Source organism: Kitasatospora sp. NPDC101157 (assembly GCF_044768255.1).
Classification (GTDB): Bacteria; Actinomycetota; Actinomycetes; order Streptomycetales; family Streptomycetaceae; genus Kitasatospora.
This window is the reverse complement of the sequence record NZ_JBIWPL010000009.1, coordinates 244100-286640: the sequence shown is the minus strand read 5'-3', so window position 1 is coordinate 286640 and position 42541 is coordinate 244100. Positions and strand designations below refer to the sequence as shown.

26 protein-coding genes and 1 pseudogene (1 of these 27 only partly in view) are annotated in these 42541 nt (G+C 72.5%); 12 read left to right on the top strand and 15 right to left on the bottom strand.

Annotation, left to right across the window (positions count from 1 at the left end; translation table 11 throughout):
- Positions 1-117 precede the first annotated feature (117 nt).
- Complete coding sequence (locus ACIRVF_RS20885; protein WP_402819647.1) at positions 118-987, top strand: Fpg/Nei family DNA glycosylase; 870 nt, start codon at positions 118-120, stop codon at positions 985-987.
- 31 nt (positions 988-1018) lie between these two features.
- Here ACIRVF_RS20885 and ACIRVF_RS20880 read toward each other — a convergent pair whose 3' ends face one another.
- Positions 1019-1876, bottom strand: a complete 858-nt coding sequence (locus ACIRVF_RS20880) for an SAM-dependent methyltransferase (protein ID WP_402819644.1) — start codon at positions 1874-1876, stop codon at positions 1019-1021.
- A gap of 440 nt (positions 1877-2316) precedes the next feature.
- On the opposite strand from ACIRVF_RS20880, the gene ACIRVF_RS20875 reads away from it, so the two are divergent.
- The 4 genes from ACIRVF_RS20875 (at position 2317) to ACIRVF_RS20860 (ending at position 6152) form a co-directional block, all read left to right on the top strand.
- Positions 2317-2943, top strand: a complete 627-nt coding sequence (locus ACIRVF_RS20875) for a polysaccharide deacetylase family protein (RefSeq protein WP_402819641.1) — start codon at positions 2317-2319, stop codon at positions 2941-2943.
- Positions 2944-3124: 181 nt separating this feature from the next.
- Positions 3125-3451, top strand: coding sequence for a hypothetical protein (locus tag ACIRVF_RS20870; RefSeq protein ID WP_402819638.1), 327 nt, complete (start codon positions 3125-3127; stop codon positions 3449-3451).
- Positions 3452-3588: 137 nt separating this feature from the next.
- On the top strand, positions 3589-4461 hold the full coding sequence (locus ACIRVF_RS20865) for a sulfurtransferase (protein ID WP_402819635.1): 873 nt from the start codon (positions 3589-3591) through the stop codon (positions 4459-4461).
- 149 nt (positions 4462-4610) lie between these two features.
- Entirely contained in the window at positions 4611-6152 is a 1542-nt protein-coding gene (locus tag ACIRVF_RS20860; RefSeq protein WP_402819633.1) for a M1 family metallopeptidase, read from the top strand.
- A gap of 80 nt (positions 6153-6232) precedes the next feature.
- Here ACIRVF_RS20860 and ACIRVF_RS20855 read toward each other — a convergent pair whose 3' ends face one another.
- The 4 genes from ACIRVF_RS20855 to ACIRVF_RS20840 form a co-directional block, all read right to left on the bottom strand.
- Entirely contained in the window at positions 6233-7042 is an 810-nt protein-coding gene (locus tag ACIRVF_RS20855) for an aminoglycoside N(3)-acetyltransferase (RefSeq protein ID WP_402819630.1), read from the bottom strand.
- A gap of 173 nt (positions 7043-7215) precedes the next feature.
- Positions 7216-7767, bottom strand: a complete 552-nt coding sequence (locus ACIRVF_RS20850) for a GNAT family N-acetyltransferase (protein WP_402819627.1) — start codon at positions 7765-7767, stop codon at positions 7216-7218.
- The gene (locus tag ACIRVF_RS20845) at positions 7764-8732 is read right to left on the bottom strand and encodes an NAD-dependent epimerase/dehydratase family protein (RefSeq protein ID WP_402819624.1); all 969 of its coding nucleotides are present in this window, start codon (positions 8730-8732) and stop codon (positions 7764-7766) included. Before ACIRVF_RS20845 ends, ACIRVF_RS20850 begins: the two co-directional genes overlap by 4 nt.
- Positions 8733-8768: 36 nt before the next feature.
- A complete protein-coding gene (locus ACIRVF_RS20840) occupies positions 8769-9917 on the bottom strand; it encodes an alkene reductase (protein WP_402819621.1) in 1149 nt (382 codons plus the stop codon).
- Positions 9918-10176: 259 nt separating this feature from the next.
- Between ACIRVF_RS20840 and ACIRVF_RS20835 the strand changes: the two genes are divergently transcribed.
- Positions 10177-11535, top strand: coding sequence for an MFS transporter (locus ACIRVF_RS20835; RefSeq protein ID WP_402819618.1), 1359 nt, complete (start codon positions 10177-10179; stop codon positions 11533-11535).
- A 137-nt stretch (positions 11536-11672) separates the two neighbouring features.
- Complete coding sequence (locus ACIRVF_RS20830; protein ID WP_402819615.1) at positions 11673-13721, top strand: APC family permease; 2049 nt, start codon at positions 11673-11675, stop codon at positions 13719-13721.
- Positions 13722-13773: 52 nt separating this feature from the next.
- On the opposite strand, the gene ACIRVF_RS20825 is transcribed toward ACIRVF_RS20830, so the two are convergent.
- The 3 genes and pseudogenes from ACIRVF_RS20825 to ACIRVF_RS20815 all read right to left on the bottom strand — a co-directional run bounded on the left by ACIRVF_RS20825 (position 13774) and on the right by ACIRVF_RS20815 (position 15938).
- Positions 13774-14643 carry a class II glutamine amidotransferase gene (locus ACIRVF_RS20825; RefSeq protein ID WP_402819612.1) on the bottom strand — a complete coding sequence of 290 codons (870 nt, stop codon included), beginning with the start codon at positions 14641-14643 and terminating at the stop codon, positions 13774-13776.
- Between the two features lie 70 nt (positions 14644-14713).
- A pseudogene (locus tag ACIRVF_RS20820) lies at positions 14714-15231 on the bottom strand (pyridoxal-dependent decarboxylase); the annotation flags it as partial.
- 350 nt (positions 15232-15581) lie between these two features.
- On the bottom strand, positions 15582-15938 hold the full coding sequence (locus ACIRVF_RS20815; RefSeq protein ID WP_402819609.1) for a helix-turn-helix transcriptional regulator: 357 nt from the start codon (positions 15936-15938) through the stop codon (positions 15582-15584).
- 163 nt (positions 15939-16101) lie between these two features.
- On the opposite strand from ACIRVF_RS20815, the gene ACIRVF_RS20810 reads away from it, so the two are divergent.
- Entirely contained in the window at positions 16102-16410 is a 309-nt protein-coding gene (locus ACIRVF_RS20810) for a hypothetical protein (protein ID WP_402819606.1), read from the top strand.
- Between the two features lie 10 nt (positions 16411-16420).
- Positions 16421-16819, top strand: coding sequence for an STAS domain-containing protein (locus tag ACIRVF_RS20805; protein WP_402819603.1), 399 nt, complete (start codon positions 16421-16423; stop codon positions 16817-16819).
- A 119-nt stretch (positions 16820-16938) separates the two neighbouring features.
- Here the strand turns inward: ACIRVF_RS20805 and ACIRVF_RS20800 are convergent, their stop codons facing one another.
- From ACIRVF_RS20800 to ACIRVF_RS20775, 6 genes are all read right to left on the bottom strand, one after another.
- Positions 16939-17382: an ATP-binding protein gene (locus ACIRVF_RS20800; protein WP_402819600.1), complete on the bottom strand. Its 444-nt coding sequence runs from the start codon at positions 17380-17382 to the stop codon at positions 16939-16941.
- 119 nt (positions 17383-17501) lie between these two features.
- A complete protein-coding gene (locus ACIRVF_RS20795) occupies positions 17502-17897 on the bottom strand; it encodes an STAS domain-containing protein (protein WP_402819597.1) in 396 nt (131 codons plus the stop codon).
- Between the two features lie 47 nt (positions 17898-17944).
- Complete coding sequence (locus tag ACIRVF_RS20790; protein WP_402819594.1) at positions 17945-18823, bottom strand: RNA polymerase sigma factor SigF; 879 nt, start codon at positions 18821-18823, stop codon at positions 17945-17947.
- Positions 18824-18929: 106 nt separating this feature from the next.
- Positions 18930-21368 carry a SpoIIE family protein phosphatase gene (locus ACIRVF_RS20785; protein ID WP_402819591.1) on the bottom strand — a complete coding sequence of 813 codons (2439 nt, stop codon included), beginning with the start codon at positions 21366-21368 and terminating at the stop codon, positions 18930-18932.
- Entirely contained in the window at positions 21365-25669 is a 4305-nt protein-coding gene (locus tag ACIRVF_RS20780; RefSeq protein WP_402819588.1) for a HAMP domain-containing protein, read from the bottom strand. Before ACIRVF_RS20780 ends, ACIRVF_RS20785 begins: the two co-directional genes overlap by 4 nt.
- Positions 25670-25999: 330 nt before the next feature.
- On the bottom strand, positions 26000-26860 hold the full coding sequence (locus ACIRVF_RS20775; protein ID WP_402819585.1) for a pyrroline-5-carboxylate reductase family protein: 861 nt from the start codon (positions 26858-26860) through the stop codon (positions 26000-26002).
- A 278-nt stretch (positions 26861-27138) separates the two neighbouring features.
- Here ACIRVF_RS20775 and ACIRVF_RS20770 point away from each other — a divergent pair, with 278 nt between their 5' ends.
- Positions 27139-27750 carry a sugar O-acetyltransferase gene (locus ACIRVF_RS20770; RefSeq protein WP_402819582.1) on the top strand — a complete coding sequence of 204 codons (612 nt, stop codon included), beginning with the start codon at positions 27139-27141 and terminating at the stop codon, positions 27748-27750.
- Between the two features lie 297 nt (positions 27751-28047).
- Here the strand turns inward: ACIRVF_RS20770 and ACIRVF_RS20765 are convergent, their stop codons facing one another.
- Complete coding sequence (locus ACIRVF_RS20765) at positions 28048-30081, bottom strand: dehydrogenase E1 component subunit alpha/beta (RefSeq protein WP_402819580.1); 2034 nt, start codon at positions 30079-30081, stop codon at positions 28048-28050.
- Between the two features lie 1598 nt (positions 30082-31679).
- Here ACIRVF_RS20765 and ACIRVF_RS20760 point away from each other — a divergent pair.
- Together ACIRVF_RS20760 and ACIRVF_RS20755 are read left to right on the top strand one after the other, a co-directional pair.
- On the top strand, positions 31680-40250 hold the full coding sequence (locus tag ACIRVF_RS20760) for an SDR family NAD(P)-dependent oxidoreductase (RefSeq protein WP_402819577.1): 8571 nt from the start codon (positions 31680-31682) through the stop codon (positions 40248-40250).
- Positions 40247-42541, top strand: partial view of an amino acid adenylation domain-containing protein gene (locus ACIRVF_RS20755; protein WP_402819574.1) — the beginning only. The gene runs 6774 nt beyond the window's last position; 2295 of the gene's 9069 nt are visible here — the first part of the coding sequence; its start codon is at positions 40247-40249; its stop codon lies off the right edge, out of view. The genes ACIRVF_RS20760 and ACIRVF_RS20755 overlap by 4 nt, the downstream gene beginning before the upstream one ends.

The following is a 42541-nucleotide window of genomic DNA, read 5'->3' as shown; positions in this document are numbered from 1 at the left end:
GCCCCCCGCCCCCGCGGGCCCGCGCGGCGGGGGCGCGCCGGGGGGGCTGGGGGGGGTGGGGGGGGCGGGGGGGGGGGGCCCCCCGGGGGCGGGGGGGGGGTGGGGGAGACTGGGCGCATGCCGGAGCTGCCTGAGGTTGAGGCGTTGAGTGTCTTCTTGGCGGAGCGGTTGGCCGGGCGGGTGGTTGCTCGGGTGCAGCCGGTGGCGATCAGTGCGTTGAAGACGTACGACCCGCCGGTGACGGCGTTGGAGGGGCGGACGGTCGGGGCGGTGGGGCGGCGGGGCAAGTTCCTGGACATCGAGGTGGGCGGGTTGCACCTGGTTGTTCATCTGGCCCGGGCGGGGTGGCTGCGGTGGAAGGACAGCCTGCCCGTGGAGCCGCCGCGGCCGGGGCCGAGGAATCCGCTGGCGTTGCGGGTGCGGTTGGCGGGTGAGGCGGGGGACGGGTTCGACCTGACCGAGGCGGGGACGAAGAAGGGCCTGGCCGTCTATGTGGTGCGGGACCCGGTGGAGGTGCCCGGGGTGGCGAGGCTCGGACCGGATCCGTTGGATCCGGGGTTCGGGTTGGAGGAGTTCGCGGCGTTGTTGCGGGATGACCGGCGGCGGATCAAGGGGGTGCTGCGGGACCAGAGCGTGTTGGCCGGGGTGGGCAACGCGTACTCGGACGAGGTGCTGCACGCGGCTCGGATGTCGCCGTACAAGCTGGCGTCGAGTCTGACGGAGGAGGAGACGGCGCGGCTGTACGAGGCGCTCGGCGGGACGCTGCGGGAGGCGGTGGAGCGTTCGCACGGCCTGGGGGCGGGGGAGCTGAAGGCCGAGAAGAAGCTGGGGCTGCGGGTGCACGGGCGGACGGGGCAGCCGTGTCCGGTGTGCGGGGACACGGTGCGGGAGGTGTCGTTCGCGGACTCGTCGTTGCAGTACTGCCCGACCTGCCAGACCGGGGGCAAGCCGCTGGCGGACCGGCGGATGTCGCGGCTGTTGAAGTGAGGTCCGCTCCAACAGCCGCGTCGCGCGGGGGTCAGCGCTTGATGGCGACGCCGCCCCAGTAGTAGGCGGCCTTGGGGTCGGCCGGGGGCTCGCCGTCCGGGCGCCAGGCCAGGACCGGGGCGACGCCCGGCTCGACCAGCTCCCAGCCGTCGAAGAAGCGGAGCACGTCGTCGTAGCTGCGGGGCACCAGGGTCATTCCGCCGGCCCGGGCGGCCTCGGCGACCTTGCCGACCGCCTCCGGGTCGAAGTCGGGGGTGGGGGTGGTGAGGGCGAGGCAGCTGCCGACGGGCAGGGCGTCGCGCAGGGCGGCGACCCGGCCCCAGGGGTCGTCCTCGTCGGCGATCAGCATCAGTACGGCGATCATCAGGAGGCCGACCGGCTGGGTGAGGTCCAGCGTGGAGGTGAGCGCCGGGTCGGCGAACAGTTCCTCGGGCTTGCGCAGGTCGGCGTGGATGTAGGTGGTGCGGCTGGCCGGGCTGGAGACCATCAGGGCGCGGGCGTGGGCGAGCACGATCGGGTCGTTGTCGACGTAGACGACCCGCGTGCCGGGGCTGACCGCCTCGGCGATCTCGTGGGTGTTCGGCGAGGTGGGGATGCCGGTGCCGAGGTCGAGGAACTGGCGGATGCCGTGTTCGCGGGCGAGGTGGCGGACGGCCCGCCCCTGGAAGGCCCGGTTGGCCTTGGCCATCTCCTTGACGCTGGGCACGGCCTCCTCGATGGCCTGGCCCATGGCGCGGTCCGGCGGGAAGTTGGTCTTGCCGCCGAGCCAGTAGTCGTAGACGCGCGCAGAGTGCGGGGTGGTGGTGTCGACTCCGAAACGTTCCCACTGGCTCAGCTCGGCGGCGTCGTCCTGCGGACCGTGCTGGGGGAAGTCCTGACTTGTCGTCATGGCCACGTCCTCTGATGGCAGATCATCACACTGGGGAAGGCACAGCGTAGCGGTCCTGACGGGAGGTGGCCCTTCCGGTCGGCTTTGTGGGCTGTCGGAGTGGTGGTCGGGACGGGCGGTGACCGGCGGGGCAAGCATTCAGAATGCTGTCTGATCGTCAGATTAAGTCTCCGATGAACGCTCGGATCACTTCGCGCAGGTTGCTGTTGGTCGCGGGTGGGATGTCGCTGCTCGGGGCGGCCGCCGGTTGCAGGAGCCCCTGGAGTGGGGACGGGGCTTCTTCCTCGGCGCAGGAAGCGGCGGCGGGCGTGCGGGAGGTGCTGGTTCCCGCGGGGGGGTCGCTGTCGCCGTCCGCGTCCGCCTCGTCCCCGGTGCCCTCCCCGGCGCCGCCGTCCGCCTCCGGCTCGGCGACGGCCTCCGCGTCGGCCTCCGCGTCGAGCGTGCAGCCCGTTCGCAAGACGCTCAGCGAGGCCGAGAACAAGCCGGTGTACGAGCTGGACCCGGCGCAGCGGGTGGTGGCGCTCACCATCGACGACGGGCCGGATCCCAAGTACACGCCCGCCGTACTGGACCTGCTCCACCAGCACGGGATCCGGGCGACCTTCTTCATGATCGGCGAGAACGCCGTGGAGCACCAGGCGCTGGTGCGGGAGATCGCGGACCGCGGCCACCACATCGCCAACCACACGTGGACCCACCCGGACCTGCGGCACATGTCGGAGAGCGCGGTGCGGGACGAGCTGGAGCGCACCTCCGACCTGCTCCACCGGATCACCGGGCGGATGCCCACCTGGTTCCGCTCGCCGGGCGGTGACTGGTCGCCGGTGTCGCTCAAGGTGTCCGCCGACCTCGGGCTGCGGAACATGGGCTGGTCGGTGGACCCGAGGGACTGGTCGCGGCCGGGGACGCCGGCGATCATCGACACGATCCTCAAGGAGGTCCGGCCCGGGGCGATCGTGCTCAACCACGACGGTGGCGGGGACCGCTCGCAGACGGTGGCGGCGCTGAAGACCTACCTGCCGACGCTGATCGATTCCGGGTATCTCTTCACGGCGCCGCCGAACTGAAATGCGAAGGTCGGACAACGGATATCGGCGGCATATGCCGATGGGGAAGGTAGCGGCTTTGCCAGCTAAACCACCCGATCGAGTGTATTGGGAGAACCGTTTCTGCGACTTTTTGGCCTCTAGGGTGATCTCGCACCAATTCCTCAGGCACTTCCGAGTGCCGCGTGAAAGGCCTTTCGTCATGCGTCTCCGCAATGCCGTGCTCGCCGCCGCCAGCGCCGTCGCCCTCGTCGTCGCCGTTCCGACGTCCGCGAACGCTGCCGTCGGCGATTTCCTCTACAAGGTCGGCCCGGGCGTCCCGGCGGGCATCGCCGACCCGCAGAGCGGCAAGTGCATCAACCTGTTCGGCGCGACCGAGAAGGACCCCGCCTTCGCGCCGGAGAACCTCACCAGCTCGACGGCGACGGTGTTCCTGAACTTCGACTGCAGCGGTGACACCTACTACGTGATGAACCCCGGGAAGATCCTCGGCGACCGGCTGAAGCTGCGCTCGGTGGTCTTCTCCTGAGCGGAGTGGCCCGGGCCGGACGGTCGGCGTAGCTTCGAACTGTCCGGCCCGGTCGTCGGCGCCTCGTCGTGCCCTTGCGGTCTGCCTGTGCCCGTGGTCGGGCGGAGGAGCCTGGGCAGAGCGAAGGAGGGCCTGGGATGACCGGCAACGGCTACGCGCACCCCGAGGTGCTGGTCCGCACCGAGTGGCTGGCCCACCACCTGGACGACGGGACGGTCCGGGTCGTCGAGGTCGACGAGGACACCACCGCCTACGACCGGGACCACATCCCCGGCGCGGTCGGCTGGAACTGGACCACCGACCTGCACAGCCAGGTCGGCCGCGACTACGCGGACCGCGAGGGCGTCCAGCACCTGCTGCGGGCGGCCGGGGTGGAGGACGACACCACCGTGGTGCTGTACGGCGGCAACAACAACTGGTTCGCGGCCTACGCCTACTGGCTGCTGCGGCTGCGCGGCTTCGGGCCGGTGAAGCTGCTGGACGGCGGACGGAAGAAGTGGGAGCTGGAGGGGCGGGAGCTCACCCACGAGGTGATGGACTACCAGCACACCACCTACCGGCTGACCGGACCGGAACGGCCGGAGCTGCGGGCGCTGCGGGACGAGGTGCTGGCCAAGGCGGAGGTGTTCGCCAAGCCCGGCGCGGACGCGGTGCTGGTGGACGTCCGCTCCCCGGCGGAGTTCCGGGGCGAGCTGATCGCACCTCCGAACCTGCCGCAGGAGCAGGCCCAGGTGCCCGGGCACATTCCCGGCGCGGTCAACGTGCCCTGGTCGCAGGCGGCCAACGACGACGGCTCGTTCCGCTCGGCGGAGGAGCTGCGGGCGCTGTACGGGGGCAAGGGCGTCGGGTCGGAGCGCGAGGTGATCGCCTACTGCCGGATCGGCGAGCGGTCCGCGCACACCTGGTTCGCGCTCACCGAGCTGCTGGGGTACCCGCACGTGAAGAACTACGACGGCTCCTGGACGGAGTACGGCTCGCTGGTGCGGGCGCCGGTGGCGCTGGGAGGGTGACGCCCGGGGCGGGGTCGCCGGGGGTTCGGGCGGCCGTATCATTTCGGCTTGTTTCTTTTCATGAACATCTCATCATCAGGGCGTGGAACCCGGGCCGCCGGGACATGGATCGATCCGACCCATCGTTCCGGTGATCCTGGAGGACCACGTTGCGCAAGAGGCTGATCGTCTCTGCTGCCAGTGCCCTGAGCCTGTTCCTGGCCGTCCCCGCCTCCGCCGCCGACTTCCAACCCGGCGCGGCCGGGGTCGGCGACGCCTACTACCCGACCTACGGCAACGGCGGCTACCGCGTCTCCCACTACGACATCAGGCTGAAGTACCAACCCGCCACCGACGAACTGGAGGGCACCACCACCATCCTCGCCACGGCGACCCAGGACCTCTCCCGGTTCAACCTCGACTTCGCGCTGAACGTCTCCGAGGTGCGGGTCAACGGGCGGCCGGCGGCCTTCGCCACCAGCGGCGAACAGGAGCTGGAGATCACCCCGGCCCGGCCGCTGGCCAAGGGCGACCGGGCCACCGTGGTGGTCCGCTACAAGGGCGTGCCGTCCACCGTGAAGAAGTACGGCTTCACGGCCTGGCTGCGCACCCCGGACGGCGCGGTGGCGGCGGGTGAGCCCGAGTCGGCCTGGTGGTGGTTCCCGAGCAACGACCACCCGAGCGACAAGGCCACCTTCGACGTCTCGGTGCAGGTACCGGACGGCAACCAGGTGATCAGCAACGGCATTCTGACCGGTACGTCCTCGCAGGCCGGCTGGACCCGCTACAGCTGGCGCGAGAACAAGCCCCAGGCGACCTACCTGGCCACGCTCGCCGTCGGCAAGTTCGACATCAGCACCGACACCACGGCCGGCGGGCTGCCGGTCTACAACGCGTACAGCAAGGACCTCGGCGACAACGCGGACGCGGCCCGGTCCAGCGTCGAGCGCACCGGCGAGCTGGTGGACTGGCTGAGCGGCTACTTCGGCGACTACCCGTTCAGCTCGGTCGGCGGGTACGTTCCCAACGTCCCGACCGGCTTCGCCCTGGAGACCCAGACCCGGGTCTTCTACAGCCCCCGGCAGTTCTCGAAGGGCGCCAACACCTCGGTGGTCGTGCACGAGCTGGCCCACCAGTGGTACGGCGACAGCGTGTCACTGTCGCGCTGGAGCGACATCTGGCTGAACGAGGGCTTCGCCCGGTACGCGCAGTTCCTCTGGTCCGAGCACGAGAACGAGGGCACCGCGCAGGAGCTGGCCGACTACGTCTACGCCTCGCACCCGGCCGACGACGCGTTCTGGACCGTCAAGCCGGGCGACCCCGGCCCGGACAACCAGTTCGCCTCCGCGGTGTACGACCGGGGGGCGGTGGCCATCCAGGCGCTGCGCAACGCCGTCGGGGACGAGAAGTTCTTCCGGATCCTCAAGGGCTGGCCCACCGAGCGCAAGTACGGCAACGCGACGATCCCGGAGTTCCAGGCGTACGCCGAGAAGGTGTCCGGGCAGAAGCTCGGGGACGTCTTCAGGACCTGGCTGTTCACCGCCGCCAAGCCGGCCGTCGGGCCGGTGGCGCCGGGGGCCGCTGCCCCGGCTTCGCCGGCGCCCGGCGCGCGGGCGGACGTGGCGGACCGGGGCAAGGGGCAGCTGCCCGTGGAGCCGAAGTCCTGGAAGAAGATCCAGGAGACCAACTCGGTGCACGACGAGGCGCACTGACGTCGTTCGGGTCTCGGTGAGCCGGTGAGCCGGTGACGGGCGTGGTCCGGTCGGTCGTCCGGGACGGGTGGCCGGCCGGGCTACGCCGCTCCGGAGCCGTCCGCCGCGAGCAGTTCGGTGAGGCGGCGGACGGCGAAGGGTATGAGGTCGCGGACCGGGATCAGGCGGCAGGGCGCGGCGCCGACCAGCACCTCGCGGATGCCGGCCCGCTCCTCGAACTCCCGCCCCACGACCGGGAAGTGGGTGTCGTCGTCGTTGCCGACGTCGGGCGCTTCGAGCCAGACCCGCTCGCCCTGGATCGCCATCGGGAAGCGGCGCAGCTTGAGCCGGCGGTTGGGGGCGAAGGTCTCGGCGTAGTGCAGGAAGGTGTTGCGGTTGTGCCCGACGCCGACCAGCAGCACGTACCCGCCGAGGTCGTGCAGGGCGCCGAAGGGGGACTCCCGGCCGACGGCGAAGCCGAAGGAGCGGCGGGCGGTCACCTCCCGGGCGTGGGCGCCGACGGCGGCGACCGAGGCCTGCGGGTGGGTGCTGCGCAGGCTCTCCGGCAGGGCGCGCAGCGCCTCGGCGACCGCTCCCATCCGGGAGGGCAGCTCGGGGTGGAACAGCGGTACGGCGTCCCGGAGTTCGGCGATCGCCGGGGTGGGCAGGCCGGCGTGGTCGGGCACCGGGTCGCACACCGTGTCGCCGGTGAAGGTGGGCACCACGACGGTGCCGCCCGGCCCGACGGCCTCGCGCAGGCTGGCCACCACGGCCGCCGCCCCGCCCTCGACCGGGCCGAGGCTGGAGAGCGAGGAGTGCACGATCAGTGCCATGTCCGGGCGGACGCCGACCCGGCGCCAGCCGTCCACGAGGTCGGCGGTGGTGAGCGGGCTGGTGCCCGGATTGGTCATGGTCCCCCCTGGTGGCGGTGCGGCGCACGCGGTGGCGTGCGGGGCTGGGTGGTCGGGTGCGGTCCGGTGTGCGATCGGGCGTGCCGGTGCGGATTCGTACCGGTGTGGTCCGATTGTTCGGGCCCGACCATAGCGGGTGGCACTGACAACCGGTCAGGAGGGGGTGCCCTCCGTCAGCCCACCACGGGACTGCGACGTTCGACCATGATCACGTCGCGCCAGCGGCCGTGCAGCCGGCCGATCCGCTCGCGGGTGCCGACCACCCGGAAGCCCGCGCGCCGGTGGAGGGCGAGGCTGGCGGTGTTCTCCGGGAAGATGCCGGACTGCACGGTCCAGATGCCGGCGGCGTCGGTGGAGGCGAGCAGGGCGTCCAGCAGGGCCCGTCCGACGCCCCGGCCCTGGGCGGCAGGGTCGACGTAGACGGAGTGTTCGACCACACCGGCGTAGGCGGCGCGGGCGGAGACGCGGGCGACGGCGGCCCAGCCGAGGAGGCGGTCGCCGTGGGGGCCGTCGGGGGCACCGGGTTCCAGGGCGACCAGGCGGTGTTGGGGGAGTTTGGCGGCGTCGAAGGAATCCCAGGTGGGGGCGGTGGTCTCGAAGGTGGCGTCGCCGGTGTCGATGCCTGCCTGGAAGACCGCCAGGACGGCCCCGGCGTGCTCGGGGCGCATCGGGGTGATGCGCGGGCCGGACATCGGTGCGGCGGTGCCGGCCGGGCCGGTGGTCATCGGGCGTCCGCCCCGGCCAGGACGCGGGCCTCCTGCTCGGGGGTGAAGCCGTGGCCGAGCGGGGGTTCGCCGCGACCGCGGTCCCAGGCGAGGACGTCGGCGGCGGTGACCGCGAGCGGGGTGGCGGGCAGCCCGGCCGCGCGGGCCCGGGCCGGGTCGCGCTGCTGACCGGGCCAGAGCGGTTCGGCCCGGACCAGGGGGAAGAACGGCGGCGGGGCGGTCTCCGGCGGGACGGGGACGATCTCGATCTCGCTGCCCGCGACCTCGGCGCAGGTGGTGATCAGCCCGCCCAGGGTGGTCGGTTCGGCCGGGCCGACGGCGTGGAAGGCGCCCGGCCGTCCGTCCTGGAGCAGCCGGAGCACCAGCCGGGCCAGGTCGCGCGAGTCGACCACCTGGACGGGCTGTTCGGGGCGCGCGGGCAGCGCGATCCGGCCGCCGCGCGCCGCCCGCCGCACCCAGTACGTCAGCCCGCGGGACTCGTCGTACGGACCGGCGACCTTGCCGGGGCGCACGATCGTCGCCCGGTCGCCGTAGCGGGCGGTGACGTCCTGCTCGCAGGCGACCTTGAGGCGGCCGTACGTCGCGTCGGTCAGGTCCTCCGCGTCGCGCAGCGGCGCGCGGAGCGGGGCGGACTCGTCCGGGGAGGTGGCGGGTCCGCCCTGCCGGTAGACCGCGTGGCTGGAGACGAAGAGGTAGCGGCCGACCCGGTCGCCGAGGACGGCCATCGCCTGGTCGACCTGGCGGGGCCAGAAACCGCTGACGTCCACCACGGCGTCCCACTCGCCCTCGCGCAGGGCGGTGTGGTCGCCGGTGTCCCGGTCGCCGAGGAGGTGGCGGGCCTCGGGGAAGAGGCCGGGGTTGGTCCTGCCGCGGTTGAAGAGGGTGACCTCGGCGCCGTTCTGCAGGGCGTCGGCGGCGATCGCGCGGCCGACGAAGGAGGTACCGCCGAGGACGAGGATCCGCATGTGCTCCAGACTATGACCGGGTGTCAACCGGCTTCGTCAGTGGAGGTGCGGGGCCGTCGGGCGCTCGGCGGGCTCGGGGTGGTCGGAGGGCGTCGGGTGGTCCGAGAGCTTCGGGTAGTCGGTGAAGCCGGTGGCCGTCTGGCCGTAGAGGTGGGTCTCGTCGACGGGGGTGAGCGGGGCTCCGGCGGCGAATCGTTCCGGAAGGTCCGGGTTGGAGATGAAGGCGCGGCCGTAGGAGACCAGGTCGGCGAGTCCGGCGGCGAGCACCGCCTCGCCGCGTGCGCGGTCGGTGGCGTCACGGTTCTCACCGACGTTGGCGATCAGCGGGCCGGACCAGCGGGGGCGCAGGTCTTCGAGGGCCGGGTAGTCGTCGTTGTCGGTGAGGTGGAGATAGGCCAGGCCGAGGCCGTCGAGTTCGGCCAGCAGCGCCCGGTAGACCGGCGCCGGGTCGGCCTCGTACATGCCGAACTGCGAGTTGCCGGGGGAGAGGCGCAGACCGAGGCGGTGCGGGCCGACGGCCTCGGCGACGGCCCTGACCAGCTCGATCGGGAAGCGGAGCCGGTTCTCCAGGGTGCCGGGACCGTACTCGTCGGTGCGCAGGTTGGTGTTGTCGGCGAGGAACTGGTGGATCAGGTAGGAGTTGGCGCCGTGCAGCTCCACGGCGTCGAAGCCGGCCGCCAGCGCGTTGCGGGCGGCGGTGACGTGGTCGGCGACGGTGCGCCGGATCTCGGCGCGGGTCATCTCCCGCGGCGTGACGGCCTCGGCCTTGCCGCCGTCCCGGACGTGCACCGGGCCGGGGGCCGGGACGGCGGAGGGGCCGGCCGGTACGTCGCCGAGCAGCCGGTTCAGCGGGTGGCCCTGTCGGCCGCCGTGCATCAGCTGGGCGACGATCCGCCCGCCGGCCGCGTGCACCGCCTCGGTGACGGTGCGCCAGCCGGCCACGTGCGCGGGTGTTTCCAGGCCGGGCAGGCGCCAGCCGGACTGGCCCTCCCGGCTGGGCCAGATGCCCTCGGTGACGATCAGTCCGGCGCTCGCGCGCTGGGCGTAGTACTCGGCGACGAGGGGCAGCGGCGTACCGTCCTCGGCGGCCCGGTAGCGCGTCATCGGGGCCATGACGACGCGGTTGGGGAGGGTGAACTCGCCGAGGCGGTACGGGCTGAGCAGGGATTCGGTGGTGGTGGTCATGCCGGTACCGTAAAACCTGACACTGGTGTGAGGTTCAACCTCCGGGGTGGGCGTCCTGGCCGGCGACGGAAGTCTCGGTGAGGATCAACTCCCGGACACCGTAGAGGAATTCCGCCATGGCCGGGCGAGGGGGCGCGGCCGGGTCGGCGGTCATGGCCTGGCTCAGCGCCTCCGGGGCCGGGGCGGGGTTCCATGACTCTCTCGACGTGAAGTATCTTGATGTCGAGATTGATGGTGGACGCGGAACGAGGGTCTTCTCATGCGGGGGAACGGACTGTGGGCGCAGCTGCGGCGGCCGCCGGGTGGGCGGGACGCGCGGATCATGCTGCTCGCTCAGGGCGTGGACCGGACCGGCAGCGGGGTGTGGGCGGCGGCCTCGGTGCTGTACTTCACCTATGTGTGCGGAATGGACGCCGGACGCCTCGGACTGCTGCTCGGGGTGGGCGCCGTCGCGGGGATCGTCGGCTCGCCGCTGGCCGGGCGGGCGGCCGAGCGGCTGCCGGTGCGCGCACTGCTGATCGGCTGCCACCTGCTGCGGGTGGCCACCATGGGCCTGCTGCTGGTGGTCGACCGCTTCGCCGCGCTGCTGCTGTCCGTCGCCCTGACCTGCCTGGCCGAGCGCGGGGCCAAGACCCTGGAGATGCTGTTCGCCACCCGGGTCGCGGGCGAGCGGCGCGCCACGTACCAGGCGCTGTTCCGCAGCGTGGCCAACGGCGGGTACGCGGTCGGTACGGGCTTCGCGGCGATCGGGCTGGCGGTGGGCAGCACCACCGCCTACCGGGCGCTGATCGTGGCCAACGCGCTCTCCTACCTGCTGGCCGCCGCGCTGATCCGGCGCACGGCGGAGCCGGCCGGGCGCGGGCTGGTGGCGGAGACGCCTTCGTCCTCCACGCCCGCCCAGGAGCCGGCGGGCGGGATGGCCGGCGGGGTGGCCGGCGGGGTTGCGGGCGGTGGGCGCGAGACCGTACCGAGCCCCTGGCGCGACCGCGGCTACCTGCTGTTCGTGCTGCTGGACCTGCCGATGTGCCTGGACGACTCGGTCCTCAACGTCGGCCTGCCGCTGTGGCTGATCCACCACACCGGTGCGCCGCACGCCGTCGTCCCGGCCTTCCTGACCCTCAACACCGTGATGGTGGTGGTGCTCCAACTGCGCGTCTCCGCCTGGGCCGAGAACCCGCGCGGGGCGACCACGGCGGTCGGCTGGTACGGGGTGCTGCTGCTCGCCAGCTGCGGACTGATCGCGCTCTCCACCGGCGGCGGGCCGCTGACCGCCTCGCTCGCCCTGCTGGCCGCGGCGGCGCTGGTCACGCTCGCGGAGCTGATGCGCTCGGTGAGTTCCTGGGAACTGGCGGTCAGCCTGGCGCCGCCGGGGGCCAAGGCCTCCTACCTGGGGGTGGCGGGGATGTCCCAGTCGGTGCAGAAGTCGGTCGGGCCGATGCTGCTGACCGGCGTGGTGATGGCGGCCGGTCCGGTGGGCTGGCTGGCGCTCGGCGCGGCGTCCACCGGTCTGGCCGCGGTGCAGCGCCGGGCGAGCCTGCGGCGGCTCGCGGCGCTGGAGGCCTCGGCGGGGGCCGCGGGGGCCGCGGTGGGGGTGCCGTCGGCGGCGGTCGTCGGCTGACGAGCCCTGGTTCGGGGAGGCACCTGACGCGCGGGCCGCGCGGGGATTGTTCCGCGATCGCGGGGGCACTCGTGCACTGGCTGGCGGCGCGACCGCTCCGGGAGCGGGCGAGGGAAGGGCGGTTCGAGGTGGCGGCTGTGACGGGGAAGGCACCGGCGCACGAGCAGGTGGCGACCGGGGTGCCGGAACGCTTCGGTTACCGGCTGAAGAGGCTGCTGCTCGGGCCGCCGCTGGTCACGGCACAGCTGCGGGACGAGAAGCTGTCGAAGCCGGTGGCGCTGGGGGTGCTCGCGCCGGACTGCATCAGTTCCAGTGCCTACGGGACCGAGCAGATGCTGACGCAGCTGGTGCCGGTGGCGGGCGTGGCGGGTTTCGCCCTGGTGATGCCGGTGACCGGGGTCATCCTGGCGCTGCTGGTGCTGCTCACGCTCTCCTATCGCGACGTGGTCATGACCTATACCCGCGCGGGTGGTTCGTACGTGGTGGCGAGGGAGAACTTCGGCCCGCGCGTCGCCCAGGTCGCGGCGGTGGCGCTGCTGATCGACTACGTCGTCACGGTGGCGGTGCAGACCGCGGCCGGGACGGACGCGGTCGCCTCCATGCTGCAACTGCTCTTCCACACGGACATCGGCCCGAACAAGCTGTGGGTGACCCTGGGTGTGGTGTGCCTGCTGTGCTACGGCAACCTGCGGGGCATCCGGGAGGCGGGCCGGGCGTTCTCGGTGCCGACCTACCTGTTCGTCCTCGCCGCGGGCCTGACCGTCGTCGTGGGCCTGGTCCGGCTGGCCACGGGCAGCCTGCCGCGCCTGGGCGACGCGGACCTGCACGCGGCCGGGGCGGTGCCGGTCGGCGCCCCTGGCGGGGGGATGGTGGCGGGTGTCTCGCTGTTCGTCCTGATGCGGGCCTTCGCCAACGGCGGGTCCTCGCTGACCGGCCTGGAGGCCATCTCGAACGGCGTGGGCGCCTTCCGGCCGCCGCAGGGCGCCAACGCCCGCCGCACCCTGGTGATCATGAGCGCCACCCTGGGCGCCCTGGTCCTGGGGATCTCCACGCTCGCGTGGCAGACCCGTGCGGTCCCCTTCACGTCCGGCAGCCCCACCGTGCTGGCGCAGGAGGCGCACCTGGTCTTCGGACAGAGCGGCTTCGGCCAGGTCATGTTCGCGCTGGTCCAGGTGGCCACGGCGCTGATCCTGTACACCGGGGCGAACACCTCCTTCAACGGGTTCCCGTTCCTGGCCAGCTTCGTCGCCGAGGACGCCTTCCTGCCCCGCCGGCTCACCCTGCGCGGCCACCGCCTCGCGTTCTCCAACGGGATCCTGGTGCTCGCCGCCGTGTCCCTGGGGCTCCTGCTCGTGACCGGTGGGAACGTGACCAGGCTCGTGTCGCTCTACGCCATCGGCGTGTTCACCGGCTTCGTCATGGCCACCGCAGGTCTGACCAGGTACCACTGGCGACGCCGGGAGAAGCACCGCACGGTCAAGGCCGCCGTCAACGCGGCGGCCGCGACCGCCTCGGCCGCCGTGGTCGTCATCTTCGCCGTCACCAAGTTCACCGAAGGCGCCTGGGCGGTGGTCGTCGTCTTCCCGATCGGGGTGTGGGCCCTCATCCGGACCAACGAGCGCTACCGCGCGGAGCACGCGGTCCTGGAGGCGGCGCCCGCCACGGCGACGACCGCCACCCGGTCACGCAACGTCGTCCTCCTTCTCGTCGACCGCCTGGACCTGGCCGTCATCACCGCCCTGCGCTACGCCCACACCCTGCGGCCCGACGACCTCCGGGCCGTCCACATCGCGCTCGACAGCGCCCACGCCGAGCAACTCCAGCGCGCCTGGCAGACCAGCCAGGCCGCGGACATCCCCCTCGACCTGGTGGACTGCCCGGACCGGCGGCTGCACCGCGCCATCGCCGGACTCGCCTCCCGCATCAGCGCCGACGGCCGCACCGAGGTCACCCTGCTGATCCCGCGTCGCGCCTACGGGCCCCTCGTGGGACGGCTCCTGCACGCCCGCAGCGGCGACGCGATCGCGCACGCCGTCAGTCGGCTCCCGCACGTCGCGGCCACCATTGTGCCCTTCGACGTCTCCGCGGCTCTCAGGGAACACCGGTGCCGTGCGGCCGTGGGCGCGGCCGGGCGGGAAGGCCGAGGAGGAACGACCGTCGAGTCCGAACCGCCGGTGGGAAGGTGAGGCACCGGGCGGTCGACGACGCCCGAGCCGCGGCGGCGCCGGGAAGCCGGCGTCAGGCCGCCCGCTGGGAGGCGGCGGCCGTGGGGTGGAGGTCGGCGAGGGTCAGGCGGTGAACGGGTTCCCGCGGCAGGACGATGCGGCGCGTGACCGTCTGGTCGGGCCCCACGTGCAGGAGTTCCCCGGGCTCCATCAGCCGCCAGTGCGGGTTGTCGTCCATGCGTTCGCTGGCGACCACCGTCGCCCGGGTGTCGGCGAGGTCGCCGGAGTGGACGCGCATGCGTCCGGCGGCGCCGGTGTGGTCCAGGTGGCGGTTGCCGTGGTGTCCGCCGGGCCGGCGTTCGAGGACGTGCAGTTCGTGGGTGTCCGGGTAGCGCAGGGCCCAGAGCCGGTCGGCCGTGGTGAGGACCAGGTTGAGGGCGTAGAGGGGCAGGTGCTGGGCCGCCCAGCGGGCGGCGGCCACGATGCCGGCGGTGACGTCCCCGCCGTGTGCGGCGGTCTCCCGGGTGATCAGGGCGAAGAAGCGTTCGGAGTCGGTGTCGCCCTCGACGAGTGACCGATCCGCCCCGAGATGGGCGTCGAGCCGGTCCAGGTCCTCGATCACCCCGTTGTGGGCGAACAGCCGCCCGTTCTGTTCGAAGGGATGGGTGTTGGACGCCCGCAGGGCTCCGGTGGAGGCGTAGCGGATGTGGGCCAGGAACGTCGCCGACTCCGCCGTCGCCGCGTCCTCGGCGAAGGCGCGGTCCTGGAACGCGGCGAGGGGGGCCTTGTGCACCTGCGGCGTCCCGTCGGCGGTGAAGTAGCCCAGCCCGGTGCCGTCGGGCTCCCGGCGGCTCTGGGCACTCAGGTTGTCCGGTGCGTCCAGCAGCCAGAACGTCGCGCGGCTGCGCCGGGGCGCACTGCTCATGCCGAACAAGCGGCACATGGGGGTCCTGCCTCTCCTCGGGGCACGCGGCGGCGCGTCGGGGACCGTCGCGGCCGTGCCGTTCGCGGCGTCAGTTCCGTCCCGGCCGCTTGGGGTTCCTGGTCTCGGCTCCGTGCGCGAAGCCGCCCGCGTCGTCGGCTTCGCGTTGCGGGCCGTTCTGGCGTTCCAGGCGTTCGAGCACGCGTTTGAGGTCGGCGAGCAGCAGGTCGGCGAGGTCGTGGCCGAAGCCGTTGCGAGCCACGATCCGCAGGACCGACAGGTCGGTGCGGTTCTCGGGGAAGGTGTAGGCGGGCACCAGCCAGCCGCGCTCGCGCAGGGCGGCGGAGCGTCGAAGACGCTGAAGGCGTCGATCCCTTCGCGGACCCGGAAGGCGAGGACCGGGGTCCGGCTGCCGTCGGTGATCAGTTCGAACGGTCCCGGCCCGGCGATCTCGCCCGCCAGGCGGGTGGCGACGTCGCGGCAGGTCTGCTGCACGCGCCGGTAGCCGTCGAAGCCCAGGCGCAGGAAGTTGTAGTACCGGGCGACGGCGTGGGCGCCCGGGCGGGAGAAGTTGAGCGCGAACGTGGGCATGTCGCCGCCCAGGTAGTTCTGGCTCGGCCCAGGTCGACGCGAAGGTCGCCAGGTTCAGCCGCGCGTTGCCGTCCGGCACGAGTTCGTCGTGCACCGGCTGGTAGGCGGTCTCCGGCTCCATTTCGCCCCTCGGGAGGGCGTGGCGGGGGACGGTGAGGGGCTCACGGCTGAAGACCGGGTCCAGCTCCAGCTCGCGGCTGGGGTGGTTGTGGTCCTGGGCTCGCTTGAGCGGCATTTCTCGGCGTCCTCTCGTCGACTCGTCAGGGACCGCTGCTCGACCGCGCGGCCGGCGGTGCACCGGGTACCCCCGAAACCCGGCAGCACGCCGGCGCCACCGGGGCGGCCGCGCCGACCGCGGGAACCGCCACCTACGCCGGCGTCGAAGGAGGGTCCTGCACGGCGGGAGCCGGGTGGTGCTGCCCGTCGCCGGGTGACCGCAGCAGGGTGGCGAGGAGTTCGGCGACGGTGGGGCCGGCGTCGGCGGGATGACGTAGTTGCTTGCTCGCGATCACGCTGTAGTGGTTGGTGCGGCCGCGGCGTTCGTGGCTGAGGTATCCGGCCTGTTCGAGGTCGGTGATGATGCGCTGGACGGCCCGTTCGGTGAGCAGACAGCGGGCGGCGATGTCACGTACGCGGATGCCGGGATCGCGGGCGATCTGGACGAGGACCCGTGCGTGGTTGGTCAGGAAGGTCCACTGGCGTTCGGCCGCTGTTGCGTCGTTCATGTTTCCACGATAAGACTCGTGTTTCATGACTGCTGAAACACGACAATGAATTCGTGCATCGGTTGACATGTCTGGCGGATCGGCGAACAGTGAAGGTGGCGCGCGGATCGTCGTGGCGGACCCGTTTGGCGGCCCTCGTCTGGAGATGGTGCACGTGGACCCGATGAGCAGGGAAGGACTGGAGCGGCTCAGGCTTCTGCTGGCCGAGCGGGTCGGCACGCCCCCCGGGCAGGGCGAGGACGCGAGGCGGGTGGAGCCGCTGCGCCGGCAGGTGTACCACGCGGTGACCGGCATAGACGCCTACCTCAGTGCGGTCGAGGCGGGCAGCTCCACGGTGGTGGGACTGCGTGAGCGGGCCCTGGACCTGTGGGCGGACCTGGAGCGCATCGCATCGCCGTGTCCGGAGCCGGACGGCGCGGCCGGCGACGCCGGTGCCCTCCGGGTGCCCGCCCAACCGGTCCTGCGCGGGTGAGGAGAGGACCGTGCTGCCCTGCCTGAAGTCAGAGACCGTCCGGTTCGGTGAGGCGCTGGTCTGCCGGTTCGCCGGGGACATGATCCTGGACAGCGAACCCGTTGCCGCCCAGGCCCTGAACGCCGCCCTCGCCCAGCGTCCCGGCCTGCTCGCCGTCGACCTGGCCGAAGTGGAACTGCTCACCTCCACCGGCCTCAACCTGCTCCTGACCACCCGGCGGCGTGCCATGGCCGACGATGTGCGCCTCGTGCTGGTGGCCCCCTCGGAGCGGACGATGCGGGTCCTGGACCTGACCGGGACCACGGACCTGTTCGCCGTCCACCCCACCGTCGAGGACGCCCTGCGGGGCCACCGGCCGCGGACACCGTCCCGGCCGGCGCCGCTCAGGCGGCAGGACACGTCCGACTGAACGGGCCGGCCCGGGCGTGCCCGGTCAAGGGCCGGCGACGGGGAAGACATCCGTCAGCCCCGAGGGCCGGTGCGGGCCGGCTCGGCTGAACCACCGACACGGCCCGACGGCCGGCGGGCTCACCTGTCGAACTCGGCCCAGACGGACTTGCCGTGGTGGTGGGGGACGGTGCCCCAGCGGTCGGAGGTCTGCTGGACGATGAACAGTCCGTGTCCCCCGGGCAGCCCGGGGTGGCGGGGCCGGCGCGGTGCGGGCAGTGCCGGTGAGCGGTCACTGACTTCGACGCGCAGGCAGGTCGCCGAGGCGTGCAGGACCAGTTCGAGGGGGCCTTCGGCGTGGATCGCGGCGTTGGTGACGAGTTCGGTGACCAGCAGGACGATGTCGCTCGCGCGATCCGGGTCGGGCCAGGACCAGTCGGCGAGGGCCGCGGCGGTGAACGTCCGGGCGTGGGCGACCGGCCTGGGCAGGCCGGCCAGTGGCAGGCGCCGCCGCTGACCGCCGGCCGGCAGAGCGGCCACGCCGGAGACCGGCGTGTCGCCGAGGAGGTCCCGGCTGGGGTTCATGAGCGGCTGTCCCTTCGGCTCGACGCTCTTCCTGGCCGGGTGCCCTGCCGTGGCCGGAGCATGCGGGGGCCGTTCGATGCGATGACCGGACGGTCGCGCCGCCCGAACGGAGGCTGGTGTCACCGGGGCGCCGAGAGCGCCTCGTCAACAGAAGTATGGAGGGAGAAGACGCTGTTGGCTCCCGTGATGTCCAACAATCTCATGATCGCGTGTGATGGTGCGGCGAGACGGAACGGGATGCCGGCCGTGGTCGCGTTCAGGCGGGTCCTCAGCAGCAGGTTCAGGCCGGAGGAGTCGCAGAAGCCCACCTGCTCAAGGTCGGCCACCAGCAGCGTGGGGCGCGACACGGTTGCCCCTTCCAGCGCGGTCCTGGCCTCGGGGAGGGTTTCGAGGTCGAGGTCACCCCTCAGGCCGCACACGGCGGCCCCCTCGGCGGTGCGCCACACCTGGACCGTCAAACCGGTGGCGGCGGTTGGCGCCGGCGGCGAAGCAGCGGTCGTGTCCTGGGCCGGCATTCTCGTCCCCTCCAACGGATTTCCTCAACTTCTCGCTTCGGTGGCGCTCACGCGGCGTCCAGACCGTCCCGCAGCTTCTTCAGGGTGCGGCTGAGCAGACGTGAGACGTGCATCTGGGACAGTCCGAGCCGTGCGCCGATCTGCGACTGGGTCAGTTCGTCGGTGAAGCGCAGGGAGAGAATGAGCCGTTCACGCTCGGGAAGTCGGGCGATGAGGGGTTTGAGGGCCACGAGGTTCTCGGTGAGGGCGATCGCGGAGTCCTCCTGGCCGAGCCGGTCGGCGAGGGAGCTGCCGCTTCCGTCGTCCTCGGCGCTGCCGAAGTCGAGGGATCCCGTGGAGCGCGCGTTGGCGGCCGTGAGGCCCTCGATCACCTCCTCCTCGGACAGGCGGAGATGGGCGGCGAGTTCGGCGACGGTCGGTGCGCGGTCGAGCCGCGTCGTGAGGTCGTCCTGGGCCTTGGCGAGGGTGATGCGCAGTTCCTGGAGCCGGCGGGGGACGTGGACCGCCCAGGTGGTGTCGCGGAAGTGGCGGCGGATCTCGCCGAGGACGGTCGGGATGGCGAAGGTGGAGAACTCCACGTCACGGTCGGGGTCGAAGCGGTCGATCGCCTTGATCAGGCCGACGGCACCGACCTGCAGCAGGTCCTCGTGGGGCTCGCGCTGGGCGTCGAAGCGGCGGATCACGTAGCGGACGAGGGACAGGTTGAGCTCGATCAGGGTCGAGCGGACGTAGGAGTACTCGCGGGTGCCCTCTTCGAGGAGCGCGAGCCGCTTCAGCAGAACCCGCGTGAGTTCCCGCGCGTCCGAGGGCGCGAGATCGCGGGGGCTGTCCACGCCGGCCAGTTCCGGCGCGACGTGGCGGCGGACGGCGTTCGTGGTGTCGACCGGCCGGGCGGCCGGCGCGGGTGCTGCGGTTCGCGTCGTCATCGTGTTCCTCTCCTGGCCGGGGCGGGCCCGTTCCCGTCTGCCCCCGACCGCTGTTGTCATGCACGCCCGCCGTGTGAAGGTCTTGCGGGGTTGCGGGGACCACGGCTCAGGCGACTCCACCGGCGGGGCCTTCGCCCACGCGGATGCCGATCAGGCAGGTGTCGTCGTCGGTGTCCGCCGGGCTGTAGCGCAGCAGGTGGTCCAGCGCGGCCTCCAGGGCCGCCTGGCCGCCCTGGGCGGGGCGGCTCGCCTTCTCCGTCAGGGCCACCAGGGCTTCCAGGGAGGCGTGTACGGACTGGTCGCGTCGTTCGATGAGCCCGTCGGTGAACATGACCAGGGTGTCGCCTGCTTCGAGCTGGGCCTCGTGCTCCTCGTAGTCGGCGTGGTCGAGCGCGCCGAGCAGGATGCCGCCGATCTGGGGCAGGGTCTCCGCGCGGCCCCGGCGCAGCAGAACGGGCGGCGGGTGGCCGGCGCGGGCCCAGCGCAGCCGGCGGGTGGCCGGTTCGTAGAGCCCGCAGACCGCGGTGGCGGTGACGTTGTCGGTGAGGTGGTGGGTGACGCTGTTGAGCCAGCTGAGCAGTTGGGCCGGGCCGGCGCCGGTGGCGGCCAGGCCGCGCAGGGCGTTGCGCAGGGCGACCATGCCGGTGGCCGCGTCGATGCCGTGTCCGGCGACGTCGCCGACGCACAGCAGGACGTTGCCGGAGGGCAGGGTGAGGGCGTCGTACCAGTCGCCGCCGACGAGGTGGTCCTTCTCCGCGGGGCGGTAGCGGACCGCGACGTGGAGGTCCGGGAGATCGAGCGGGCCGCGGCTGGGCGGCATGATGGCGTGCTGGAGCTGGAGGGTGAGGCGGCTGCGTTCGGCGGCCTGCTGTTCGCTGTGGGCGAGTTGGTCGCGGGTGGCGGCGAGTGCGACCTCGGTCCAGTGCTGGGCGGAGATGTCCTGGTAGGCGCCGCGGACGATCTGCACACCGCTGTCGGGGTCGTGGACGGGTTCGGCGACGACGCGGATGTGGCGGGTGACGCCGTCGGGGCGTTGGAGGCGGAAGCCGGTGGAGGCGGGGCGCTGGTGGTGCAGGAGGGTGCGCAGGAAGCGGTCGATCGTGTCGCGGTCGTCGGGGTGGGCGTGCTCGCCCAGGTGCTCCAGGGGGATCGGCTGGGCGGTGGGCGGCAGTCCGTACAGTTCGAACAGGGTGTCGTTCCAGGCGATGTGGCCCTCGCGGAGGTTCTCCTCGAAGCCGCCGATCCGGCCCAGGCGCTGGGCGTGCTGGAGGAGGCGGGCGACGGGGGTGATGCCGTCCTCCAGCCGCCAGGTGATCAGCACGTGGTGGCCGTGGCGGCTGATGCTGACCTGTCCGTGGGTGTACAGGGGTACGCCGTCGACCATGGCGGCCAGGCGCATGCGCTGGGTGCAGAAGGGCTCGCCGGTGGCGTAGACGTGCTCGACCTTGCCTGCCAGGCCGCCCGGCTCGGCCGCGAGGGGGTAGGCCTCCAGCAGTCGTGCGCCGAGAACCGTGTTGGGGGGCCTGCCGGCGAAGTCCACGAAGGCGGGGTTGACGTCGCGCACGACGAATTCGAGCGGTGCCTCGGTGCTGTCCGGTGCCAGGCGCAGGATCAGGCAGGGGTCGAAGACACCGGCGGTCAGCCGGCGCAGAGCGTCGAACTCGGTGTCGGCCGCGCCGGCGTCCGCCTCGCCGTCGGTCCAGGTCTCCAGCGTCGCGGCGGCCAGCTCCGCGAGGGCCTCGACCTGACGCTGCAGCGGCCGGGTCTGCTCGGGCAGCGCGTCGCGCCAGCAGATCTCCAGCACGCCGATCAGGCGGCCGCCGAGCCCGGCCGGCACCGCGAGCCTGCCGCCGGTGAACTCGTGCTGCCCGATCGAGGGCAGCGAAGCGCCGGCGAGCTCGGGGACCGCCGCGGTGGCGCGTCGGTCCAGGGCCTGCCGGGCCGGGGTGAAGACCCCGGGGGGCACATGACGCCAGCGCTGGGCCTCGGCCGGGCCGAAGCCCGCGCTGCCGCGCAGGGACAGCGACTGGTCGGGGTGGGCCGCCCAGATGGCGACGGCGCCCGCCCCCAGGGGGTGCAGGGCGTGTTCGAGCATGGAACGGGCGGCGGCTTCGGTGTCGGGTGCGGCGAGGGCGTGTGCCTGTGCGGTGCGAAGACGCAGGGCGACCGGGTCCGTACGGCCGGCGGAGGAGGCGACGAAGGTACGGGCCACGGCGGAGATCCGGTCCGATGCTGCCCGGTTGAGCAGGTCGGCGGCGAAGTCGAGGACCGGGACGCCTGCCTGGTCGGCCAGGGAGGCCAGTTGGACGGACGCCTCGGTCGGACTGCAGCGCAGGCGCTCGACGAGCATGCCCACGGCCAGCTCGATCAGGGAACGGCCTGCCGCGTCCGAGTGGGCCTGGGCGAGTTCCTCCCGCAGGCGCTCCACGGTTGCGGCGAGCCGGCTCAGGCCGGGGTCGCGGACGCCGTCACGTTGCGGCACCACCCGCACGGTCGCGGGTGCGGCGCCGCCGTCGGCCGGGACGGGGTCGAGGGGGTGGTTCACGCGTTCTCCTGCGAGCTGCTCGTGGCGCTGTCGGCGGGCTGCGCGGTGAGGTGGCCCTTGATGCGGACGACCAACTCGTCGGCGTCGACGGGCTTGGTGACGTAGTCGCTGGCTCCGGCGGCCAGGCTCTTCTCCCGGTCGCCGATCATCGCCTTGGCGGTGACGGCGATGATCGGCAGGCCGTGGTGCTCGGGCATGGCGCGGATCGCCGCGGTCGCGGTGTAACCGTCCATCTCGGGCATCATCACGTCCATGAGGATCACGTCGATCCCCGGGTGGGCGGCGAGGCACTCCAGCGCGGCGCGTCCGTTCTCGGCCTGGAGGACGTGCATCCCGTGCAGTTCCAGGATGCCGGTGATCGCGTAGAGGTTGCGGTCGTCGTCGTCGACGACCAGAACGGTGCGGCCGGTCAGCGAGGAGTCGATGTCCGCACCCCATTCGACCCCTGTGCGGCGGCCCGGCTGGGGGATGTCGCCGGGGCTGTCGGTGCTCATGTGCAGGGCGATGCGCTCGCGCAGCTCGTCCAGGCTGGAGATGACCTCCACCCTCCCGGCGCCGCCGGGGAGGTCCTCGTCGGCGGCGAGGGCGCGGCCGCGGTGCGCGAGGATCGGGACCGCGTGCAGCGCCGGGTCGGCGTGCATCTCCCGCAGCAGCTCCAGGGCGGCACCGTTGGGCATGTCGAGTTCCAGTACGACGCAGTGGCAGGGCCGGGTGGCCAGGGTGGCCGCCGCCTCCTGGGCTCCGACCGCGGTGATGATCTCCACGCCGTGCTGCGAGGTTCGCGGCAGCTCGGCGATGGCGCTCTCGGCCACCATCCGCAGCAGGCCGTTCGGACGGCCTTCCACGACCAGCAGGCGCCGCGGCTGACCGTCGGTGGGAGCACCCGGCGCGTGCGCCGTCTCGACGGCCGGCTGGGCGTCGCCGTCCTCCAGGGCCTTGGGGGCCGCCGGCGCGGTGCCGACGGCGGCCGTGTCGGGGTGTTCGGCCGGGAGGTAGAGGGTGAAGGTGCTGCCGCGCCCCGGGGTGCTCTCCACGGTGATGGCGCCGCCGAGCAGGAAGGCGATCTCGCGGCTGATGGACAGTCCGAGGCCGGTGCCGCCGTACTTGCGGCTGGTGGTGCCGTCGGCCTGCTGGAAGGCGCCGAAGACGGTCTCCAGGTGCTGGGGCGCGATCCCGATGCCGGTGTCGGTCACCCGGAAGGCGAGCACCGGGCCGCTGCGCCGCACGCCGTCGGGCAGTTCGGCCTCGGTGGCGGGCTCGATGTGCAGCTCGACCCCGCCCTGTTCGGTGAACTTGACCGCGTTGGACAGCAGGTTGCGCAGCACCTGCCGCAGCCGGTAGTCGTCGGTGAGGAGCTCACCCGGGACCCCCGTGGCCGTGTGGACGGCGAAGGCGAGGTTCTTCTGCCCGGTCATCGGGCGGAAGGTGGCCTCGACGTAGTCGAGCAGCGCGCGCAGCGGCACCGCGTCGACGTTCAGGTCCATCTTGCCGGCCTCGACCTTGGACAGGTCGAGGATGTCGTTGATGAGCTGGAGCAGGTCGGAGCCGGCGGAGTGGATGATGCCGGCGTACTCGACCTGCTTGGCGGTCAGGTTCCTGGTGGGGTTCTGGGCGAGCAACTGGGCCAGGATGAGCAGGCTGTTGAGCGGGGTGCGCAGCTCGTGGCTCATGTTGGCCAGGAACTCCGACTTGTACTTCGAGGCCAGCGACAGCTGGTGGGCGCGGTCCTCCAGTTCCTGGCGGGCCTGCTCGATCTCCAGGTTCTTGGTCTCGATGTCGCGGTTCTGCGTGGCCAGCAGCTCGGCCTTCTCCTCCAACTCGGCGTTGGAGGCCTGCAGTTCCTCCTGCCGGGCCTGGAGTTCCCCGGAACGGGCCTGGAGTTCGGCGGCGAGCCGCTGGGACTCGTCGAGCAGCTCGTCGGTTCGGGCGTTGGCCACGATGGAGTTGACGTTGACGCCGATGGTCTCCATCAGCTGTTCCAGGAAGTCCCGGTGGACCTGGGTGAACGGCTGGACGGAGGCCAGTTCGATGACGCCCAGGACCTGGTCCTCGACGACGATCGGCAGCACCACCAGGGACAGCGACCCTGCCCGCAGCAGACCGGAGGAGGCGACGAGGTACTCGGCCGGGATGGTGTCGACGCTGATGGTGCGGCGACTGCGCGCGGCCTGGCCGACGAAGGACTCGCCCAGGCGGAAGCGGGTGGGGCGCTCGCCGTCGGGGAAGGCGTAGGAGCCGACGAGTTGCAGGACGGTGCCGTCGGGGCCCTCTTCCGCGAGGTAGAACGCGCCGCACTGCGCGCCCACCAGCGGGGCGAGTTCGTCCATCACCGACTCCGCGACCACCCCGAGGTCGCGCCGGCCCTGCATCAGGGCGGAGAAGCGGGCGAGGTTGGTCTTCAGCCAGTCCTGTTCCTCGTTGGCGCGGGTCGTCTCGCGCAGCGACTCCACCATGAAGTTGACGTTGTCCTTGAGGTCGGCGACCTCGCCGGAGGCGTCCACGGTGATCGACCGGGTGAGGTCGCCGGCCGCCACGGCGCTGGTGACCTCGGCGATCGCCCGGACCTGCCGGGTCAGGTTGCCGGCCAGCTCGTTGACGTTCTCGGTCAGCCGCTTCCAGGTGCCGGAGACGCCCTCGACCTCGGCCTGGCCGCCGAGCCGCCCCTCGGTGCCGACCTCGCGCGCCACCCGGGTCACCTCCGCGGCGAACGCGGAGAGCTGGTCGACCATCGTGTTGATGGTCGTCTTCAGTTCGAGGATCTCCCCGCGCGCGTCCACGTCGATCTTGCGCGTCAGGTCTCCGTTGGCCACCGCGGTGGTGACCTGGGCGATGTTGCGCACCTGGCTGGTCAGGTTGTGCGCCATGAAGTTGACGCTGTCGGTCAGGTCCTTCCAGGTGCCCGCCACGTTCGGCACCCGGGCCTGGCCGCCCAGCGTGCCCTCGGTGCCGACCTCGCGCGCCACCCGGGTCACCTCGTCCGCGAACGCGGAGAGGGTGTCGACCATGGTGTTGATCACACCGGCGAGCGCCGCGACTTCTCCCTTGGCTTCGACCGTGATCTTCTGCGAGAGGTCTCCCCTGGCGACGGCGGTGGCGACCTGGGCGATCGAGCGGACCTGGCCGGTCAGGTTGGACGCCATCACGTTGACGTTGTCCGTCAGGTCCTTCCAGGTGCCGGAGACGCCCCGAACCGTGGCCTGGCCGCCCAGGTTGCCCTCGGTGCCGACCTCCCGGGCCACCCTGGTGACCTCGTCGGCGAAGGCCGAGAGCTGGTCGACCATCGTGTTGATGGTCTCCTTCAGTTCGAGGATCTCCCCGCGCGCGTCGACGCGGATCTTCTGGGTGAGGTCGCCTTCGGCCACGGCGGTGGTCACCGACGCGATCGAGCGAACCTGCGCGGTGAGGTTGTCGGCCATCACGTTCACCGACTCCGTCAGGTCACGCCAGGTGCCCGACACGTCGCGCACGTCCGCCTGGCCGCCGAGCCGGCCCTCGGTGCCCACCTCCCGGGCCACGCGGGTCACCTCGCCCGCGAACGAGGACAGCTGGTCGACCATGGTGTTGATGGTGGTCTTCAGCTCCAGGATCTCGCCCCGGGCGGTCACCGTGATCTTCTGCGACAGGTCACCCCGCGCGACCGCCGTGGCCACCTGGGCGATCGCCCGGACCTGGCCGGTCAGGTTGCCCGCCATGAAGTTCACCGAGTCGGTGAGGTCGCGCCACGTCCCCGACACGCCCTTCACATCGGCCTGGCCGCCGAGGATGCCCTCGGTGCCGACCTCCCGCGCCACGCGGGTCACCTCACCCGCGAACGAGGACAGCTGGTCGACCATGGTGTTGACGGTGTTCTTCAGCTCCAGGATCTCCCCGCGCGCATCCACGGTGATCTTCTGCGAGAGGTCTCCCTTGGCCACCGCAGTGGCGACCTGGGCGATGTCCCGGACCTGCGTGGTCAGGTTGCCCGCCATCGCGTTGACGGACTCGGTCAGGTCCTCCCAGGTGCCGGACACCCCCGGCACCTGCGCCTGGCCGCCGAGGCGGCCCTCCGTGCCGACCTCCCGCGCAACCCGGGTCACCTCCGAGGTGAAGTGCGACAGCTGGTCGACCATGCCGTTGAACACGGTCGCGATCTCGCCCAGCACCCCGTCGGCGTCGCCCGGCAGCTTGGTGCTGAAATCACCGTCCCGCACCGCCGTCAGACCGGCCAGCAACAGACGCAGCTCCGGCTCTCCGGCGGGACGCGGCACCGCAGCCGGCCCGTCGGCCCGCTGAGGACTCTCGGTCGGGGTTGAGCCAGCCATCGAACATCGCCTCTCTGCCGCGCATCCCGGTCGTCCCGCTGCGCCGCCTCGAACACCGGGCGAAGACGCAGCGGACACCGCGTACCGGTCGGAGGCTACCGGTATCGGGAGGAGAACCGGAAAGAAAGCACGGTTACTCTGTGCACCACTGCCGGTGTCGACATGCCCCGCCCCCGCCCCTGCCGGACGGGCAGCACCCCGCGAACGGTGGCGACCACCAGCCTCCGGCCCGGGCGCAGGACGCGCGCCGGCTCGCGGACGAAGCCGGTGAGTGCGCGGAAGTGCTGGGCGGCCTCGGCCGAGGGGACGCCGTCACGGGCCGGAGTCCCGTCAGACCGAGCGTGACGGCAGCCCCGGTACCACGTTGGCCGCCCGGGTGACGGCCGTCTCCACTGCCTCTGCAAGGTGCCGTGCGACGTTGTTCGACTGGAGGGACCGGATGCCCGCTTCGGTGAGACCGCCCGGAGTGGCCAGCGCGGCCCACGGGTTCGGTCCGTGCGGGTCCGCCCGTCGGAGCAACTCGGCGGCGCATTCGAGCGCCTCGGCCGCGAAGAGTGTTGCCTGACGGGAGTCGACACCGCCGTGGACGGCGGCGTCGGCGATGCCGCCGGCCGCGAACGCCAGAAAGGCGGCTCCACTCCCCAGGGTCGAGGCCGCCATGTTCTGCTGCGCTTCGGGAATCTCGACCACGGTGCCGAGCGGCCTCAGCAGAGCGGCGACATCTGCGCGGACGGCCGTGGATGCGGTGGGGGCCGAGGAAACGGCCAGCACTCCGGAGCGTTCCAGCGAGGCGACGTTGGTGGCCACGCGGAAGGCGGTGACGTCCGAGGACGAGGCGGCCGCCTCGATCTGATCGAGCGAGTAGCCGGCGACGAAGGAGACGACCGAGGTCCGGCGCGCGGCATGGGGGATCGCCTCGGCCAGGACGGCGTCCGACTGGTCCGGGCGCACGGCCACGATGAGGACGTGCGCGCCCGCTGCGGCCGCCGGGTTGTCCACACCCGCCGCGATGCCGTGCCTGGCAGCGATGACGCCTGCGTGCTCGCGGGACCTCGTCGTCGCTCGGAGGCGATCGGCGGGATGACCGGCGGCGAGGAGTTTGGCGACGACTGTCCCGCCGATGTGGCCCGCGCCGAGGACAGCGACGATCGGTGGCTCTGAATCCGCGACAGTCCCGGTTCCGGCCGTCATTGACGTTCCCCCCATGGATCGGTGTGTGGCGTCGAAGTGGTGACGACGCAGTACGTGGAGTGTCCCGCACCGCCTGGCGATCACTCAACTGCCGTGCTCCCGAACCCCGCTGGTGACGCGGTCGACTTCGACTGCGACATCGGCAGTGGGGAAAGTGTGGAGTCGTCATGTCGTGCGGAATGAAAGCGGGTTGGCGCCGGATCCGGTGCAACCGGCGGGGTGGAGCGGTAGGCTGGGGTGGTGCGCGTGTGACGGATGAGTCAGGAGGACTGGACGGTATGAGCCTTGACCCCGGCAGGCATCGGGTCAGAGAAGAGATGCTCGCCGGAGAGCTCTTCGTCTATGACGATCCTGACCTGGCAGACGATCGGCTCCGCTCCGCCCTGCTCGTCGAGCGGTACAACCTGACCAGTGTGGGCGACCCGGGGCAACGGGAATCGATCCTGCGGGAACTCCTGGGTGCTGTCGGTGAGGCCGTCGAGGTGCGGTCTCCTTTTCACTGCCTCTTCGGGCGGCAGATATTCCTCGGCGACAATGTATTCGTCAATTTCGGTGGCATTTTCCTGGATTCGGCCCGCATCACCATCGGTGACAAGACGTTGATCGGACCGAACGTCCAGCTTCTCACCGCGACACACCCGCTCGAACCGGGGTTGCGGCGGGCCGGTTACGAGTACGGGGAACCGATATCGATCGGCGAAAACGTGTGGATAGGCGGCGGGGCCATCATCTGCCCCGGCGTCACCATCGGCGATGACGCCGTGGTGGGCGCCGGTAGTCTGGTCACCGCGGATGTCCCGCCCGGGGTCCTGGTTTACGGAAGTCCCGCCCGGATCGTTCGATCGCTTCCCAGTGGTGAGGGTCCCGGTACTGCGACATCGGATCGTTGAAACCCGATCGCATCCGATCGGAGTGATCGCGGCCCGGGAGAACGGCCGCCTCGACGGCCGGGTTCGCCCCCGACCGTCGGCCCGAAGTCCTCGGCCCGGGTGGCCAGTTGTCAACAAACGCGTGGTCGGCGACCTGACCGCCGTGCTCCACCGGGTGCGGCGCCGAAGCGCCGTTCACCGACCGGGTCGGCGTCCGAGCGGCCCAGGTGCCGGTACGCACCTGGGCCGCCGGAGGCGGCACGCCGACCATCAGGCGGACGGGCCACCCTGGACGCGCCAGGACCTCAGCGTCTGCCGTCAGTTCGCCTTGAGCAGGTTCCGGACGGCGCCCACGATGTCCGCCGGAACCACGATCGCCTGCCGTTCCAGGGCCGGCGCGACCGGCTGGACGTCGGCACAGGCTATGTAGGACAGACGCTGTTGCTGCGTCCAGCCGACAAGCTCCGCGATGATCCTCGGCGCGATCGACTGGCTCCGTGCGGCCGGATCGACGAACAGACCCCGCCCGGTCCGCGCCAGCGACGACTTCAGCGCCGCCCAGTCCGTCGACAACATGTCGAGAGCCCGGAGATCGACGATCTCGGCCGCGCAGCCGTCCGCGGCCAACTCCTCGGCCGCTGCCCGCGCCCAGCTGACGCCCACCCCGTAGGTGAAGATGCTGACATCGCTGCCCTCGCGCAGGACCCGTGCTCCCTCCAGCGGGAGACGGGACGAGAAGTCGCGCTCGCTCAGTTCGAACTTCTCCTCGTAGAGCGAGGCGAACTCCACGAACAGGACCGGGTCGTCGCATTCCAGCGCGGCGTTCAGCGTGCCCAGGTAGTCGCGCGGATCGGCGGGGGCGAAGACCCGCCAGCCCGGGAACGACGTGAACAGCCCGGCGGGGTTGAGGCCGTGCTGCGGCCCGTACCCGCGCCCGATCGGCACCTTGGCCCGTACGATGACCGGCGCCTGCGCCGTGTTGCCGTAGAGGGCGCGGATCACGCCGATGTGGTTGAACAGCTGGTCGGCGGCGATGAGGGCGAAGCTGCCGTACATGAGCTCGACGATGGGTCGGAGGCCGGCCATCGCGGCCCCGCAGGCCATTCCCACGAAGCTCGCCTCGGAGATCGGCATGTTGATGATCCTGGAGCCCACGAGCTTCTCGTCGAGGTTCCCCGCCTGCCACAGCAGACCGCCCGGCTTGGCGACCTCCTCACCCATGAACACGACGTCATCCGACCGGCGCACCGCTCGTGCGATGCCCTCCGCGATCGCGTCCTTGAAGGACCACTCGGTGCGTTCGCCGCTGTCCTCGTCCTCGGCGGCCGGCTCGGGCGCGGTGTGTCCGACGGGTGCCGTCCGGCCCCGCAGCAGCGCGTGGGCGTCCAGCTGCGGCGTGACGCCGGCCGGTCCGGGCACGGCGCCGTGAGCACGGGCGATCAGGGCGGCCGCGGCCGCCCTGATGCGCTGCTCCTCCCCGTCCGTCAGCAGCCCCTGCTCCAGCAGCGTCTTCGGCAGCGAAGTCATCGGGTCGAGCTTCAGCCATGCCGCTTCCTCGGCCGGGGTCCGGTACCCGGCCGCGCTGCCGGGGACGCCGCCCACGTGGTCGCGATGCCGGTACGTCTCCACCTCGATGATGGCCGGTCCCGCGCCCTCGCGGATCGCCGCGACGAAGTCCTGGGCCGTCCGGTAGAGCGCGGCCTGGTCGCCGCCCTTGATGCTGGCGGCCCTGAAACCGTGTGCGAGGCCCTGGGAGGCCAGCGGCAGGACGGCCGACGCCTCCTCGGGACGGGTCGCTTCCGCGTAGCCGTTGTTCTCGACGACGATGAGGAGGGGGAGGCGCAGGACGCCGGCCAGGTTGGCGGTCTCGTGGAAGGTGCCCTGATTGACGGCCCCGTCGCCGATGAAGCACACCGCGCATCCGCCGGTGTCGCGCAGCGAGTCCGCGAACGCCAGACCGGCGGCGATGGGGATGCCGCCACCGACGATGGCGCTCGAACCCATGAACCCGACCTCGGAGTGCCGCAGGTGCATGGAGCCGCCCATGCCGTGGTTGACTCCGGTCGCCAGTCCCAGGATCTCGGCGAACGCGGAGGTCAGGAGATCCGTGGCTGCCGGCGGCGGGTCCTCGCTCAGCGGGTCCCAGTCCTCGCCGATCGCGTGGCCCAGCGCTTGGACGAGGAAGTGATGGTGCGAGCGGTGGTTCCCGATGACCTGGTCGCCGTCGCGAAGATGACTCAGCACGGCAGCCGCGACGCCCTCCTGGCCGAGACAGGTGTGCATGGGGCCGGACACCTCGCCCCGCTCGGCGCAGGCCAGCAAGGTCAGCTCGAATTCACGCACCACGTGCATGTCGAACAGCATGCGCCGAAGCGCTGGTTTCCCTATGCGTGCGTAGTCCGAAGGATCGCTGTGACGGTATTCGAGGCGCCCGAACGGTTCGACCGATTCATTCAGCACTGGTTACCTGCCCGTATCGACTGGGAGAAGATTCTTGATGACGTTGGTGACGAGTTCCCTCTCGTGGGGTACGAGGTCGGAGCCGTCACCCTGGAACGCACGGAAGTCAAGACCTGCTGTGCTCGCCGCGCCCCCGGACCGCGACGTCGGAAGGGAAGACCTCGGGATCGCGCTGTCGCCGGCACGGCTGACGGCAGGGCCGTCGACCGCCTGGACCCCCTTCAGGTACGGGTCGTGGGTTCCGAGGGGTTACGGGGCCGGTCGGGCCGAGACGATCAGGCGATGGAGTACGAAGTCGTGAACCGGCCCGAGCCGGAGCACGACCTCGGGTGCTCCACGGTCCGGTCCACCGGATCCGGCGTGAACGCACGTGTTACCGGACCGATCACGATCCGGTCCGACAGCCGCTCGTCCGCCGCCGACTCGACTCGCCCAAGACGTGGCAACCGGAGAGCTCCTGGACGGGCAACCTACCAAGCAAAGATCGCCGAGTCACGGGCGTTGAGACGCCACGTCAGAAGCTGATGCATGATCAGTGTCGCTGCTGGACAACGTTTGCGCAGGTCATGGCGGCAACTGCCGAGCCTCCGAGCCCGAACCGTGACGTTCCGCCAGTTCGCGTCCGCACCAGTCGTTGACAGGTTTTCGGTGATCGTGATCGGATGACGCCGGTCAGGGGGCGGTGAGAGGCAGGGGGGACGCGGTACCGGGGGGCTCCACGACAGTGGAGGTCGGGAGGAGCAGGCGGCTCGCCGCCCGGCCGGATCCCAGGAAGTCTCCACGCCCGTGCGACGGGTGCTTCGCCCGCGACGGGGTGGGCGAGCAGACAGTGTGAGTCCATGTGAAACCGGCGGCCCGGATCGTGGGTGCGGCCGGGTTCCGGCATGAACCGAAGTTGGACGGTCGACCATGCGCAGGGGCGGTCGCACCGGAGGGAATCGCGACTCCTCGCGAGTCATCATGAACGGGGTGGAGGAACAGTGGGCAATCCCTTCGACAGGACGAACGGCGAGTTCCCGGTCCAGGCGGTTCGGGAGGACCCACGTTCCATGTGGCCGCTAGGCGCCCGGACCCCGGAGGGCCGGGACACGGGCCGCAGGGCCGGATCCCGGACCCTGAGCCAGGTGTGAGCGCGCTGGGCCCTGTCGTCCGGGCCTGAACGCTCGTCCGGGCCGACCGGAGTCGGCCGGCTTCCCGGCACTCGCCGCCGGGGAAACCGGCTTCGCCGTGCGCACCTCCGGCTCCACCGGGTCGCGCGGCTCCGTCCGGGCCGTTGGATCCCTTCTCCAAGACTCTCGACACCGCCGACAGCAGTCGGCCGGTGCGCTTTCCACTGCCCTGGGAGGGGCCGGATTCATCCGCCTCCCGGGCCTGTTCAGCCGTGATTTCCAGTCAGTGCACGACGGGGCAACGGGGCCCCGGATGCTTTCCTCCGGTTGGGCCCGGACCGGGTTCCCCAGTCGGTTCGACGCTGTTTGGGATGGATACCGATGACCGATTCACCCACGTTCGTGGAGACCTTCACCGTCACCGCGGAGAATCCGCTGCTGGCCGGACACGTGATCTACGGGCGTCCGCTGCTGCCCGGTGTCGGCTACGTGGACCTGGTGCTGCAGGTCCTCGCGCGCAACGGTCACGCCATGACGGACGTCGAACTGCGGAACCTCACCATCCTCGCCCCGCTCGTCGCCGTACCCGGGGAGAAGGTGCTGACCACCGTGGAGGGGCGTCCCGCCCCGACCGGCGGATGGAAGGTCGAGGTGCGCAGCCGGAGGCCGCAGGACACCGCAGACGTCGTGCACGCGGTGGCGAACGCGCGGCTGCGGACGTCGGAGCCCTTCACGGAACGGCTGGCCCTGCCGCTCGCCGGAGCCACCAGGCTCACCACGATGACCGAGATCTACGACTGGTGCCGGCAGATCCGGCTCCAGCACTCGGGCCTGATGAAGCTCAGGGGCCAGGTCCACCACCGGCCCGCGGACTGGACCGCCGAACTCGAACTCGCTCCCGAGCACCAGGGCAGTACGGCCGCCTTCCTGTTCCACCCCGCACTGTTCGAGGCCGGGTTGCTCGGCGGCGGGGTGGCCATCGGCATGCTCCACGACGGCAACGACGGTCAGGGCCTGTACCTCCCGCTGATGTTCGAGGGGTTCCGGGCGGCCGGGGCGCTCGGCAAGCGCTGTTACGTCCGGGTGCCGGTCGACTCGGTTCAACGGGACGACGAACTCATCAGGCTCTCGGTCGAGTTCTACGACGAGAACGGCGGGAAGGTCGCCGAGGTCGGCCGCTTCGTCGCCAAGCGGATCCGTGCCGAGGACGCTCTGGACATTCGCGACGAGGCGGCCCCGGTGCCGGTCCCGGCGCTGCCCGGGACGGGACCGTCGGGGTCGGCGGCCGAGGAGGCCCCGGCGCCGGTGGGGGCGGGTGCAGGGGATCTGCAGGGCGTGGTGCAGGAGTTGGTGGCCGCGCGGCTGGGTGTGACGTCGGATCAGGTCGACGCGGACCTGGGGTACTACGAGTTGGGCCTGGCGTCGGCGGATCTGTTGTCGTTGGTGACGGACCTGGAGCGGCGGCTGTCGGTGGAGCTGTCGCCGACGGTGATGTTCGAGTACAAGACCGTCGGTGAGCTGGCGGCGTGGTTGACGGACCAGGTACCGGTGGACGCCCTGGCGGCCGCGGTGCCGGTTCCGGTGCCGCCCGGGCCGGGGTTCTCGGTTCCGGTGCCGCCCGGGCCGGAGGCCGTGGTGGTCCCGGCGCCCGCGTCGGTGCCCGCCGAAGCCCGGATCGACCTGGCGGGGCTGCGGAGCGAGGTCGCCGCCCAGGTGCGGGTGCCGGTCGAAGACATCGATCCGGACAGTGAGTTCGGCGACTTCGGCCTCGACTGGACAGCCCTCGCCCAACTGGCCGACCGGCTCAACGAACGCTTCGGCCTCGCCCTGGCCCCGACGACCCTCTCCCAGCACCGCACCGTCCGCGCCCTGACCGCGCACCTCACCGGGACCGCCCTGCCGCCGCAGCCCGGGCCCCGGATCCAGCCGGTCCCATCGGGCCCGGTGGATCTGCCCCCGGTCCTCGCGGAACCTGCGGCGGAGCCCCATCCGATGCTGCACCGCACCGTGACCGAGCCGGACGGCGTCGCCTTCGAGACGCACATGGACGGCAACGAGCCCTGGCTGCGTGACCACCGGGTGCGCGGCGGCCGGGTGCTGCCCGGGGTCGCCCACCTGGAGATGGCGCGTGCCGCCGTGGCGGTCGCGCTCGACGCCGACCGGACCTGCGGGGTGCGACTGGAGAACGTGGTCTGGCTGCGTCCGGCGATCAGCGGGCCGAACGGACTCGACCTGCGGGTGAGTGTCCGTACCCGCCCCGACGGCTGCGTGTTCGAGATCCACGGTGTGGACGGCGACGGCGAACGGACGCTGTGCAGCCAGGGCCGGGCGAGCCTGATCGCGGACGGCGACCGCCCGCTGCCGGGCGACCTCGCCGAGCTGCGCCGGACCTGCGGCGGCACCGTCCTCACCGCGGCGGAGGTCTACGGCCACTACGACCGCATGGGTCTGGCCTACGGCCCCGCCCAGCGCGCACTGGTGGAACTGGGCGTGGGCACGGACACCGACGGCCGGCCCCAGGTGCTGGCCGAGCTGCGCCTGCCGCCGGAGGCCGGGGACCCGGGCCCGCTCGCCCTGCACCCGAGCATCGTCGACAGCGCCCTCCAGGCGACCATCGGGCTCTGGCCGGCTCCGGCAGCGGCCGGTGACGACCCGGCACCGCTGGCCCTGCCGTTCGCCGTCGAGCGGGTGCAGGCCCTGGCGCCGACCCCCGTCCGCTCGTACGCCTGGATCCGGCACCGGCCGGGAAGTGGCACGGACACCCGGTCGGCCAGGCTCGACGTGACCGTGTTCGACGAGCAGGGCCGGGTGTGCGTGGAGCTGACCGCGCTGAGTTCCCGCGCCCTCCCGGATGCGGCGCCGCGGACCGCCCCGAGCGGGCAGCCCCGTCCGGCGGTCGACGGCACCGGGTCCGTCGACCGGGCGGCCACCGCCCGCGCCGTCCCGGCCGACGGGCCCGCGGTCACCGCACCCGGGTACGCGGCCACGGACATCGCCGTCATCGGCGTCAGCGGTCGGTACCCGGGAGCGGCCGACCTCGACGAGTTCTGGAAGAACCTCAGGGCCGGCCGCGACTCCATCAGCGAGGTCCCGGCGGAGCGCTGGGACCACCGCCGCTGGGCCGACGGCGCCGCCGGTACGGAGATCAGCCGCTGGGGCGGCTTCCTCGACGACATCGACCGCTTCGATCCGCTGTTCTTCCAGATATCCCCGATGGAGGCCGACTACCTGGACCCCCAGGAGCGGCTGTTCCTGCAGACCGCGCACCACGCGCTGGAGGACGCCGGCTACACCGCCGAGCGGCTGGCCCGGTCGGTCGCCGCCCAGCGGGGTCCCGACGCCGCCGCCGAGCCCGGGGGCCGGGTCGGCGTCTTCGTCGGTGTGATGTACCAGGAGTACCAGCTGCTGGCCGCCCAGGCGCAGGAGCGCGGAGAGCCGGTCGCCCTGTGGGGCAGCGCGGCCACCGTCGCCAACCGGGTCTCCTACTTCTACGACTTCCACGGGCCGAGCATGGCCGTGGACACCATGTGCTCCTCCTCACTGACCTCGATCCACCTGGCCTGCGAGGCGATCCGCAGCGGCCAGTGCGAAGCGGCCATCGCCGGCGGCGTGAACGTCAGTCCCCACCCCAACAAGTACCTGATGCTCAGTCAGCGCCACTTCCTCTCCGGCGACGGCCGGTGCCGGAGCTTCGGTGAGGGCGGTGACGGCTACGTGCCCGGCGAGGGGGTCGGCGCCGTGGTGCTCAAGCCGCTGTCCCGGGCGGTCGCGGACGGGGACCGCATCCATGGTGTGATCAAGGGCACCGCCCTCAACCACGGCGGCCGGACGACCGGCTACTCGGTCCCCACCCCGGTGGCCCAGGGCGACGTGATCGCCCAGGCGGTCCGGGCGGCGGGCGTCGATCCGCGGGCGCTGAGCTACCTGGAGGCGCACGGCACCGGCACCTCGCTCGGCGACCCGATCGAGGTGTCCGGACTGACCAAGGCGTTCCGCGACCTGGGCGCCGAACCGCGGCACCTGGCGGTCGGCTCGGTCAAGTCGAACATCGGGCACACCGAGAGCGCGGCGGGCATCGCCGGAATCACCAAGGTGCTGCTCCAGATGCGGCACGGGGAACTCGTGCCGAGCCTGCACTCGCGCACGCTCAACCCGCACATCGACTTCGACCGCACCCCGCTGCACGTGCAGCAGCAGGTGGAGCCGTGGCGGCGGCCGACGGTGGAGATCGACGGCGAGCACCGGACGTTCCCGCGGATCGCCGGGATCTCCAGCTTCGGCGGCGGCGGATCCAACGCCCACGTGGTGATCGCCGAGTACCTGCCGCAGCGGGAACGTCCGGAGGACACCGCGGACGGCGGCCGCCCCGAGCTGCTCGTGCTCTCCGCCCGCAGCAAGGAGCAGCTGGCGGCCCAGGCCGGCCGGCTGAGCGCCCGACTGGGCGAGCCGACCGGGGAGCGGCTGTCCGACGTCGCCTGGACGCTGCAGACCGGCCGGGTGTCCCTGGAGGTGCGACTGGCCCTCGCCGTGACCTCGACGGCGCAGGCCCGGGCCCTGCTCGCGGAGTTCGCAGCCGACCCGGACCGGCCCGGTGCCTGGACGTACGGCACCGCCCGCCCGGCGCGGACGGTGGACCGGGAGGCCCTGGCGGCCGCGCTCGCCGACTGGTCGTCGCGCGGCGCGCACGAGCGGCTGCTCGCCCTGTGGACCGAGGGCGCCGACCTGGACTGGGACACCGTCAACCCCGCCGCCGGCACCGCCCGCCGGGTGGGCCTGCCCGGCTACCCGTTCGCCCGGGAGCGCTACTGGCTGGACCTGGACACACCGGGCGCGCCCGCCCGCCGGTTCGCCGCCGGTCCGGCCGAAGCGTCCGAGGAGCGGGACGGGAGCGCGGAGCGGGACGAGGTGCTGCTGCTGCGCCCCGAGTGGGTTCCCCGGGACGCCGCGCCGCGGACCGGCCCGGGGGAGCGGTTCGCCGAACGCCACCTCCTGGTGCTCGGCAGTCTGGCCGCCGAGGAGCGCCAGGCCCTGCTGACGGCGCTGCCCGCCGCCACCGTCTGCGCGTTCGAGGAGCAGGCCGACGCTCCACTGGAGCACCGTTACACCGCCGCGGCACGGCAGTTGTTCACGCTGGTCCGCGCCGTCCTGGAGCGCGGCCTGCGGCAGCCGGCCCTGTTCCAGGTGGTCCTGGCCGGTGCCGGTGCCGGTGCCGGTGCCGAGCGTTCGGCGGCGGCCTGCCTCGGCGGCCTGTCGGGCCTGCTGAAGAGCGCCCAGCTGGAACACCCGCTGCTGCGCACCCAGTTCCTGGAATGCCTGGACGGCTGCGCTCCGGAGGAGATCGCCGCCCGGCTGGCGGCCGAGGCGGTGGAGCACCCCGAGCCGGAGGTCCGCCACCGAGCCGGACGGCGGCTGGTCCTTCGGCCGGTCGAGGTGGCACCCGTCCGGGCCGTGGAGCGGCCGTGGCGGGACGGCGGCGTCTACCTGATCACCGGCGGCGCGGGCGGCCTCGGGCTGATCGTGGCCCGGGACATCGCCGCCGCGACGTCCCGGGCGACCGTGGTGCTCACCGGCCGCTCCGCGCTGGACGCGCAGCGCCGCGCCGAGGTGAACGCCCTGCGCGCGGCCGGCCTGACCGTGGACTACCACCGCGTCGACGCGGCCGACCGGGAGGCCGTCACCCGGCTGCTCGACACGGTCGCGGACAACCACGGGCCGCTGACCGGGGTGCTGCACAGCGCGGGGACCGTCGACGACGCGTTCGTGCTGCGCAAGAGCCCCGAGCAGGTGGCGTCCGTCCTCGCGCCGAAGGTCGCCGGACTGGTGAACCTCGACGAGCTGACCCGCGGGCTGCCGCTGGAGTTCTTCGTCGCGTTCTCCTCGATCGCGGGGACCTTCGGCAACGCCGGGCAGAGCGACTACGCGGCCGGCAACGCCTTCCTGGACTCCTACGCCGCCCACCGCAACCGGCTGGTCGAGGCGGGCGAGCGCAGCGGTCGGACGGTGTCGATCGGCTGGCCGCTCTGGGACGAGGGCGGCATGGGCGCCGAGGGCGAGGTCCGTGAGAAGTTGCGCGGCCTGGGCCTGGCGCCGCTGGGCACGGCCGACGGCCTGGCTGCGCTGCGCTGCGCACTGGCGGGGGAGGAGAACGGCCTGTCGGCCGGCCGGCTGCTGGTGGTCGCCGGTCGGCGCACCGCGCTGCTGCCCCGGCTGACGCGAGCGGTGGAGCCGGGCACGGCGGCTGCGGTCCGGCCGGACGCTGCCGCCTCCGTCCAGCCGGAAGCCGTCGCCCAGCCGGAAGCCGTCGTCCAGCCGGAAGCCGCTGCCGCTCCGGTGGCCGACGGGCGGCGCCTGGAGGAGCGGGCGGTGGCCCACCTGCGGCGCCTGCTGGCCGGGGCGCTGCGGCTCGGCGCCGAGCGCCTGGACATCGACACGCCACTGGATCGCTACGGCATGGACTCCGTGGTCGCGGTGAACCTGATCTCCGGGCTGGAGGAGTCGTTCGGACCGCTCTCGCGCACCCTCCTCTTCGAGGTGCAGACGGTGCGTGAGCTGGCCCGCTACTTCGTCGACGGCCACCCCCGGGAACTGCGCGCCCTGATCGGCGACTCCGACGAACCCGGCCACGTACCGAGCGGCGCGGGGACCGCGCCGGAGGCCGGGCAGACCGCTGAGGAGACCGCCGAGCAGATCGCCGAGCAGACCGCCGAGCCCGCTGCCGGGCGCCCGCTGCCGCGGCACGCCGCCGTCGGGCCGCGCGGGGGAGTGGCCGGCGAGGACGTGGCGATCATCGGCATCGTCGGCCGCTACCCGGGAGCCGCGGACGTCGACGCCTTCTGGACCCTGCTGAGGGACGGCGGGGACTGCGTCACCGAGGTCCCGGCCGACCGGTGGGACCACGCCGCGACCGGCAGCCGCGGCCGCTGGGGCGCCTTCCTCGACGGGATCGACCGCTTCGACCCGCTGCACTTCGGGATCTCGCCGCGCGAGGCCGTGGCGATGGACCCCCAGCAGCGGCTCTTCCTGGAGAGCGTCTGGCACCTGCTGGAGAGCAGCGGTGTGACCAGGGACGCCATCGAGCGCCGGTACGCGCGGCGGGTCGGCGTGTACGTCGGCGCGGCGTACCAGATGTACCGGGCGGACGCCTCGGACCCGGTCCTGGCGGCGCTCACCTCCTCCGCCTCGTACAACCTGATCGCCAACCGGGTCTCGCACTTCTTCGGCCTGGAGGGCCCCAGCCTGGCCGTGGACAGCATGTGCACCTCCTCGACGATGGCCGTCCACCTCGCCTGCGCCGACCTGCAGCGCGGGGACGCGGAGCTGGCCATCGCCGGCGGAGTGAACCTGACGCTCCACCCGGACAAGTTCACCGCGCTGTCGGAGATGCAGCTGCTCGGCACCCACCCGGGAAGCCGCAGCTTCCGGGACGGTGACGGCTACCTGCCGGCCGAGGCGGTCGGCGCGGTGCTGCTCAAGCCGCTGAGCGCGGCGCTGCGCGACGGCGACCCGATCCACGCCGTGATCAAGGGCACCGCCTCGATGCACAGCGGCCGGGCCAACGGCTTCATGACGCCCAGCCACCGCACCCAGGTCGGCGTCATGCGCCGTGCTCTGGAACGGGCCGGCACCGACGTCGACTCCATCGGGTACGTGGAGTCCGCGGCCAACGGGACGGCCTTCGCCGACGAAGTCGAACTGGCGGCCCTGCGCGAGGTGTTCGGCCAGGTGACCGAACCGGTCGCGGTGGGCAGCGTCAAGTCCAACCTGGGCCACCCCGAGGCCGCCTCCGGAATCGCCCAGCTCACCAAGGTCGTCCTCCAGCTGCGGCACCGGCGCCTCGCGCCGCTGGTCGAGGCGGGCGAGCCCAACCCCAACCTGCCACTGGACGGCACCGCGCTGCAGCTGTGCGAGAAGCCGGCCGACTGGGAGCCCCGCGGCGGTGCGGGAACCGCGCTCCGGGCCCTGGTCAACTCGGTCGCGGCCGGCGGCAGCCACGTCGCTCTGGTGGTGGAGGAGGCCCCGCGCGCCGTCGCCGCCGCCGAACCCGCCCCGGTGGTGCGGAGGCCGCAGCTGGTGGTGGTGTCCGCCCGCGACGCCGAGCGGCTGCAGGTGGCCGTGCAGCGGCTGCACGCCTACCTGGGACAGGCGGAGGAGGTGGACCTGCCCGGCGTGGCCTGGACCACCCAGCTCGGCCGCGAACAACTGCCCGAGCGGCTGGCCGTGGTGGCCGGCACCGCCGAGGAGCTGGTCGGCGCACTGGCCCGCCACCTGGCCGGCGAGGACCCCGATCCGCAGGTGCCGCTCTACCGGGGCAACGCCGAGGAGGACGCCGCCGCGCTGGCCTCGGTGCTGCTCGGCGCCCGGGGCAGGGAGTTCCTGGCCGGGTTGGCGGCCGACGGCGACCTGGAGCGCCTCGCCGACCTGTGGACGCGCGGCGCCGCCGTGCCGTTCGCCGATCTCCACGACGGCCGCCGCCAACTGGTGGCGATCCCGGCGACGGCCTTCGAACCGGGCCGCTACTGGCTGGGCGGCACCCCGCAGGGCCCCGCCGCCCCGGACCCCGGCGCCGGAACCCCGGTGCCGGAGGCCGCGCCCACGCCCGCGTCGGGCGAGCGGTCGATGGCGGGCCTCTGGGCGGAGCTGCTCCAGATCGACGAGGGCCGGCTCGGCCCGCGGAGCAACTTCTTCTCGCTCGGGGGCAACTCGCTGCTGGCGACCCGCTTGATCAACCTGGTCAAGCAGCGGACCGGGGTCGACCTGCCGGTCCAGGCCGTGTTCAACGCGCCGCGGCTGGCCGAGATGACCGCCGAACTGGACCGCCGCCGACCGGCCGCCGAGGCCGTCGACGCTCTGGACGTCGACCGGATCCTCGCGAGCATCGGCCTCGTCGAAGGCATGAGCGACGAAGAGCTGGACGCACTGGACTCCGAGAAGCAGGCGAAGGGACGATCGTGACCACCCCCCAGGACGTAGGCTCCGAGCTGCTGGACCGGATCCGGTCCCTGCCCCCGAAGAAGCAGCGCGCACTGATCGCGCTGCTCCGCCGGCAGGGTGTCGACCTCTCCGCCCTCGACGCGGTCCGCCCGCTCGCCCGGTCCGCCGACGAGCCGCCGCAGCTGTCCTTCACCCAGCAACGGCTCTGGTTCCTCGACCGGCTCGACGGCGGCAGCGCCGCGTACAACATCCCGCTGGCCGTGCGGCTGAGCGGGCCGCTCGACCGGTCCGCCCTGCGGCGCGCGCTGGCGGCCGTCGTCGAGCGGCACGAGGTGCTGCGCACCCGCTTCGAGGAACGCGACGGCGTTCCGTACCAGCGCATCGGCGACGGACGGGACTTCGTCGTCGGCGACGGGGAAGCCGCGGACCCGGCCGACCTGGCGCGGATCTGCGAGCAGGAGGCGGCCGCCCCCTTCGACCTGGAACGCGGCCCGCTGGTGCGGGCCCGGCTGCTGCGCGAGTCCGAGCAGGAGCACGTCCTGCTGGTCACCATGCACCACGCGGTGTCCGACGGCTGGTCGGTCGGGGTGCTCGTGCGCGACCTGACCGCCCTGTACGAGGCGTTCCGCAGCGGCCGGCCGTCCCCGCTGGCACCGCTGCCGGTCCAGTACGCCGACTACGCGCACTGGCAGCGCCAGTGGCTCGGCAACGAGGTCCAGGCCCGCCAGGTGGAGTACTGGAAGGGCCGGCTCGCCGGGGTCGACCCGCGCCTCACGCTGCCTCCCGACCGGGAGCGCCCGGCGGTCAAGACCTACGCCGGCGCGAGCGAGACGTTCCGCTGTCCGCCCGAACTGCTCGGCCGGCTGCGGGAGATCGCCGGCGCACAGGACGCCACGCTGTACATGCTGCTGCTCGCGGCCTACATGGTCGTCCTGCACCGCTGGACCCGGCAGACCGACATCGCGGTCGGTACCGTGGTCGCCAACCGGAGCCGGATCGAGGTGGAGGAGCTCATCGGCTTCTTCGCCAACACCCTGGTGATGCGCGCCGATCTGGACGGTGACCCGACCTTCCGCGAGCTGCTGGCCCAGGTGAAGCAGACCGCCCTGGAGGCGTACGACCACCAGGACGTGCCCTTCGAGGCGGTGGTGGACGCCCTCCAACTGGAGCGCAGCCTCGCCCACTCGCCGGTCTTCCAGACCCTCCTCGTCCTCCAGGGCGCGCTGACCGGCCGCGAGGGCGCGCTCGGCGAGCTGGCGGTCTCCCCGGTCGACGTGCCGCTGACCCGGACCAAGTTCGACCTCACCCTGGACCTCCAGGAGACCCCGGACGGGCTGGCCGGCACGGTCGAGTACAACACCGACCTGTACGACCGGGAGACCGTCCTGCGGTTCACCGACCACTACGGCCGGCTGCTGGCCGCGATCGCGGCCGACCCGGACCAGCCCGTCGCCGCCCTCGACATGGTCGGGGAGCCGGAGCGGCGCCGCGTGCTGGAGACGTGGAACGACACCCGCCGGCCGTACAGCGACGACACCTGCCTGCACCGGCTGTTCGAGGCCCGGGTGGCGCGTCACCCCGGACGCACCGCCCTGGTCGACGCCGAACGGTCCTGGACGTACGCGGAGCTCAACACCTGGGCGAACCGGATCGCCGACGCACTGCGCCGTCAGGGCATCGGCCCGGACGACCTGGTGGGCCTGTGCGTCGAGCGCTCCGCCGAGATGGTCGCGGCGATCTACGGCATCCTCAAGGCCGGCGGCGCCTACATGCCGATCGACCCGGCCTATCCGGCCACGCGCATCGGTGAGTTGATCGAAGGCTCGGGCGCCGCCGTGGCACTCACCCAGCCGCACCTGGACGCCGGGCCGCTGGCCGGTGCTGCCGTACTGGTGCTGCACCGCGACGGACGGATCGACGGTCCCGACGGCGCGCCGGCGGCGGACCTGGCCGAGGCCGATCCGGTGGTCGCCGTCGGCGCGGGGAACCTGGCGTACGTCATCCACACCTCGGGTTCCACCGGCCGCCCCAAGGGCGTCATGATCGAGCACCGGGCGGCGGTGAACCGCATCGAGTGGATGCAGAACGAGTACCGGCTCACCGAGACGGACGTCGTCCTGCAGAAGACCCCGTTCAGCTTCGACGTGTCGGTGTGGGAGTTCTTCTGGCCGCTGCTGACCGGTGCCCGGCTGGCCGTCGCCGAGGCCGGCGGCCACACGGATCCCGGCTACCTGGTCGACGCGGTCGAGCGGTTCGGGGTGACCACGCTGCACTTCGTGCCGTCCATGCTCCGGGCGGTCGTGGAGGAGCCC

Excerpts from the sequence above, each read along its gene's own strand:
- ACIRVF_RS20885 (WP_402819647.1), top strand. The coding sequence starts at position 118 with ATGCCGGAGCTGCCTGAGGTTGAGGCGTTGAGTGTCTTCTTGGCGGAG.
- ACIRVF_RS20880 (WP_402819644.1), bottom strand. The coding sequence starts at position 1,876 with ATGACGACAAGTCAGGACTTCCCCCAGCACGGTCCGCAGGACGACGCC.
- ACIRVF_RS20870 (WP_402819638.1), top strand. The coding sequence starts at position 3,125 with ATGCGTCTCCGCAATGCCGTGCTCGCCGCCGCCAGCGCCGTCGCCCTC.
- ACIRVF_RS20865 (WP_402819635.1), top strand. The coding sequence starts at position 3,589 with ATGACCGGCAACGGCTACGCGCACCCCGAGGTGCTGGTCCGCACCGAG.
- ACIRVF_RS20855 (WP_402819630.1), bottom strand. The coding sequence starts at position 7,042 with ATGACCAATCCGGGCACCAGCCCGCTCACCACCGCCGACCTCGTGGAC.
- ACIRVF_RS20850 (WP_402819627.1), bottom strand. The coding sequence starts at position 7,767 with ATGACCACCGGCCCGGCCGGCACCGCCGCACCGATGTCCGGCCCGCGC.
- ACIRVF_RS20845 (WP_402819624.1), bottom strand. The coding sequence starts at position 8,732 with ATGCGGATCCTCGTCCTCGGCGGTACCTCCTTCGTCGGCCGCGCGATC.
- ACIRVF_RS20840 (WP_402819621.1), bottom strand. The coding sequence starts at position 9,917 with ATGACCACCACCACCGAATCCCTGCTCAGCCCGTACCGCCTCGGCGAG.
- ACIRVF_RS20835 (WP_402819618.1), top strand. The coding sequence starts at position 10,177 with ATGCGGGGGAACGGACTGTGGGCGCAGCTGCGGCGGCCGCCGGGTGGG.
- ACIRVF_RS20825 (WP_402819612.1), bottom strand. The coding sequence starts at position 14,643 with ATGTGCCGCTTGTTCGGCATGAGCAGTGCGCCCCGGCGCAGCCGCGCG.
- ACIRVF_RS20815 (WP_402819609.1), bottom strand. The coding sequence starts at position 15,938 with ATGAACGACGCAACAGCGGCCGAACGCCAGTGGACCTTCCTGACCAAC.
- ACIRVF_RS20810 (WP_402819606.1), top strand. The coding sequence starts at position 16,102 with ATGAGCAGGGAAGGACTGGAGCGGCTCAGGCTTCTGCTGGCCGAGCGG.
- ACIRVF_RS20800 (WP_402819600.1), bottom strand. The coding sequence starts at position 17,382 with ATGAACCCCAGCCGGGACCTCCTCGGCGACACGCCGGTCTCCGGCGTG.
- ACIRVF_RS20795 (WP_402819597.1), bottom strand. The coding sequence starts at position 17,897 with ATGCCGGCCCAGGACACGACCGCTGCTTCGCCGCCGGCGCCAACCGCC.
- ACIRVF_RS20790 (WP_402819594.1), bottom strand. The coding sequence starts at position 18,823 with ATGACGACGCGAACCGCAGCACCCGCGCCGGCCGCCCGGCCGGTCGAC.
- ACIRVF_RS20780 (WP_402819588.1), bottom strand. The coding sequence starts at position 25,669 with ATGGCTGGCTCAACCCCGACCGAGAGTCCTCAGCGGGCCGACGGGCCG.
- ACIRVF_RS20775 (WP_402819585.1), bottom strand. The coding sequence starts at position 26,860 with ATGACGGCCGGAACCGGGACTGTCGCGGATTCAGAGCCACCGATCGTC.
- ACIRVF_RS20770 (WP_402819582.1), top strand. The coding sequence starts at position 27,139 with ATGAGCCTTGACCCCGGCAGGCATCGGGTCAGAGAAGAGATGCTCGCC.
- ACIRVF_RS20765 (WP_402819580.1), bottom strand. The coding sequence starts at position 30,081 with ATGCACGTGGTGCGTGAATTCGAGCTGACCTTGCTGGCCTGCGCCGAG.
- ACIRVF_RS20760 (WP_402819577.1), top strand. The coding sequence starts at position 31,680 with ATGACCGATTCACCCACGTTCGTGGAGACCTTCACCGTCACCGCGGAG.